Raw genomic sequence first — 57,671 nt, forward strand, 5'->3', positions numbered from 1 at the left:
CTGGCCCGACGGCGCGTCAACACTCATGCCGCTGCCACCGTCCCAAGCACGCAGGAAACACTACCGTGCCGCCACTGGACAGTGGCAGCTGCGTATGGTTGACGCATGTCGCAAGCTGGGCAAATGACCTGGTGGGCCAAACATGCCCGCCGAAAGGTCAAGGTGTGCAGATGAATTCGATGCTTCGCGCCGCGGTGGGCGGCGTGTGCGTGGGCAGCGGCATCGCGATCGGCGCTTACTCCGGCGGGTGGTTTCTGCTGCTCGCGGTGGCGCTCGCAGTAATGGGCATCGGGGTGATCGCCGGCGCGTTCGTCCGTTCAGCCGCCGCCCTCGACGGAGGCGATGCAGTCCCGGTAAAGGTAGACCTGATCGACCGGTCTGCACCGAATCTGGCGACCGCCTCGACCGTCATTGCCGGAGTGGCCATGCCGCGCGGCGACGCCGCGTTCCGGTTCCACACCAGCACCAACCTCGCGCGCACTCACGTGGCCGAAGTCGTGGAGGACGGTCGCGGCGAGCTGCCGTCCGGGGCGCTCGGCGAGCCCGGCGACGCCCCGGTGACCGAGCATCGGGTCACTCGGGCCCGCGTACCCGCCGCACTGACGGCCGTCGCCGCGATGTGGGCGACGATGCTGGTGCCGCCGAGCGACGTCTGGGATCTCAAGCCACTGACCAGCAGCGTCTCATCGGCACTGCCGGAGGTGGCGACCAGCACCGATCCGGACGAACGCCCGTTGTGGCAGTGGTACGACGAGATGCTGGCCCATCTGCGTGCCGAGTCCCCTGAGCTGCTCGACGCGCTGCTGGAGATCGATGTCCGTGACACCTACGTCACCGCCTCGGTGTACCTCGGCGGAGATCAGAGTCGGACCTACGAAGGCCGCACCCGTGGCTGGGAGACCAGCGAGTCCACCACCAGCATGCGCAGTCGCGACACCTTCAGCGTCGGGGATCTGGAACGATTCTCGGCCAAGGACTATCTATCCGGTGCGACCGCGATGCTGCCGCCGGACAACAACAAGCCCGAACGTCTCGCAATCGCCCGCACGGACAGCATCTTCGGCGCCGAGCGGCCCGTGCTGATCGACGGCTGGTTCGGTGACCCGACGGTCACGGTCATGGGCAAGCCCGACGGCACCATCGCCCCATGGTGGCCCGCCGACGATGTCGCCGCCGGGCTGGGGCAGGTCGAAGCGGCGCTGGTCGCCCGCGGGGTGCCCACGACCGAGCCGGATATCAAGTCGATCGCGTTGTCCGGCAACCAGGCCGGGTTTACGCTGGATTTCTACCGGGGCGACAACTACTACAGCACCGGTGCGCACGCAGGTAAATTCACCGATCCGGACGATTCACGCGGCGACAGCGAATACCCCCGATTCAGGTTCTCCGACGTCTCCCCCGACATCGTGGCCGCGGTCCGTGACGACGCGATGCGCCGCTACAGCATCGATCCGGTGGATCGCCGCAAAGCGGACATCGTCATCGCCGCGTGGGGTAGTGGAGGTGGCGACCGCGTAGACGAGATCGTCATCGAGGTGAACTACCACGATGCCCACGGCGGCAACGCGGTCTACTCGCTGGCCGGCGAGTATCTCGGTGAAGGTGAGTAACCAGGACTGGGTGCGCCGATGCCGCGGTTTCGGGTACGGCACCGGCGCTCGCCGTGGGCGCTCGCCCAGTCAATCCGTACCGGACGAACGGGTACGAAACATGACGCGGGAACGCGGCGGCAGCCACCCATCGGGGCGCAGCTGACCGGCGTTCCATCGCATGTCACCTATCGAACAACCGTTCGAGTGGTTTGTCAAACCGACGTGCTGTTTCGGGTCGGGGTCACCACTGACCGAGCTGGCACCGCGGGCTGTAGGGATGGTCGTTCTGGACAGCCACCTGACCGTCGACGGCGATCTCGCAGTGCGCATTGGGGGCCCCGCGCCCGCCGTGCGTGGTGCTGCTCGCGGTGAAGATCGCCCACTGCGGATCCGCGAGGGTGGTTTCAAACACCCAGGGCGTATCCGGGCCGACGTTCACCTCCGCTTTTTGCATGAACGCGTACGGGTCGGCGTTGTACGCCTCCTTGCTGGGAGGCTGGGTTGCCAGATAGTAGAGGTCGAAATCGTAAGGACCGGCCGACGTCAGCGTGTACCGAACCTGCTGTCCGGCCGGTTCCGCGTACGACGTTGCGTTCGAGACCGCCACACTCGCGGCCGCCAGAACGAGCGCCGCACCGACCCTGGTTGTCACATTTCGCATGTTCGTCATATCGACGCACGCTACCGCCTTGTTACAGCTGCGACACAAGGGTCTGCGCGTATCCGGTGAACGGCAAACCAATGCGGCGCGAGCGACACGTTAATTTGTTCGTCACATACAGATATTTTCCAGTAACACCGGCGCTCTAACGTCCGGATTCGACACCAGCACAGTGTGTTTGACCCCCCGCGCCGCCGCCCGATGGTGATCGGCCGATAAGCGCTGCAAACAAATGGGAAAGGTTGTTCATGCGAGTATCCGGACGATCCACATTCAACAGGTCGACATTGGCCGCAGGAAGCGTGATCGCAGTCGCCGGCCTTTTGCTGGCAGGGTGCGGAAGCCGGGCCACCGATTCCGAGGCAGCAAACGCCCAATCATGCGTGGACACGTCTGGACCGAAGGTCAAAGTCGGGTCGCTGAACTCGCTGTCGGGCACCATGGCCATCTCCGAGGTCACCGTCCGCGACTCCATCAAGCTTGCGGTCGACGAGATCAACGCCAAGGGCGGGGTCCTGGGGAAGCAGATCGAAGTGGTCGGCGAGGACGGCGCTTCGGAGCCGACGGTCTTCGCGGAGAAGGCCGAGAAGCTGATCAGCAGTGATTGTGTGGCAGCAGTGTTCGGCGGATGGACCTCGTCGAGCCGCAAGGCCATGCTGCCGGTGTTCGAGAGTGCCAACGCCCTGCTGTATTACCCCGTGCAGTACGAGGGCCTGGAGTCGAGCAAGAACATCTTCTACACGGGCGCCACCACCAATCAGCAGATCGTGCCTGCGCTGGATTATCTGAAGGAGAAGGGCGTCAAGTCGCTGTACCTCGTCGGCAGTGACTACGTCTTCCCGCAGACTGCCAACCGCATCATCAAGGCTTATGCCGACGCCAACGGCATCGAGATCAAGGGCGAGGACTACACCCCGCTGGGGTCGACGGACTTCTCGACCATTGTCAACAAGGTCCGCAGCGCGAATGCCGACGCCGTCTTCAACACGCTCAACGGAGACTCCAATGTGGCGTTCTTCCGCGAATACCGCAATGTCGGGCTGACGCCCCAGGAGATGCCGGTGGTCTCGGTGTCGATCGCCGAGGAAGAAGTCGGCGGCATAGGCGTACAGAACGTGACCGGCCAACTGACCGCGTGGAACTACTACCAGACCATCGACACACCCGTGAACAAAGCCTTCGTCAAGGCGTACCAGGATTTCGTCAAGGATCCGAAGAAGCCCACATCGGACCCGATGGAAGCGGCGTATGTGTCGGTGTACCTGTGGAAGAACACCGTGGAGAAGGCGAACTCGTTCGACGTCACGGCGATTCAGAACAATGCCGACGGCGTGAGCTTTGACGCACCCGAGGGCAAGGTGACCATCGACGGGGAGAACCACCACATCACCAAAACCGCCCGCATCGGTGAAATCCGGCCGGACGGTCTGATTTACACCATCTGGGAGTCGAAGGGACCGATCGAGCCGGACCCGTACCTCAAGTCGTACCCCTGGGCCGCGGGCCTGTCCAGCTGATATGGATGTCCTGATCGGGCAACTGGCAACAGGATTGAGCCTGGGTTCAATCCTGTTGCTGGCCGCGCTGGGCCTGTCACTGACGTTCGGCCAGATGGGCGTCATCAACATGGCGCACGGCGAGTTCATCATGGCCGGCTGCTACACCGCCTACGTGGTGCAGCAGATCATCTCGGATGCGGGGGCGTCACTGCTCATCTCGTTGGCGATCGGCTTCTTCGTCGGTGGGGCGATGGGCGCCCTGCTGGAAGTCACGTTGATCCAGCGGATGTACGACCGTCCGCTGGACACGCTGCTGGTCACCTTCGGCGTCGGTTTGATCCTGCAGCAGGTGGCACGCGACATCTTCGGAGCCCCGGCAGTGAATGTGGTTGCACCGCCGTGGCTCTCGGGCGGGGTGGAGATCCTCGGTGCGGTTGTCCCCAAGACCCGAATCTTCATCCTGGTGCTGGCGGTGGTGTGCGTGACGGTGCTGGCAACCGTGCTCAAGACCAGCCCCATGGGCCGGCGGATCCGGGCTGTGGTGGCCAACAGAGATCTCGCCGAGACCAGCGGGATCTCGTCGCGCAGGACCGACATCACCACCTTTTTCATCGGATCGGGGCTGGCCGCCGTCGCCGGGGTCGCGCTCACCCTGATCGGCTCGACCAGCCCCACCATCGGACAGAGCTTCCTGATCGACGCGTTCCTCGTCGTGGTGGTCGGCGGGCTCGGGCAGATCAAAGGCACCGTCATCGCCGCACTGGCGCTGGGCTTTTTGAACTCGTTCATCGAGTACAGCACCACCGCGTCGCTGGCAAAGGTCATCGTGTTCGTCGTCATCGTGATCTTCCTGCAGGTCCGCCCACAGGGGCTGTTCACCGTACGGACAAGGAGTCTGGTGTGAGAACCATGATCGGACGTGGGCAGACCTGGGCCGGATTCGCCGTCGCCGCAGTGTTGCTGTTCGGCGTGGCGCCCGTGGCGCTGTCGGACTTCCGGCTCAGCTTGCTGGGCAAGTTCCTCTGCTTCGCCATCGTGGCGGCCGGCATCGGATTGGCCTGGGGCCGTGGCGGAATGCTGGTGCTCGGGCAGGGCGTGTTCTTCGGGCTCGGCGGTTATCTGATGGGCATGCACCTCAAGATCGCCGACGCGCAGATCCGCGGCGAGGACGTGCCGGATTTCATGCAGATCGCCGGAGTGCGGGTACTGCCCGGATATTGGGCTCCGTTCGCCTCCCCCGCTTTCACCCTGCTCGCAATCCTGGTGATACCGACCGGGATTGCCGCCATCCTGGGCTTCGGTGTGTTCAAACGACGTGTCAAGGGCGCCTACTTCGCGATCTTGTCGCAGGCGCTGGCCGCGGCATTGGCCATCCTGCTGGTCGGGCAGACCAGCATCGGCGGTAGCAACGGCCTGACGAACTTCCGCACCTTTTTCGGGTTCACCCTCAACGACCCTGCCAACAAACGGATGTTGTACTTCATCGCCGCGGGAACACTGCTCATCGTGGTGGCAGTGGTCCGGCAGTTGATGCACAGCCGATACGGAGAACTGTTGGTCGCCGTGCGTGACGGGGAGGAACGCGTGCGGTTCCTCGGCTACGACCCGGCCAACATCAAGGTGGTGGCCTACGCCCTGGCAGCGTTGTTCGCCGGCATCGCAGGCGCCCTGTTCGCCCCGATCGTCGGGTTCATCGCACCATCACAGGTGGGCATCGTGCCATCGATCGCTTTCCTGATCGGCGTGGCGATCGGCGGCCGCACCACGCTGCTCGGGCCGGTTCTCGGCGCGATCGGGGTGGCCTGGGCGCAAACCCTGTTCTCCGAGAGCTTTCCGTCAGAGTGGACCTACGCCCAGGGCTTGCTGTTCATCATCGTGGTCGGGTTCTTCCCTGCCGGGCTGGCCGGGTTGGGGGTGCTGTTCAGGCGGCGGCGAGCTCGAACCGGGCCCGCGCCGTCGCCGCCGACCCAGCCCGACCGAGACCCCGAAGCCGAGGCCCGGACCGTGGGGGTGACGTCATGACCGAACGTGAACCGGTGGCCGGTGGTAACGCCGGGATGGGCGCCGAGTATCTCCAAGTGCGCGGGCTCACCGTGGATTTCGATGGGTTCAAGGCGGTCACCGATGTGGATCTGACCCTGTTTCAGGGGGATCTGCGTTTTCTGATCGGGCCCAACGGCGCAGGCAAGACCACCGTCATCGATGCCATCACCGGGTTGGCGTCGGCGACCGGCTCCGTGCACAAGTCGGGGGTGGAGCTGCTCGGCAAGAAGGTGCATCAGATCGCGCGCCTCGGCGTGGGCCGAACGTTCCAGACGGCCAGTGTTTTCGAGCAGCTGACCGTGCTGCAGAACCTCGACATCGCCGCAGGCGCCGGCCGGTCCGCGTGGACTCTCCTGCGTCGACGCCGCGGTGTGGTGCCCGCCATCGCAGAGGCGCTGGAGGTCACCGGGCTGGCTGACCTCGCCGACAAACCCGCCGGGGTGCTGGCGCACGGTCAGAAGCAGTGGCTGGAGATCGGCATGCTCCTGGTGCAGAACGCCGACGTGTTGCTGCTCGACGAACCGGTCGCCGGGATGAGCCACGAAGAACGCGAGGAGACCGGAAACCTGTTGCGCCGTATCGGTGGGGCCCGCACAGTCGTCGTCGTCGAGCACGACATGGACTTCATGCGCGCGTTCGCCACCTCGGTCACCGTGCTCGCCCGCGGTCAGGTGGTCGCCGAAGGTTCGGTGGCCGAAGTGCAGGCCAATCCAAAGGTGCAAGAGGTCTACCTGGGCACCGCCGCGGCAGGCGTGGAAGGAATCTCCTGATGCTCGAACTCATCGACATCCACAGCGGTTACGGTCGTGCCGAGGTCATTCACGGCGTCAGCATCGACGTGCCGTCCGACGGCGTAGCAGCGGTGATGGGTCACAACGGTGCGGGCAAGACGACGTTGCTGCGGGCCGCGGTCGGATTGCTCAAATGCAGTGCGGGCACAGTGGTTTTCAACGGAGAGGACATCACCGCGCTGCGGCCGAGCGGACGGGTTGCCCGCGGTCTTGCCTATGTGCCGCAGGGCCAGCAGTCCTTCGGTCAGCTCACCACCGCGGAGAACCTGCAAGTGGTCGCCGACGGCCGCCGCAACGGCAGGGCGTTGATCGATGAGCAACTGGATCTGTTCCCCGCACTGCGGGAACTGCTGCCGCGGCGGGCCGGGTTGCTCTCCGGCGGGCAGCGCCAGCAGCTGGCGATCGCGCGGGCGTTGATCACCAGTCCCACGATGCTGATTCTCGACGAGCCCACCGAGGGCATCCAACCGTCGGTGGTCGCCGAGATCGAAACGGCGATCACTGCCCTGACCGCACGCGGTGGTCTCGGCGTGCTGTTGGTCGAGCAACATATCGGTTTCGCGCTGGAATCCGCGCAGCGCTACCACATTCTGGAAGCGGGCCGGATCACCTCCAGCGGCACCGGAGGGTCGTCGTCGGAGGCCGACGTCCGCGCCGCCATGGCAATCTGAGGTCTGCCCCCGCTGCGTCGCGAGTTCAACGCAGGCGGGAAAGCAGCTCCGTGACAAGCGAATCGGCGGGTACGTCGACCTGATCGCCGGTCGACAGGTCCTTCAGTCCGACGGTGCCTGCCTCGATGTCGCGATCGCCTGCCACCAGGGCGAACTTCGCACCCGAACGGTCGGCCGCCTTCATCGCGCCCTTGAGCCCGCGGTCGCCGTAGGCCAGGTCGACCCGCACCCCCCGGGCCCGCAGACCTGCCGCGAGCTTGGCCAGTTCCAGCTTGGCGGCGTCGCCGAGCGGGACCCCGAACACCTCCACCCCACCGACGCCGGTGACCGTCTTACCCTCGGCCTGCAGTGCCAGCAGCGTGCGGTCCACCCCGAGCCCGAACCCGATGCCCGAGACGTCCTGCCCACCGAGCTGTCGCATCAACCCGTCATAGCGGCCACCGCCACCGATCCCCGACTGCGCCCCCAGCCCGTCGTGGACGAACTCGAACGTCGTCTTGGTGTAGTAGTCCAGGCCACGCACCATCCGTGGATTGATCGCATACGGCACCCCGAGCGCCGTCAGATGGGCCTGCACCGTTTCGAAGTGTGCCTTGGCGGTATCGGAGAGGTGATCGAGCATCAGCGGCGCATCGGCGGTCATCTCCCGCACGTGCGGTCGTTTGTCGTCGAGCACGCGCAGCGGGTTGATCTCGGCGCGGCGCCGGGTCTCGTCGTCGAGGTCGAGCTTGAACAGGAACTCCTGCAGCAGCTCGCGATAGGCCGGGCGGCAGGTGTCGTCGCCCAGCGAGGTGATCTCCAGCCGGAAGCCGTCCAACCCGAGCGACCGGAAACCCGAATCGGCGACCGCGATCACCTCGGCGTCCAGCGCCGGGTCGTCGACGCCGATGGCCTCGATCCCGACCTGTTGCAGCTGACGGTAACGACCCGCCTGCGGCCGCTCGTAGCGGAAGAAGGGTCCCGAATAGCAGAGTTTGACCGGCAGCGCGCCGCGGTCCAGCCGATGCTGGATGACCGCACGGATCACCCCGGCGGTGCCCTCGGGGCGCAACGTGACCGAACGGTCGCCGCGGTCGTTGAACGTGTACATCTCCTTGGACACCACGTCGGTCGACTCGCCGACGCCGCGGGCGAACAACGCGGTGTCCTCGAAGATGGGCAGTTCGACATCGCCGTAGCCGGCGCGGCGTGCCGCGCCTAGCAGACCGTCACGGACCGCGACGAACTGCGCCGAGTCCGGCGGCAGGTAATCGGGCACGCCTTTGGGCGCCTGGAACGAGACGGACGAAGAGCCTTCAGTCACAGAGTCAAACCTTCGAGAAATGGGTTGGTGCGGCGTTCGTGCCCGATTGTCGAGCGCGGACCGTGCCCCGGTAGCACCGCGGTGTCGTCGCCGAGCACCAACAGTTTTGTCACGATCGAACTGAGCAGGTCACGTCCACTGCCCCCGGGCAGGTCGGTGCGTCCCACCGAGGACCGGAACAGCGTATCGCCCGTGAAGACCACGTCGGCCTCCGCTCCGGTGCCGCCCACCCGGAACACGACCGACCCCCTGGTGTGTCCCGGTGTGTGGTCGACGGCGACGGTGATGTCACCGAGCTCAACCACGACACCGTCTCGGTCCAGCTCGACGAGCTGTCTGGGTTCGGAGAGCAGCACACCGAACACCGGGCGCGACAGTCGTCCCAGAAGAGCGGGCCCGAATCCCTTTATCGGGTCGGTCAGCATGAACCGGTCCTCCGGATGGATGAAGACCGGGCAGCCGTAGGTGTCGGCCACCTTCTGCGCCGACCAGATGTGATCGATGTGGCCGTGGGTCAGCAGGACCGCCGCCGGGGTCAGCCGGTTCTCATCGAGGATCTGGCGCAGCGGGCCCATGGCCCGCTGACCCGGGTCGACGACGATGGCGTCGGCTCCGGGCCGCTGCGCCAGGACGTAGCAATTGCATGCCAGCATCCCGGCCGGAAATCCGGTGATCAACACGGTGCCAGTTTCCCACGGACGCGCTCTGCGCCGCCGTTCGTGCGGGTCGTTAGGCCACACTCAGCATTGCCTGGCACACTCAGTGCCGACTGAACGACCGATGACATGCATGAAGGAGAGGACTGCCGCAATGCCGACCAACGAGCAACGGCGTGCGACGGCCAAGCGCAAGCTGGAACGCCAGCTGGAGCGCCGCGCAGCGCAGGAACGCAAACGACGCATCTTGACGATCGTCGGCTCCGCAGCCGCCGCCATCGTCGTCATCGGCGCGGTGGTGGCCACGGTCGTGATCAATCGGGACTCCGGAAGCACCACCGCCTCGGCGTCCACCTCCACCACTCCCGCAGGCGCGCCCGACCAGCAGGCCGCCGAGGGCCAGTTGCCCCCGTTCGTGGCACCTGCCGATCTCGGCGCAAACTGCCAGTACCCGGCGAAGGGCGAAGCCAGCAAGCAGGTGAATCCCCCGCGGACCGGCAAGGTGCCCACCGATCCGGCCACCGTCAGCGTCAGCATGGTGACCACCCAGGGCAACATCGGCCTGCAGCTCGACAACGCCAAGGCGCCGTGCACAGTGAACAGCTTTGCGAGCCTGGCCGGGCAGAACTACTTCAACGACACCCCGTGCCACCGCCTGACCACCGGTGGTCTGTCGGTGCTGCAGTGCGGTGATCCGACGGGCCAGGGCACGGGTGGGCCGGGCTACGAATTCGCCAACGAGTACCCGACCAACCAGTACCAGCCGGACAACCCCGCGCTGCAGCAGCCGGTGCTGTATCCCCGCGGCACGCTGGCCATGGCCAACGCGGGACCGGGCACCAACGGCAGCCAGTTCTTCCTGGTGTACCAGGATTCGCAGTTGCCACCCGGCTACACGGTGTTCGGCAAGATCGATGACACCGGGCTGGCCACGCTGGACAAGATCGCCGCGGGCGGTGTCGCAGGCGGCGGACCCGACGGAAAGCCGGCCCTCGACGTCCAGCTGAAGTCCGTCGCGTTGGACTGAACGGTCCTTCGTTGACCGTCCCGCCCCCGTACGGCGGATATCCGCCGGGCTATCCGCAGTATCCGGGTGGCTATCCCACGCCGCCGCGCACGAACGCACTGGCGGTCGCGGCACTGGTGTGCGGGCTGCTGTTCGCGCCGCTGGGCATCGTGTTCGGGCATCTCTCGCTGTCGCAGATCAACCGCACCGGTGAGCAGGGCCGCGGCATGGCGATCGCCGGACTGGTCATCGGTTACCTGATGACCGCGCTGACGATCGTCACGGTGGTCCTGCTGGTGCTGTTCGCGGCGCTCGTCGTCCAGACCGCCGACAACGTGCCAAGCCACAGGTCGACGTCGGCCCAACCGGCGGCACTGCCGCCGTTCGACCCGCCACCCAATCTGGGGACGAACTGCCAGTACCCGGCCACCACCGAGAAAGCCGCCAAACCCGCCACGCCGCCACGTAGCGGCACGGTGCCGACACAACCGGCCACCGTCAGCGCCAGCGTGTCCACCAACCGGGGAAACATCGGACTGGAGTTGGCCAACGGCCGGGCGCCGTGCACTGTCAACAACTTCGCGAGCCTCGCGCAGCAGGGATTTTTCGACGACACACCCTGCCATCGGCTCGTCACCGGCGAGATGTCGGTACTGCAGTGCGGTGACCCATCGGGCACGGGCACCGGTGGCCCGGGCTACCGGTTCGCCAATGAGTACCCCACGAATCAGTACCGGCTGTCGGATCCGGCGCTGCGCACACCGGTGCTCTACCCACGCGGCGCACTGGCTACCGCCAATGGAGCCACCGGCAGTAACGGCAGCCAGTTCATCCTCGTCTACCGGGATTCGCCGCTACCCCCGACCTTCACGGTGTTCGGCACCATCGACAACACGGGGCTGGCCACCCTGGACGCGATCGCCGCGGCAGGCACCGCCGACGGCAGCGAAGACGGCGAACCGGCAGAACCGGTCACGATCACTTCCGCCCTGCTGGATTGAGCCGCCGCACGGTGACAGCTTGGCGACGCGCTTGCCACCGCCGAAGTTTTGACCTGTCCGGTCGATCCGCATACGTTCAGAACGAACTTTGGTCGCTACTGGCGTGAACGTGTGGATACGACAAGGACTGACGATGAATTGGACACGGCGGGATTTTTTCAGGATGAGCACGGCCGCGGGCGCAGTCGCGCTGGGGGCACCGGCACTGCTCACAAGTTGTTCGAAAGTGCCTCAGGGCGGCGAGGGTGGCACCTTGCAGCGCATCAAGGACGCGGGCGTCATCAAGATCGGCATCGCCGGTGAAGTCCCGTACGGATTCACCCAGAACGGGGAGGTCACGGGCGAGGCTCCGGAAGTCGCCAAGGCCGTCTTCAAGGCGATGGGCATCGACCGGGTCGAGGCCACTCAGGTCGAATTCGGCCAGCTCATCCCGGCATTGAACGCCAACCAGTACGACATGGTGGCCGCGGGGATGGCCATCCTGCCCGACCGCTGCGCCAATGCGCAGTTCTCGGCGGTCGACTATGTCACCCCGACCGCGTTGTTGGTGCCGGCGGGAAACCCGCAGGGCATCAACAACTTCGAGGACGTCAAGTCACGCGGCGTCGCACTGGCGGTGCTCTCGGGCACCGTGGAGGAGGCCGTCGCGCAGGATCTCGGCATTCCGGCGGGCAACATCCAACCGTACCGCGGTCAGCCCGAGATGTTCCAGGCTTTGCGCGATCAGCGGGCGTACTGCGGAGCGCTGACCGACATCTCGCTGCGCCGGATGCTGGCAGACAATCCGGGCAGCGCTTTGGAGGTCACCAAGGGATTCGTGCCGGAGGTCGACGGGAAGGAACAGATCCAGGCCGGTGGCTTCGTGTTCCGCAAAGGCGACGACGATCTGGTCGAGCAGTTCAACACCGAACTCAAGAAACTGCAGGACAGTGGCGCGTGGCTCGACATCGCCGCCCCGTTCGGCTTCACCGCCGACAATGAGGTGCCGCAGGACGTGACCACCGAACGGCTCTGCGAGGCGGCGTAAGAGCGGGCAGATGTTCGACAACGTCGGGTTATTCGTCGACACAATCTCCAAGGGCCTGCTGCTGACCATCGAGGCCACGGTCGGTGGCATCCTGATCGCCGCCGTCATCTCGTTCATCGCAGGCCTGGCGATGCTGTCGAAGTCGCGGACGATACGGGCGCTGTCCCGCGTCTACGTCGAACTGTGGCGCGGGACTTCCGAAGTGGTCCAGTTGATGTGGATCTATTTCGTGCTGCCGGTCCTGGTCGGCTACCAGATCGTGCCATTGGCGGCCGGGATCGCGGTGCTCGGACTCAACCACGGGGCGTACGGCGCCGAGATCGTACGCGGCGCGGTCCAATCGGTGCCGCGTGCGCAGTATGAGGGATGTGTGGCACTCAATTTCACACCCGCCCAACGGATGCGGCGGGTCATCCTGCCGCAGGCGCTGGTCGAGATGGTGCCGCCGTTCAACAATCTGTTCATCCAGTTGCTCAAGAGCAGCTCGCTGTTGACCATGATCACCGTGCACGAGATGACCTACCAGGCCCGCGAAGTGCTGATCAACAACTTCATCTCCGAGGCCGCCACCATCTGGACGATCGTGTTGCTGTTCTACCTTGTGCTGGCGTTCGCGATCACCTTCGTGATGCGCCAATTGGAGCGCAAGGCAGCGAATCTGGTGGGTCGTGAACCGCCGAGACGCAGCATGCTGGCCCGCTTCAGCCGCAGCGGTATGCGCGCCGACGCCCTGGCCGGCGGGCGGGTCGGCTGATGATCTGGGACTGGGACTATGCCATGGAGGTGCTGCCCACCATCGTGGTGGACGGCCTGCGCATCACGCTGATCGCCACGGTGCTGGGTTCGATCCTGGCCTATGCCCTCGGGCTGGTGCTGGCGCTGCTGCGCCGGGTGCGCAACACCGTGGTCAGCACGGCGGTGTGGGCGTTCATCGAGTTCGTCCGCAGCACACCGCTGCTCGTGCAGATCTTTTTCCTGTTCTTCGTGCTGCCGAGTTTCGGGCTCAAGTTCGACCCGCTGACCACCGGGGTCATTGCGATCGGCGTGCACTACGCCACCTACACCGCCGAGGTGTACCGGGCCGGGATCGAGGCGGTGCCACCCGGGCAGTGGGAGGCGGCCGTCGCGCTGAGCCTGCCGACCCGGCGCACGTGGACCGCGGTGATCCTGCCGCAGGCCATCCCGCGGGTGCTGCCGGCATTGGGCAATTACACGATCTCGATGCTCAAGGAAACGCCGCTGCTGCTCATGATCGGTGTGCTCGATGTGGTCGGAGTGGCCAATCAGATCGGTTCGCGGGCCTTCCGGTACGTCGAGCCGATAACGATCGCCGGTGTCCTGTTCCTGCTGCTGAGCCTGGCGGCATCCCTACTCGTCCGATGGTTGGAGAGACGTGTCCGAATCAGCAACTGAGATGATCCGATTCGACGGCGTCGGCAAGCGGTTCGGCGACCATGTGGTGCTCGACGGCCTCGATTTCACGGTGCAGGCAGGCGAATTCGTCACCCTCATCGGTCCGAGCGGATCCGGGAAGACGACGATCCTGCGACTGCTGATGACGTTGGAGCAGGTCACCGAGGGCCGGATCTATGTCGGCGGCAAATGCCTCAGCCACATGTCACGCAATGAACGGGAGGTCCCCGCGGACGACAGCTACCAGCGGCAGCTGCGCAAGCGGATCGGCATGGTGTTCCAGCAGTTCAACCTGTTCCCGAACATGGGGGTTCTGCAGAACATCACCGAGGCGCCCATCCACTCGCTGGGCCTGTCACGCGAGGAGGCGCAGGACCGGGCGCACCGACTGCTGGACCTGGTCGGCATGCCGGAGAAGGCCGGCGCACACCCCTCGGAGCTCTCCGGCGGTCAACAGCAACGGGTCGCCATCGCCCGGGCGTTGGCGATGGAACCCGACGTGTTGCTGCTCGACGAGGTGACCTCGGCGCTCGACCCCGAACTGGTCGCCGGGGTGTTGGCGCTGCTCAAGGACATCGCGGAGACCACCGACATCACGTTTCTGTGCGTGACGCACGAGATGGACTTCGCCCGTGAGGTTTCCGACCGGGTGATGATGTTCGACGGAGGCAGGATCGTGGAGGACGCGCCGCCGGACAAGCTGTTCGCCGACCCGGACGAAGAACGCACCAGAAGCTTCCTGCGCGCGGTCCTCGACCGCCGTTAATCTCGCGCCGGTGTCAGGCCGCGGAGGTCACCCGGTATACGTCGTAGACCCCTTCGACGTTACGCACCACACTGAGCAGGTGACCCAGATGCTTGGGGTCACCCATCTCAAAAGTGAATCGGCTGATGGCCACCCGGTCGTTGGACGTGGTGACCGAGGCCGACAGAATGTTGACCTTCTCATCGGCGAGCACCCGCGTCACATCGGAGAGCAACCGGTGCCGGTCGAGTGCCTCCACCTGGATGGCCACCAGAAACACCGAGGACGGTGACGGCGCCCACTGGACGTCGATGATGCGTTCGGACTGCTGCTGCAGCGATTCGGCGTTCGTGCAGTCGGTGCGGTGCACGCTGACTCCCCCACCCCGGGTGACGAAACCCATGATGGTGTCGCCGGGTACCGGGGTGCAGCACTTGGCCAGCTTGGTCAGCACGCCGGGCGCTCCCGGCACCGCCACACCGGTGTCATCGGTGCTGCGCTGGCGCACCGGCATGGTCGCCGGAGTGGAACGCTCCGCGATCTCGTCCTCGGCACTGTCGGCACCACCGAGCTGAGCGATCAGCCGTTGCACCACATGCCGGGCCGAGACATGGCCCTCGCCGACAGCGGTGTACAACGCCGACAGGTCGATGTACCGCAACTCATGAGCGAGCGCACCCATCGACTCGGCATTCATCAAGCGTTGCAACGGAAGTCCACCGCGTCGCACTTCACGTGCGATCGCGTCCTTGCCGGACTCCAGGGCCTCTTCGCGGCGTTCTTTGGCGAACCACTGCCGAATCTTGGCCTTGGCCCGTGGCGAGACCACGAAACCCTGCCAGTCCCTCGACGGTCCGGCGTTGAGCGCCTTCGAGGTGAAAACCTCGACCACTTCCCCATTTTCGAGCTTGCGTTCCAGCGCCACCAGTCGCCCGTTGACCCGGGCGCCGATGCAGCGATGACCGACCTCGGTGTGCACCGCGTAGGCGAAGTCCACCGGCGTCGACCCGGTCGGAAGCGTGATCACGTCACCCTTCGGGGTGAAGACGAAGATCTCCCTGACCGCGAGGTCGTACCGCAGCGACTCCAGGAACTCGCCGGGGTCGGCGGCCTCCCGCTGCCAGTCCAGTAGCTGACGCATCCACGCCATATCGTCGATCTCGGCTGCCGCCTGCGGATGCAGAACCCCGTTGCGGCCCTTGACCTCCTTGTACCGCCAGTGCGCCGCGATGCCGTACTCGGCGGTGCGGTGCATGTCGCGGGTGCGGATCTGCACCTCCAGCGGCTTGCCCTCCGGGCCGACAACGGTGGTGTGCAGCGACTGGTACACGCCGAAGCGCGGCTGGGCGATGTAGTCCTTGAACCGCCCCGCCATCGGCTGCCACAGCGAATGGACCACACCGACGGCGGCATAACAGTCGCGGATCTCGTCACAGAGGATGCGGACACCGACCAGATCGTGGATGTCGTCGAAATCGCGGCCCTTGACGATCATCTTCTGGTAGATCGACCAGTAGTGCTTCGGCCGGCCCTCGACGACGGCGTTGATCTTCATGGCGCTCAGCGCCACCCCGATCTCGGCTCGCACCTTGGCCAGGTAGGTATCGCGCGACGGCGCCCGGTCGGCGACCAGCCGGACGATCTCTTCGTACTTCTTGGGGTGCAGGATCGCGAACGACAGATCCTCCAGCTCCCACTTGACGGTCGCCATCCCGAGCCGGTGTGCCAGCGGGGCAATGACTTCCAGGGTTTCCCTGGCCTTGCGAGCCTGCTTCTCCGGCGGCAGGAACCGCATGGTGCGCATGTTGTGCAACCGGTCGGCGACCTTGATCACCAGGACCCGCGGGTCGCGGGCCATCGCGATGATCATCTTGCGGATGGTCTCGCCCTCGGCCGCGGTGCCAAGCACCACCTTGTCCAACTTGGTCACGCCGTCGACCAGATGACCGACCTCGCTACCGAACTCGGCGGTCAGCGCTTCCAGCGTGTAGCCGGTGTCCTCGACGGTGTCGTGCAGCAGCGCAGCCACCAACGTGGTGGTGTCCATGCCGAGTTCGGCCAGAATGTTGGCGACCGCCAGCGGATGGGTGATATAGGGATCGCCGGACTTGCGCAGCTGGTCGGCATGGCGGGTCTCGGCGACGTCGTAGGCGCGCTGCAGCAGCTGCAGGTCGGCCTTGGGGTAGATCTCCCGGTGTACCGCGACCAGCGGTTCGAGGACCGGGTTGACCGCACTGCGCTGCGCGGTCATGCGACGGGCCAACCGCGCCCGCACCCGGCGCGACGCGCTGGTCTTGGCGGTGTCCGGTGGTGCGGACTCGGGCAGCCCAGGAGGCGACTGCACGGCCTGGCCAGTACCGGGATCGTCGGCCACGGTCGTCACCTCCTACTGCTCATCCAAGCTTCGAGGATATCCCTCACACCCTGTGCAGGCTGCTGACGGGCAACGGCGCCACGGCCTCGCGCCCGCCGAGCGCGGTCAATTCCAGCACCACGGCCGCCCCGGTGATCCGCGCGCCGCCCTCGGTCAGCAGTTTGGCGGCCGCCGCCAGCGTCCCGCCCGTCGCCAGCACATCGTCGATGATGACAACGTTGCGGCCGGCGATATCAATCCCCTCGGCCGGTATCTCGAGGGTCGCCGTGCCGTACTCCAGCTGGTATGTCGCGCTGTGCACAGGCGGTGGCAACTTGCCGCCCTTGCGCACCGCCAGCACCCCGGTGCCCAGCCGGGTCGCCACCGCCGCCCCCAGCAGGAAGCCGCGGGCGTCCAGGCCTGCGATCAGGTCGGCGCCGGCGGCCGTGGCCGCGAGCGCGTCGGTCACCGCACACAGCCCGTCGGCATCGGCCAGCAGCGGCGTCAGATCCTTGAACTGGATGCCCGGTTCGGGAAAATCGGGCACCTCACGCATCATGGACGCGACCAGTGTGGAGATGTCGTCGACCCGATTCCGGTGTGCGCTCACTGCGACAACTTCCAACGGTCCATGTTCCAGCCGGCGCCCCATCGGGTCGGGTTACTGCTCACGGCATACATCTTGGTCGATGTGAGCACCGTGCGTTGTTGGCGGTACAGCGGAAGGGTCGGCATATCCGCCCAGAGAATCGGCGCACCTTCACCCATCAGCCGCACCAATTCCTTCGGGTCGGACGTCACCGCCAGTGCGTCGATGATCCCGTCGATCCGCTCGTTGCGGTAGTCGGGCAGGTTATTGCCGTTGCCCCCGTGCAGGGTGTAGGCATCGATCGCCGAGGAACCCGAGGACCCGCTACCTGCGGCGCCGCCGGTACTGGCCAGGAGGACATCGAATTCGTTGTTGCGCAAGGCGATCGGTCCGGCACCGTCTGATCCGACATCGTGCACGGTGATCCCCGCCGCAGCGCATGATTTGGCGATCGCACCCACCGTCGCGGCCAGCCGTGCGTTCGGCGTCTGGTAGCCGATACGCACCGTCATCGGCCGATTGTCGATCGCGTCGCGCGCGGCGCCGGCGTTGGCCACGCCGAACTGACCGGCCTCCGCGCCGCCCTCCACCGCACCGATCGCATCCTCGGTCGCAGCATTGAGCCGCGAGTTGGAGATCGGCATCTCCGCATTGCGGGCGATCACGTCACGCGGGGTGCACAGGGCAAGCGCCCGCCGCGCCGGTGTCGCAGCCAGTGGACCGCCTGGCGCGAAGATGAGCTGTTCGATGCCGGCCGACGGACTGTCCGTACTGACATAGTCGTCCGGCAGATTGAGCAGGCCCGATGACCCGGTGGCGATGTCCACCACGTCGAACGATCCCTCGTTGACCCGCTCCTGGATGTCGGCCCCGCGCGGCCAGACGGTGACCGTGCTGGTGATGGGCTTGGCTCCCCACCACTTGTCGTTGGCCACCAGCACCACCGCACCGTCTGAGGTCACCGAGTCGAGCCGGTAGGGCCCCGATGACGGGAACCGTTTCAGATCCAGGTCGGGTTTGAGGTCCCAGGTTGTGTTCCAGGCCTTGGCGATCCGGTCCACGGTCGGGCCGTCAGCGGTTTGCAGCGCGGTGGTGACGCCGCCGTCGCCGAGACCGAGTTCGTCGGCGATGACGTGTGACGGCATCAGCGATGTCGCGGAGAACAGTTGGCCGTAGTCGAGGAACGCGCGGTCCTGGACGAACCAGACCCTGGCCTTCTTCTGGCCGGGCGCGCAGTCCACCGAGGCGATATCGCGGTAGCCGGCCTGACTGGCGGCGTCGAATCCGGGAAACCGGCCGGACTGCGACGCCCACGTCAACACCATGTCGTCGCAGGTGATCGGCTTGCCGTCGGAGTACACGGCCTTGTCGCTGATCACATAGTCGAGGATCAGCGGGGCCCGCCCCACCACCGCGACCGAACCGAAGTCGTGATCGGCGACGATCTGACCGTCCGGGCCGTGATAGGTGAAACCCGTCAGCGCCCGCGCGAAGGCCTGCGGCCCACCCGAGGCCGCCCCGGCGACCGTGTTGGTGTTGTAGGTGCTCAGCGTGCCGTCCACCGCATAGTCGACGGAGTCGGCCGCGCCGCTGCCACAACCGGAGAGGCCGATGCCTGCGAGCAGCGACAGCGTCACCACCATCACCGCTGCCCGCAACCGGGCGGTGGCCCCGCAATGAGCCATCCGACTTACCGCCGGGTGTTCCGCTTGCCGGACGGTCTGCCGGTCTTCGAGGTCGACGGACGCGACGGCCGTGCCCCCGGCGCCGGTTTGCCGGGTGCTGCTTCGTTGCTCACCGCCACCGAGACGGTCTCTGCATCGGTCTCGGGCTCGGTGAGCTCCGTGGCCTCCTTCGCGGCGGACTTCCCCGGTTTCGCGGCCGCCGGCTTGCGGCGATTGCCCACCCGCGCCGTGTGCTTGCGCACCAGGTCCGTCCGTTCCCGCAGCGAGACCAGCAGCGGCGTGGCGAAATAGATCGACGAGTACGTACCGACGATGACACCGACCAGCTGCACCAGGGCCAGGTCCATCAGCGTGCCGACGCCCAACAGCCACACGGCCACCACGATCAACGCGATGATGGGCAGCACCGAGATCAGGCTCGTGTTGATCGACCGCATGAAGGTCTGGTTGACCGCCAGGTTGGCCTGTTCGGCGAACGTACGCCTGGTGGTGTGCTCGAAGCCGTGGGTGTTCTCCTCGACCTTGTCGAAGACGATCACGGTGTCGTACAGGGAGAAGCCGAGAATCGTCAGCAGGCCGATCACGGTAGCCGGGGTGACCTCGAATCCGACCAGCGAGTACACCCCCGCGGTGACGACGAGGTCGAACACCAGCGTGGCCAGGGCCGCGATCGCCATATAGCGCTCATAGCGCCAGGTGATGTAGATCGCTGCCAGTACCAGGAAGACCACCAGCGCTATCAGCGCTTTCTTGGTGATCTGGCCGCCCCAGGTCTCCGATACCGCGGAGTCACTGATCGCCTGCTTGCTGGGTTGCCCGTCACTGCCGTTCGGGTGGAACGAGTCGAACAGTGCGGTGCGCAGGTTCTCGGTCTCTTCGTTGGTCAGCGTCTCCGAGCGGATCTGCACGGTCGCGGACCCCCCGCTGCCCACTACCACGACGGACTCGGGGTTGCTGCCCAGCGTCTTGTTGAACACGTCTTCGACCTGCTGCACCGTGGCGGTGCCGTCGGCTCCGACTGCGGGCATCGACACCTTGGTGCCGCCCTCGAAGTCGATGCCGAAGGTGAAGCCGCGTAACACCATGCTGGCGAGCACGATCGCGACGATGATCCCGCTGACCAGATACCAGAGCTTGCGGCGGCCGACGACCTCGAAGGCGCCGGTGCCGGTGTAGAGCCGGACGAAGAAGCCGTGCTGCGGAAGGCTCGGCGCGGCCGATTCGATGCTCTCGGCCTCGACGGCGGTGGTCGATGTCTCGTCTGTTTTCTTGGCGGCCATGTACCTAACCCCGTCCCGCGGTCGCGTGTGCGGATTCCCGGCGTTCCCGTGCGATCTGCTGTACCGCACCGAGCCCGTTCAGCCCGGGTTTGGCCCACGTCGGGGACTTGGACGCCAGGTACACCAGCGGCCAGGTCACGAGGAACACCACGACGATGTCAAGGATGGTGGTCAGTCCGAGAGTGAACGCAAAGCCCTTGACCTGTCCGATCGCGAGGAAGTACAGCACCGCCGCGGCCAGGAAGGTCACTGCGTTACCCGAGATGATCGTCTTTCGGGCGCGTGCCCAACCTCGCGGAACCGCTGAACGGAAGGACCGCCCTTCACGTATCTCGTCCTTGATGCGTTCGAAGAACACCACGAACGAGTCTGCCGTTGTGCCGATACCGATGATCAGACCCGCGATACCCGCCAGGTCGAGCGTGTAGCCGATGTATCTGCCCAGCAAGACCAGCAGTGCGTAGACCGCGGCGCCGGCAGCCACCAGCGACAGGGCCACCAACACACCCAACGCGCGGTAGTACAGCAGCGAATAGAGCAGCACCGCGGCGAGACCGATCGCGCCCGCGATCAGACCGGCCTTCAGTGAGGACAGGCCGAGGGTCGCCGATACGGTTTCAGCCTCCGAGGACTCGAACGACAGTGGCAGCGATCCGTACTTCAGGACGTTGGCCAGTTCCTTCGCGGTCTCTGCGTTGAAGTCGCCCGTGATCTGGGTGCGGCCGCCGGGGATGGCTTCGCGGATCTCCGGGGCGCTGACCACCTTGGAGTCCAGCGTGAACGCCGTCTGGGTGCCGACGTTGGCAGCGGTGAAGTCCGCCCAGGTCTTCGCGCCGCCGCTCTTGAATTCCACGTCGACGACGTACTGGCCCTGCTGGGAGTCCAGGCCGGAACTGGCGTTCTGGATCTCCTCGCCACTCATGATCGACTTGTTCAGTAGGTAAACCGTCTGGCCGTCGGTGGAGCAGGTGATCAGCGGCAGGTTCGGGTCGTCATTGCCCGACAGGACGTCCTCCTCACCGCAGCGGGTGGCCTGGAACTGCAACGCCAGGATCTGAATGGACTGATCGGTGCTCTGCCGCAGTTGCTTCTCATCGGCGATGCGCTGCGCCAGGCCGGCCTTGGCATCGTCGGACTGCGGTGCGGGAGCCGGCGCCGGGGCCGGGGTTCCCGGAGCGGGCGGGGCAGGCACCGGTTCGCCCGGTGTGGGCGGCGGCTCCTGCGGGAAGGGCCGCGGCTGTGGAGCCGGTTCCTGGCCGGCAGGAGGTGCGACCGGCGCCTCGCCGGGCAAGCCGCCCTGTTCGGGTGCCGACGGCACGCCGCCCGGCGGCATCTGGATCGGTGGCATACCCGGCGGCAGCTCGCCCGGCGGTACGCCTGGCGCAGCGGGTGCTCCCGGCGCCGCGGGCGCACCGGGCTGACCCGCGGGTTTGGCGGGCATCGCGTGGATGACCGGCCGGATGTACAGCCGTGCCGTCTGGCCCAGGTTGCGTGCCTCATTGCCGTCGTTGCCCGGCACGGTGATGACCAGGTTGTCGCCGTCGATGACGACCTCCGAGCCGGACACACCGAGTCCGTCGACACGGGAACTGATGATCTGCTGCGCCTGGGACAGGGCTTCCCTCGTGGGTGCCGAGCCGTCAGGGGTGCGTGCGGTCAGTGTCACCCTGGTGCCGCCCTGCAGATCGATTCCCAGCTTGGGTTCGGCCTGCTTGTCACCGGTCAGGAACACCAGCAGGTAGAGGCCGACAAGCAGCACCAGGAAAAGCGTCAGATAGCGGGCAGGACGCACCGGCGCCGAAGACGATGCCACGTTGTTTCGGTCTCCTTGAGATCAGTTCGTCAGCACCGCAAAGGGTACGTGCTTGTCCTTGACAGTCTGCTGTCAGTCTTTCTTGAGGCTGTCAACGTCCGTCACAGCCGCGCTTTCGGTCAGCTCGGTGGCCACCGGCGCGTCCTCAGGGGTGTCGTCGACATCGGCCTCGATGCGGTCCCGGACCGCCAGCTTCATCCAGGTGGTGACCACGCCGGGCGCGATCTCCAGGTCGACGGTGTCGTCGGTGATCCCGGCGATGGTGGCCTGCAGACCGGACGTGGTGTGAATCCGGTCACCGACCTGAAGCGAGTTGTGCAAGTCGATGGTGGCCTGCATGGCCTTCTTCTGGCGGCGGGACGCGAAGAACATGAACGCGCCCATGATGATCAGTAGGGGCAGGAAAATAACCAGATCCATGGCAGCACAATCTTTCGTATCGGGTAGTCACGGCGGCCGGTCCGAACAGATCGCGGCGCCTCGTAATTCCCCAGTCTGCCATTGCAAGGCCTCGTGGCCGATGGCCCGGTCACCCCAAAAACGATTAGTGCCGCTAATTGGACGGTCGGGACGGCACCCGTCCGACGCAGCAGAAATCGCCTCCAAAACCGAATTGCGGTGACACCAGGGCGACTACGCTCGAATTGCGCCCATTCCGCGCGTCGCCCTCCGTTCGCAGGAGTCAGTCTGTTGAGCCATCCCGAGCAGAGCCGCCATCTGACCACCGTCATTCCCGGGCCGGAATCGCAGGCCCTGACCAATCGGAGAGCCGCCGCCGTGGCGCGCGGCGTCGGCACCACGATGCCGGTGTATGCGGCCCGGGCGGGCGGCGGCATCGTCGAGGACGTCGACGGCAACCGGCTGATCGACCTGGGCTCGGGGATCGCGGTCACCACCATCGGCAACTCGTCTGCCCGGGTGGTCGAGGCGGTGCGCAGTCAGGTGGCGGAATTCACCCACACCTGCTTCATGGTGACCCCCTACGAGGGGTACGTGGCCGTCGCCGAGGCGCTCAACCGGCTTACCCCCGTGCGCGGCGAGAAGCGCTCGGCGTTGTTCAACTCGGGGTCCGAAGCCGTGGAGAACGCCGTCAAGATCGCCCGTTCGTACACCCACAAGCCCGCGGTCGTGGCGTTCGACCATGCGTATCACGGTCGCACCAACCTCACCATGGCGCTGACCGCGAAGGTGATGCCTTACAAGCACGGGTTCGGCCCGTTCGCGCCAGAGGTCTACCGGGCCCCGCTGTCCTACCCGTTCCGTGATGCCGAGTTCGGTAAGGAACTGGCGACCGATGGCGAGCTTGCCGCGGAGCGCGCGATCACCGTGATGGACAAACAGATCGGTGCAGACAATCTGGCCGCGGTCATCATCGAACCCATCCAGGGTGAGGGCGGCTTCATCGTCCCCGCCGAAGGATTCCTGCCCGCACTGCTGGACTGGTGCCGTGCCAACAACGTGGTGTTCATCGCCGACGAGGTACAGACCGGCTTCGCCCGCACCGGTGCGATGTTCGCCTGTGAGCACGAAGGCATCGATCCCGACCTGATCGTCACCGCCAAGGGCATCGCGGGCGGGCTGCCGTTGTCCGCTGTGACCGGTCGCGCCGAGATCATGGATTCACCACACGTCTCCGGGCTTGGCGGCACCTACGGCGGCAACCCGGTGGCGTGCGCGGCAGCGCTGGCGACTATCGAGACGATCGAGTCCGATGGACTGGTGGCGCGGGCGCAGCACATCGGGCAGCTGATGAAGGACCGGCTCGGGCGGTTGCAAGCCGAGGACGACCGCATCGGCGACGTACGCGGCCGCGGGGCCATGATCGCCGTCGAGCTCGTGAAGCCGGGGTCCACCGAACCCGACGCCGAACTGACCAAGGCGCTGTGCGCGGCAGCCCATTCGGCGGGGGTGATCGTGTTGTCCTGCGGCACCTACGGCAACGTGCTGCGCTTCCTGCCGCCCCTGTCGATCAGCGACGAATTGCTGCTCGAAGGGCTCGACGTGATCGAGCTGGTGCTGCGCGACCTCTGATGCGCTAGTGCGCGTGCGTGTGGCGTCGACCGAACCCACCCCAGGCGCGCCGCTTGGGTGCGGCCGGAACCGCGGTGGTCGGCTCTGCTGCCGGCTCGGCCGTGACCGCCGTATCCGTCGCAACGGGGCGTCGCGTGTACTCACTCTGTGCGTACTCGAGGTCGCGCACGCTGCGCATCGACAGCCGGCCCAGCGCCATCGCTGCCAGGAACAGGATCACCGCGCCCAGCGCGGAGAAGAACGCCAACTCCAGTGCCACGCGCTTGTCGTCGGTGACGGCCATGGGCATCCCGGGGTCACCGATACCCAACGGGCCTGCGAGCGCCCGGCCCACCACGAACCAGGCTCCGGCCAGCGCCGCGAGCCAGCCGCCGAACATCGCGGTGGCCCTGTTGCCGGAGCCCAGCAGTAACAGGCCACCGAGCACGGTGGCAGCCCCCGGCAGCACTTCGAGCCAGCCCCGAGCGGACGTCCATACCCAGGCCTGATCGGGGCTGTAGGCGAAGTCGAAATACGGTCCGACGAAGGGTATGAGAGCACCCCATATCCCCAGCAGGACCAGCAGGAATCCACTCATGGCGCCGCGGCTGCGCCGCATGCGCAAGCGCCCACCCCGGGTATCGATGTCGTTCATGATGCCTCCTCTGACGATGGAGTGGGTACCCAGCAGCAGCACGACGTAACCGGACCGGCCGCTCGTAGGCTGGACCGATGCGTATCGAACCTGCCGGGCTGCGCGAGGTGCTCGCCGAGGCCTGGGAACGGTGGGCCGTGCGGTGCGGTGAGCTGACCGGGTCGCAGTGGCGGGCAGCCACCCGCTGCGGGACGTGGGAGGTACAGGGCCTGGTCGCCCATGTGTGCCCGGAGGTCGGCACGTTCGACGCCCTGGCCGAGGCGATTGTGGCCGAACCCCCGGCGGTCACCGACGCCGCAGACATGTTGCGCATGTTCAACGAACCAGACGGGGTGGCGAACACGACCGCCGACCAGATCGCCGAGCGGGCAGTCGCCGAGGCCCCCACACTGACACCGGGTCTGGCCGCCGGACGGTTCACCGAGAGCGCCGCCCGGTTGCGTTCGATGCCTGCGATGTCGACCCCGCAGGAGACCGTGATCCGGTATCCGATCGTCGGCAGCACCACCTTGGCGGTGGTTGCCGAGGTGGCATTGATGGAGGCGACGGTGCATCTGTTGGACCTGGCCGATGCGGTCGGCGGCGTAGCGCCGTCGACCCGGGCGGTAGCGGCGACCCGGGATCTGCTGGTCGCGATCCCCGATCCGGTCGCGACGATCGAGGTGCTGGCGGGCCGCCGCGACCCGGATGCGGCGTTTCCAGCAATCCGCTGATCACCTGCGGGTACACCGAGTCTGGTTGCGTTACAGGGAGTTCGTGAATTGCGACGGAGTACGCGCAGATTCACAGCACATTGACAGCTCCAGAACTGGCTTATCGGAAATAAGTTTAGATTTACTAACGTAGTAATTGTTCGGCGCAACGTCGCGTCACCTTACTTAGCTATCGCCAAGAGGACCTTTCTGATGTCGCCTGTTACCCACGAAGAGCGGCTTGCGCGCCGCATCGCCGAAATGTCGGCCACCGACGCACAGTTCGCCGCGGCCATCCCGAGTGAGGCGGTCACCGCCGCGGTCGATGTGCCCGGACTCCCGCTGCCACAGATCGTCCAGACCGTGCTTGAGGGTTACGCCGACCGGCCCGCGCTCGCCGAACGCGCGGTCGAGTTCGTCACCGAGCCCGGCACAGGCAGAACGAGCGCGCGCCTCCTCCCCCGGTTCGACACGATCAGCTACGGCGAGTTGTGGCACCGGGTGCGTGCCCTCGCCGGCGCCTTGCACGAAGCCGGCGTCCGGCCGGCCGACCGGGTCTGCATCCTGGGCTTCACCAGCGCCGACTACACCACGATCGACACCGCACTCGGCCAGCTGGGCGCGGTGTCGGTGCCCCTGCAGACCAGCTCGTCGGCCGCGGCCTTGGCGCCTATCGCCTCCGAAACCGAGCCCAGCGTGATCGCCGCGAGTGCGGACTACCTCGCCGACGCCGTCGAACTGGCGCTGACCGCATCGTCGCCCGCCCGGCTGATCGCATTCGACTACCACGCGCAGGTCGACGACCACCGCGACGCGCTGGCAGCAGCCAAGGCCAGAATGGCCGACGCGGGCAGCGCCGTCGTCGTCGAAACCCTGGCCGAACTGCTGAACCGCGGCGAATCACTGCCCGCCGCGCCTGCCCCGCAATTGGACGACCCGGACCCACTGGCGTTGCTGGTCTACACCTCCGGCAGTACAGGCGCGCCCAAAGGTGCGATGTACCTGCAGAGCGCGGTCGCCAAGTTCTGGCGCCGGAACAGCAAGGCCTGGTTCGGCCCGACCACCGCATCGATCAACCTCAACTTCATGCCGATGAGTCACGTGATGGGCAGGGGAATCCTGTACGCGTCGCTCGCAGCGGGAGGCACCTGCTACTTCGCCGCCCGCAGCGATCTGTCGACCTTCCTGGAGGATCTGGCACTGGTGCGGCCCACCGAGCTGAACTTCGTGCCCCGGGTCTGGGAGATGATCTACAGCGAGTTCCAGAGCCGCGTGGATCACCAGCTTGCCGACGGCGCGGGCGACCGCTCCGCCATCGAGGCGCAGGTGATGGCCGATCTGCGGCAGAACCTGCTGGGCGGCCGGTTCATCTCGGCCATGACGGGCTCCGCCCCGACGTCGGCGGAGCTCAAGGCATGGCTGGAACAGCTGCTCGACCTCCATCTGCTGGAGGGCTACGGCTCGACAGAAGCCGGCATGGTGTTCTTCGACGATCAGGTACAGCGCCCGCCGGTGATCGACTACAAGTTGGTCGACGTCCCTGACCTCGGCTACTTCAGCACCGACCAGCCGCATCCGCGTGGTGAACTTCTGGTCAAGACCGACAACATGTTCCCCGGCTACTACAAGCGCCCGGAGGTCACCGCCTCGGTGTTCGACCCCGATGGCTTCTACAAGACCGGTGACATCGTCGCCGAAATCAGCCCCGATCACCTCAAGTACGTCGACCGTCGCAACAACGTGCTCAAACTCGCCCAGGGCGAGTTCGTCACGCTGGCCAAGCTGGAGGCGGTGTTCGGTAACAGCGCACTGGTCCGGCAGATCTATGTGTACGGCAACAGCGCCAGGCCATACCTGCTGGCTGTGATCGTGCCCACCGAGGATGCCCTGGCGCGCTTCGATTCCGCCGAACTCAAGGCCGCGATCGCCGAGTCGCTGCAGGAGGTCGCGAAGACGGCCGACCTGCAGTCCTATGAGATCCCGCGCGATTTCCTCGTGGAGACAACACCTTTCACTCTGGAGAACGGCCTGCTGACCGGTATCCGCAAGCTGGCGTGGCCGAAACTCAAGGCACATTACGGCGAGCGGCTGGAACAGCTCTACACCGAACTGGCCGACGGACAGGCCAACGAACTGCGCGCACTGCGCGCCAGCGGCGCCGACGCCCCGGTCCTGGAGACTGTCGGTCGCGCGGCCGGAGCGCTTTTGGGCGCCTCGGCGGGCGATGTGCAACCCGACGCCCACTTCACCGATCTGGGTGGGGATTCGTTGTCGGCGTTGACCTTCGGCAACCTGCTGCGCGAAATCTTCGAGGTCGACGTGCCGGTGGGTGTCATCGTCAGCCCGGCCAACGACCTGGCCGGCATCGCCGCCTACATCGAGTCGGAACGACAGGGCACCAAACGCCCGACCTACGCATCCGTGCACGGCAGGCATGCCGCTGAAGTCAGCGCCTCCGATCTGACGCTGGACAAGTTCATCGACGCGCAGACGCTCGCGGCTGCACCGTCATTGCCGAAGGCCGCCACCGAGGTGCGGACGGTGTTGTTGACCGGCGCCACCGGATTCCTGGGCCGATACCTGGCCCTGGAATGGCTCGAACGGATGGATCTGGTCGACGGCAAGGTCATCTGCCTGGTGCGCGCCCGCAGCAACGAGGAGGCCCGGGCCCGGCTCGACGCCACCTTCGACACTGCTGGACCCAACAGCGGCGGCGATCCGAAACTCCTTGCCCACTACCGGGATCTGGCCGCCGAGCATCTGGAGGTCATCGCCGGCGACAAGGGCGAGGCCGACCTCGGCCTGGACCACCAGACCTGGCAACGCCTGGCCGACACGGTCGATCTGATCGTCGACCCGGCCGCGCTGGTCAACCATGTGCTGCCGTACAGCGAGTTGTTCGGCCCGAATGCCCTGGGCACCGCGGAGCTGATCCGCATCGCGCTGACCACCAAGATCAAGCCGTTCACCTATGTCTCGACGATCGGTGTCGGCTGGGGCATCGAACCCGGCCGGTTCGTCGAGGACGCCGACATCAGGACCATCAGCCCCCTTCGCCGCATCGACGACTCGTACGCCAGCGGTTACGGCACCAGCAAGTGGGCCGGCGAGGTGCTGCTCCGTGAGGCCAATGACCTGTGCGGGCTACCGGTGGCGGTGTTCCGCTGCGACATGATCCTGGCCGACACCACATATTCGGGTCAGCTGAATGTGCCCGACATGTTCACCCGGATGATGCTGAGCCTGGTCGCGAGCGGCATCGCGCCGAAGTCCTTCTACGAACTCGATACCGACGGCGACCGGCAGCGGGCCCACTACGACGGGCTGCCTGTCGAGTTCATCGCCGAGGCGATCTCGACGCTGGGCGCGCAAGCCGTGGAGCAGTTCGAGACGTATCACGTGATGAACCCGTACGACGACGGTATCGGCATGGACGAGTTCGTCGACTGGCTGATCGAGGCCGGCTACCCGATCGAGCGGATCGCCGACTACGGCGACTGGTTGCAGCGGTTCGAAAGCACCTTGCGTGCGCTGCCGGACAAGCAGCGTCAGGCTTCGCTGCTGCCATTGCTGCACAACTATCAGAAGCCTGAACACCCGATTCAGGGGGCGCTGGCACCGACCGACCGGTTCCGCGCGGCGGTGCAGGAGGCAAAGATCGGTCCGGACAAGGACATTCCACATGTCACCGCGCCGGTCATTGTGCAATACATCACCAATTTGCAGCAGCTCGGCCTGCTCTGATCCCGACAGGAGTGTGTCCCCACCCGAGCGGTGGGGACACACTCCTGTCGTCGGTGTTGTTGTCAGACCGCGCACCGGTCGCGTGACGCATCTCGCACCGCCGGCGGCCCCAGACCCGGAATATGATTAGTTTTACTAACGTAGTATTCGGTAGGCGCGTGAAACGCCCGCAACAGATAATTTGATTTGCTCAGGGGACCAATTATGTCGATCGAAACCCGCGAAGACCGGTTTGAGAACCGCGTCGCCACCTTGTACTCAACTGACCAGCAGTTCGCCGCTGCGCAACCCAGCGAGGCCGTCAATGCCACCGTCGACCGCGCGGATCTGCGGCTGCCCGCGATCGTGAAAGAGGTCATGGCCGGCTATGCCGACCGGCCCGCACTCGGACAACGCGCCGTCAAGCACGTCACCGACTCTGCCGGGCGTACCTCGGTCGAGCTGCTCCCCCAGTTCGAGACCATCACCTATCGCCAGCTCGGCGACCGCGTACAGGCCGTGACCAACGCCTGGCACAACCACCCCGTCAAGCCCGGCGACCGGGTCGCCATCCTCGGTTTCACCAGCGTCGACTACGCCACCATCGATATCGCTTTGATCGAACTCGGCGCAGTGTCGGTGCCACTGCAGACCAGCGCGCCGGTTGCCCAGCTACGCCCGATCGTCGCCGAGACCGAACCTAAGCTGATCGCGTCGAGTGTCGACTTCCTCGATGACGCAGTCGAATTGATCGCCTCCGGCCCCGCACCGACACGACTGGTGGTGTTCGACTACCGCCATGAGGTCCACGACCACCGTGAGGCAGTCGAGGCCGCCAAGGCCAAGCTCGCCGGCACCGAGGTGATCGTCGAATCGATGGCCGATGTGCTGGATCGTGGGCGCACGCTCGCGGACGCCCCGCTCTATGTCTCCGGTCACGCCGATCCGCTGACCCTGCTGATCTACACCTCGGGCAGCACCGGCGCACCCAAGGGCGCCATGTACCCGGAAAGCAAAGTCGCCAACATGTGGCGTGCCGCGGCGAAAGCGTCGTGGGATTCCAAACAGAGTGTGCTGCCGTCGATCACGCTGAACTTCATGCCGATGAGCCACGTCATGGGCCGCGGCATCCTCTACGCCTCGATTAGCTCCGGCGGCACCGCCTATTTCGCGGCCCGCAGCGATCTGTCGACCTTCCTGGAGGATCTGGCTCTGGTCCGGCCCACGCAGCTCAACTTCGTTCCCCGCATCTGGGACATGATTTTCCAGGAGTACCAGAGTGTGGTGGATCGCCGGCTGACCGACGGTGCCGACCAGCAGACCGTTGAGGCCGAGGTCCTGGCCGACGTGCGGCAGAACGTCCTCGGTGGTCGGTTCGTCAGCGCGCTGACCGGCTCCGCGCCGATCTCGCCCGAGATGAAGGCCTGGGTCGAGAAACTGCTCGACATGCATCTGCTGGAGGGCTACGGCTCGACGGAAGCCGGTTCGGTGTTCGTCGACGGCCACATCCAGCGCCCGCCGGTGATCGACTACAAGTTGGTCGATGTGCCCGATCTCGGCTACTTCCGCACCGATCAGCCCCATCCGCGCGGCGAGCTGCTGCTCAAGTCCGAGCAGATGTTCCCCGGTTACTACAAGCGGCCCGAGATCACCGCCGAGATGTTCGACGAGGACGGCTACTACCGCACCGGCGACATCGTGGCCGAGGTTGCCCCGGACCAGGTGGAGTACGTCGACCGGCGCAACAACGTGCTCAAGCTGTCACAGGGCGAGTTCGTCGCAGTGTCCAAGCTGGAAGCGGTGTTCGCCGGCAGCCCCCTGGTGCAGCAGATCTACCTCTACGGCAACAGCGCGCGATCCTACCTGCTGGCCGTGGTCGTACCCACCGACCCCGCCACGCCGAAGTCGGCGATCAACGACTCTCTGCAGGAGGTCGCGAAGGCAGCCGACCTGCAGTCCTACGAGATCCCGCGTGATTTCCTCGTGGAGACAACGCCTTTCACCCTGGAGAACGGCCTGCTGACAGGCATTCGGAAGCTCGCCAGGCCGAAACTCAAGACGCAGTACGGCGATCAACTGGAGCAGTTGTACGCCGATCTGGCCGACGGGCAAGCCAACGAGCTGCGCGCACTGCGTCAGAGCGGTGCCGACGCCCCCGCGCTGGAGACGGTCAGCCGCGCGGCCGGAGCGCTGCTGGGCGCGGCCGCCTCAGACCTGAACCCTGACGCGCACTACACCGATCTGGGTGGGGATTCGTTGTCGGCGTTGACATTCGCCAATCTCCTGCACGAAATCTTCGAAGTCGATGTGCCGGTGGGTGTGATCGTCAGCCCCGCCACTGATCTGGCCGGTATCGCCGCCTACATCGAGTCTGAGCGCCAATCCGATTCGAAACGCCCGACATTCGCCTCGGTGCATGGACGGGACGCCACCGAGGTGCACGCCGGTGATCTGACTTTGGACAAGTTCGTCGACGCGAAGACCCTGGCCGCGGCACCGTCGCTGCCACACGCCGCCAGCGAGGTGCGGACAGTTCTGTTGACCGGGGCCACCGGCTTCCTGGGCCGTTACCTGGCCCTGGAATGGCTCGAACGGATGGACCTGGTCGACGGCAAGGTCATCTGCCTGGTGCGTGCGAAGTCCGACGAAGAGGCACGGGCCCGGCTCGACGCCACCTTCGACAGCGCAGATCCGAAACTGCTCAGCCACTACCAAACGTTGGCCGCCGACCACCTGGAAGTCATCGCAGGTGACAAGGGCGAGGCCGACCTCGGCCTGGACCCCCAGACCTGGCAACGCCTGGCCGATACGGTCGATCTGATCGTCGACCCGGCCGCGCTGGTCAACCACGTGCTGCCCTACAGCCAGCTCTTCGGTCCCAATGCGCTGGGCACCGCCGAGCTGATCCGCATCGCGCTCACAACCAAGATCAAGCCGTTCGTCTACGTGTCCACCATCGGTGTCGGCTGGGGCATCGAGCCCGGTCGGTTCGTCGAGGACGCCGATATCCGGGCGATCAGCGCAACCCGCCAGATCGACGACAGCTACGCCAACGGCTACGGCACCAGCAAGTGGGCCGGCGAGGTTCTGCTGCGCGAGGCACACGACCTGTGCGGGCTGCCCGTGGCGGTGTTCCGTTGCGACATGATCCTGGCCGACGTCACCTACGACGGCCAGCTCAACCTGCCGGACATGTTCACCCGGATGATGCTGAGCCTGGCCGCCACCGGTATCGCGCCGAAGTCCTTCTACGAACTCGATACCGACGGCAACCGGCAGCGCGCCCACTACGACGGGCTGCCCGTCGAGTTCATCGCCGACGCCATCTCCACCCTCGGCGTACACGTCACCGACGGGTTTGAGACCTATCACGTGATGAACCCGTACGACGACGGCATCGGCATGGACGAGTTCGTCGACTGGCTGATCGACGCCGGCTACCCGATCCACCGGGTCGACGACTACGCCACCTGGCTGCAGCGGTTCGAAAGCACCTTGCGTGCACTGCCGGACAAGCAACGACAGGCTTCGCTGCTGCCGCTGATCCACAATTACCAGCAGCCGAGCCATCCCATGCTCGGCGCGGGTGCGCCGACCGACCGCTTCCGGGCGGCCGTGCAGGAAGCGAAGATCGGTCCCGACAAAGACATTCCGCACATCACGGCGCCGGTGATCGTCAAGTACATCACCAACCTGCAGCTGCTCGGCCTGCTGTAAAGTTCTTCCGCACAACGGAAACCCCTGAGCGGCCGCGGTCCCACAAGGACCGCGGCCAATCAGTTTCTCTGCCGCACCTTTTCACGGCGAGCAGACACTTAGGTCCCCTTTTTCTCGGTCTGCGGGGTACATAAGTGTCTGCTCGGCGTCAAAGCGCAAGCCCGATCGCCACCAGGACGACCGCGATCACAGGAAAAGCGCCTTGCGTCACCGCGGCTCGCGCCTTGTCCGGCGACGACACCAGCAGCACCAGTGCTGCGGCGAGCATCGACCCGACACCCGCGAGCACCAGTGCCGCACCAACGGCGTTGTGCCCCAAAACCACAGCCACGATGCCGACGATTGTCACGACGGCCAGGAACAGATTGTAGAACCCCTGGTTGAAGGCGAGTTCCTTGGTGGCCTCCGCCTCCTCCGCGGTGGTCCCGAACGTGGCACGGGTACGCGAGGAAGTCCAGGTGAGTGATTCCATGGTGAAGATGTACACGTGCAGGACCGCGGCGAGCGCGGCAAAGACCAAACCGGCGATGAGCATGCCGTCTATTCAAACAGTCCCGTCTGGCCAAACCCGGTAACCGGAGGCTGCATGCCCAGATGAGTCCAGGCCAGCGGTGTGGCCACGCGGCCGCGTGGGGTGCGGGCGATCATGCCCGCACGGACCAGGAAAGGCTCGCAGACCTCCTCGACCGTGGTGGCCTCTTCCCCCACCGCCACCGCAAGCGTCGACACCCCCACCGGACCGCCACCGAAGCTGCGGGTGAGCGCGGACAGCACCGCCCGGTCAAGCCGGTCCAGCCCGAGTTCGTCGACGTCATAGACCTCCAGCGCGGCCTTGGCGATGTCGCGGGTGATGATGCCGTCGGCGCGGACTTCGGCGTAGTCACGCACCCGGCGCAACAACCGGTTGGCGATGCGCGGCGTACCGCGCGACCGCCGGGCGATCTCGGCGCCCGCTTCCCCACCGAGTTCGATGCCGAGAATCCCCGCCGAGCGGGTCAATACGCGTTCCAGCTCCCCCGGCTCATAGAAGTCCATGTGCGCGGTGAACCCGAACCGATCGCGCAACGGGCCGGTCAACGCACCCGAGCGCGTCGTCGCCCCGACGAGGGTGAACGGGGCCACCTCCAGCGGAATCGACGTGGCGCCAGGGCCTTTCCCCACCACGACGTCGACGCGGAAGTCCTCCATCGCCAGGTACAGCATTTCCTCGGCCGGCCGGGCGATGCGGTGGATCTCGTCGATGAACAGCACATCGTGCTCGACCAGGTTGGACAGCATCGCGGCCAGATCGCCCGCGCGTTCCAGAGCGGGCCCCGAGGTGAGCCGCAGGGAGGTGCCCAGTTCGGCGGCGATGATCATCGCCAGCGAGGTCTTCCCCAACCCCGGCGGACCGGACAGCAGGATGTGATCTGGTGTGCCGCCACGGTTCTTGGCGCCCTCAAGCACCAGTTGCAGCTGTTCGCGCACCCGCGGCTGACCGATGAACTCCCCCAGCGTACGTGGTCGCAGGCTGGCATCGATATCGCCCTCGCCCACCGTCAACGCCGGTGACATTTCCCGTTCTTCGGGCTCCTCGGCCCCGTCTTCGAATCGGCCCATTACTTCTTACCCAGCATGGACAGCGCGGCGCGCAGCGCGCCGGATGTGGTGGCCTCCGGGTCGTTGGCCAACACCTTGTCGGTCGCTTCCTCGGCCTGCTTGGCCGCAAAGCCCAGGCCGACAAGGGCTTCCACCACGGGAGCGCGCACGGCGTGGCCGATTGCAACCGAGCCGCCACTCTGGCCGACCGGGCCGATCTTGTCCCGCAGTTCCAGCACCATCCGCTCGGCGCCTCGCTTGCCGATGCCGGGAACCCGGGTCAGGGCGGTGATGTCGCCGTCGGCGAGCGCCTGTCGGAGCCCCTGAGGGTCGTAGACGGCCAGCGTTGCCAACCCGATCTTGGGGCCGACGCCGGACACCCCGAGCAGGGTGAGGAAAAGATCGCGGGAATCGCCATCGGCGAACCCGTACAACGTCATCGAGTCCTCACGCACGATCATCGCGGTGATCAGCCGGGCTTCGGTGCCCCGGCGCAGATTGGCCAGGGTCGACGGCGTGGCCATGACCTTGTAGCCGACCCCGGCGGCCTCGATGACGGCGTGGTCCAGCGCGATGTCGATGACTTCACCACGCACCGAGGCGATCATGCGCGGGCCGCCTTCAGTTTCGCGGTGTACTTGCGGCGTTGCTCGGCAGCCATCGCCTCGGCAGCGGCCATCCGCGCGATCATCGGGGCGCGCCAGCAGTGACAGATGGCAAGCGCCAACGCGTCGGCAGCGTCGGCCGGTGTGGGCTTGGATTGCAACGCAAGGATTCTCGTGACCATCTCGGTCACCTGCTCCTTGCCCGCCCTACCGTTTCCGGTGACGGCGGCCTTTACCTCAGACGGGGTGTGGAAATGCACGTCGATATCGCGTTTGGCCGCGGCCAGGGCGATCACGCCGCCCGCCTGAGCGGTGCCCATCACCGTGGACACGTTCTGCTGGGCGAACACGCGCTCGACGGCGATCACGTCCGGCCGGTGGGTATCCATCCAGTACTCGGCGGCATCGCTGATGATCAGGAGCCGCTTCTGCAACGGCGTATCGGAAGGGGTGCGAACAACATCCACGTCCAGCGCGATGACCTGCCGGCCCTTCCCGCTTTCGATCATCGACAGACCGCAGCGCGTCAACCCGGGATCGACTCCCATCACCCGCAACGCGAACCCCTTCGTCAGAACATCTGTTCGAGAGCTTAGCGTGCCGCGGCGACAGGATTCTGTAGGGACACACCCTGGTACCGCGGGCCGAGAGCCCGGCCCGCCGCCCGCAGCGGTTCGGTGTCACGGAGGGTGCGGGCGAGGATGAACGCGCCTTCGAGGGCAGAGATGAGCGCGATGATGACCTCGCGCGCCGCCTCGGCATCCAGGCCACGCTTGATGAAGTAGGCGCTGCCCGCGTCGAACCAGCCGTTGAACACCACCGCGGCGGTCTGCCGCAGCTCTTCGACGGTATCGGCGGTCTCGGCCGCGACGGTCCCGACCGGGCACATATTGGCAAATCCCGTTGCCGCCATGTCGTCGGCAGCCTGGGTGAACACGGCCTCGATCGCCGCACCGAGATCCTCGTGGTCGTCGATGACCGTCGGAATGAGCTGTGCGTAGGCCACGCCCGCGTTGTGCAGTGCCTCGGCAGCGATCTGCACTTTGCCACCGCGGAAGTGGTGGTACAGCGAGCCGATCGGCGCGCCCGCGGCCACCACGATGTCCTTCATGCCGACCGCGGCGTAGCCCTTGTGCCGCATCAACTCGGCCGTCGCCGTGAGGATCGCCTCTCGCGTGGACCTTGCCATCGGTACCTCCCACCGTCAGACTAGAGCATAGATTCTAGAATGGTTGTTCTAGCCAAGGAAGGCCGCCATGAGATCCGTCGAACTCCCCGCCGGAACCATCGAGTACCGCGACCATGGCGATCCGGCCGGGCCGCCCGTGGTGCTGCTGCATGGCCTGCTGATGAACGACGCCCAGTGGAAACTCGCGCTTCCGTTGCTACCGAGCGGATTTCGGTACCTGCTGCCGGTGCTGCCGTTGGGTGGCCACCGGATCCCGATGCGCGAGGACGCCGACCTCACTCTCGACGGCATGGTCGGGATCGTCGCCGACTTCCTCGATGCGCTGGACCTGAACGAGGTGACGTTGGTCATCACCGACTGGGGCGGGCCGTTGTTCCTCACCGCCGCCGGGCGCGACAAGCGCGTCGCCCGCCTGGTCATCTGTCCGTCGGAGGCCTATGACAACTTCCCACCAGGCTTCCCCGGCAAGGTGACCTGGCTGGCGACCCGGACCACCGGCACCGTCGCACTGGCCATGAGACAGATGCGTATCGGTTGGCTGCGCAACCGGTTCTTCATGTTCGGAATGATGGCCGGCAAGCCGATCCCTCAGGACGTCATCGAGGCGTGGACCGGGGCAGGCATCGCCGACAAGCGGATTCGCCGCGATCTGCTCAAATACGCCCGCACAAAGTTCGACTACCCCGGTCTGGTGCGGGCCACCAACGCCCTGGCCGATTTCACCGGCCCGACGTTGGTCTTGTGGAGCCGCAACCGCGTGATGCCCGTCGAGCACGCGCAGCAACTCGCCGCGTTGACCGGTGGTCGCCTGCGCTATGTGGACGACGCCAAGGCGCTGATCATGCTCGACCAGCCGGAGCAGACGGCACGCGAGATCGGCGCATTCCTGGCGAGCTGAGGCCCGCGCGGTCTCGCGACTACGTTGGAGCGGGACTCAACGGCCAACTCATGTGGAGGTAGTTATATGCGCGTCGTGATCGCCGGTGGACACGGCAAGATTGCGCTGATTCTGGAACGGCTGCTGGCCGATCGGGGTGATTCGGCGGTGGGATTGATCCGCAATCCCGACCAGGTCGCCGACCTCGAAGCCGCAGGCGCTCAGGCTGCCGTGCTCGACCTGGAGCAGTCATCCGTCGAGCAGGTCGCCGAGCAGCTGCGCGGCGCCGACGCTGTCGTGTTCGCCGCGGGCGCCGGGCCAGGCAGCGGTGTGGACCGTAAGGAGACCGTCGACCGTGATGCGGCAGTGCTGTTGGCCGACGCCGCCGAGGCTGCCGGTGTGGATCGCTACGTGATGGTTTCGGCAATCTCGGCCGACGACCGCTCCCTCGACGACAGCTACGACGAGGTATTCCGCGCTTATATCCGCGCCAAGTCCGACGCCGACGCCAATGTGCGGGCGCGCACCGGACTGCGCACCACGATCGTGCGGCCGGGAGGACTCACCAACGAGCCGGGCAGCGGGAAGGTGACAATCGCCGAGTCCACCGGGCGCGGCACCATCGCCCGTGAAGACGTCGCCAGGGTCCTGCTGGCGGTGCTGCACGATCCGGACACCGTCGGCCGGACCTTCGAGCTGATCAGCGGCGATACCCCGATCGCCGAGGCGCTCAGGTAGCGCCTACTCCTCGTCGAGCGCAGCGGCAACGTCGTCAGGGATGTCGATGTTCGTGTAGACATCCTGGACGTCGTCGCTGTCCTCCAGCGCGTCGACGAGCTTGAGTACCTTGCGGGCACCCTCGAGATCGACAGGCACCGTGACCGACGGCTGAAAGCTGGCATCCGCCGAGTCGTAGTCGATGCCGGCGTCCTGCAACGCCGTTCGCACCGCAACCAGATCGGTGGGCTCGGAGATGATCTCGAATGCGTCACCCAGGTCGTTGACTTCCTCGGCGCCGGCTTCGAGCACCGCCACCAGCACGTCGTCCTCGGTGAGGTCGTTCTTCTCCAGCGTCACCACGCCCTTGCGGGTGAACAGATAGGACACCGAGCCCGGGTCAGCCATGTTGCCGCCATTGCGAGTCATCGCCACCCGAACCTCACCGGCTGCGCGGTTGCGATTGTCCGTCAGACATTCGATGAGCACGGCCACGCCGTTGGGGCCGTAGCCCTCGTACATGATCGTCTGCCAGTCGGCGCCGCCGGCCTCTTCACCGGCGCCGCGTTTGCGGGCACGCTCGATGTTGTCGTTCGGGACCGACGTCTTCTTCGCCTTCTGGATGGCGTCATACAGCGTCGGGTTACCGGCCGGATCACCGCCACCGGTGCGGGCTGCCACCTCGATGTTCTTGATCAGCCGGGCGAACTCCTTGCCACGACGTGCATCTTTGACGGCCTTCTGGTGCTTGGTGGTGGCCCACTTGGAATGGCCGCTCATGCAGGTACGCCCTCTTTCTGCCGAAACTTCGGTGGCCTAGTCTACGCGGCGGGGTCTACGTGGCAGGCGGGGTCGTCACCTCAATACCGCGCGGCCATAGCCGCGGTACCTACCGGTTCCGCTCAGATGCGGACGGTCAGCCAAAGGGCAGCTCCCACGTAATCTGGATGCGTTCTGGGCCGGGGGCACCTCGTCGAGGTTCGGACAGTCGCACGACGCCGTGCCGGCCGTGGGTACTAGTCCTGTGCACTGCCGGTGCGCGGCTCGGACTTTCGGTCCACTTATGTACGGTGCGCCGCACGATGATCGACACCGGCAACCCATTCTGCTGACCGAGTTCACCCGACACCGGGGCGGGCATGTTTTCGCCAGGATGGGTTCCCAGGTGGCACGGGGTCGGGGCAAGCCCGGGGCTTGCGTAGATCTCAGGGTCCGCGTATTCCTTTGCCGCCGTGAGCATAATCGTTGCCGATGCTCTGCCGTGGGTCAGGATAGGCATCGGTGTCGGGGTTGGAGTCGATCGCCGTAGGGGCGTCGTCGAGCCAGTCGAGGGGAATCCACGGGTTGAGCGGCTCGGGGTCCTCGAGATCATCAGCACTCAGTGGGGTCGGGGTGGATTGGTCATATATGTTGGCCCATTCGCGGTCCCATTCCAGGATCGCTTCGAGGTCGCACACGGGGATTGACTGGGGGTGCCAGTCGAGGTCTGCGATTGTGTTCCCGTGTGGTTCGCGTTGCGCGTTCCACTGTGGCTCGCCCTGCGGTTCGTGCTCTGCGTCCCTCCCCGGTTCGGGTTCTGCTTGCCGTTCCGGTTCGCGTTCTGGCTCGGACTTCGGCTCGGGTTCTGCGTCCCACCCCAGCTCGGCTTCCGGCTCGGGTTCTGCTTCGCACTCTGCTTCCGGCGCCGGTTCGGGTTCCGCCTCCGACCCTGGCTCGGATGTCGGCTCTGGCTCGGGCTCGGGCTTCGGGTCAGGCTCGGGGTCCTGGGGTGGGGTGAGGAGGAGTTCGGGGCGGTGGTGGTAGTTGATGCGGGCTTGGCCGTGATCCAGGGCTGGTGGGGGGTGCCATTCGACTTCGCCGGTGTCGGTGATGGTGGTGGTGTAGCCGCCGTCGGAGTGGACGAGACGATTGTCGGGCCCACACGCGAGGGCCATGTCATCGACATTGGTGTAGCCACCGTCGGCCCAATCCGCCACGGCGTGGTGGACCTGGCTGCCGTAGGCACCGACGGTGCAACACGGTTTGGTGCAGCCACCGTCGCGGGCGATGAGCATGATCCGTTGGGCCGGGGAGGCGGTGCGTCGGGCCCGGAAATAGTTCAACGCGGATCCGGTGGCCCGGTCGAACACCGCCAGGTGGTGGTTGGCGTGGGCTGCCATCCGAATGACATCGTTGATGGGCAGTGTGGTGCCACCGCCGCTGTGGCCGATCCCGGCGCGGGATTCCAAATCGTGCAGGGTGGTGCGGATGATGATCGACACGGGTAGCCCGTTGAGTTGACCCAGGTCCCCGCTCATCAGTGCGATGCGTCCGATGACGATCAGTGCGTCGTGTTGGCGTTGGGCCAGGCTGCGGTGATCGTTGTCGATCTGGGCTTGGGTGGGGGTCCCGGTGGTACAGGGTTCCTCGTCGTCGGGGTTGCACATGCCGGGGGCGGCGAGCTTGGCGAACAGCACTTCCATGACTGCAGCCAGTTCGGGGCTCAGTCGGGCGGTCAGATCGGTCAGCGCGTCGCGGCCCTGTTTGGCCATTGTGACCCCGCGTTTGCGTTCGCGTTCGGTCTCCTCGGGTTCGGGGCCGTCCTGGTCGAGCAGAAACAATCGCAGTTCGGCGGTGTCTTTGAGTTCTTTGGGTCCGACCCCGACGGCGACGCGGACCAGGTCGGCTTCAAACTGCTCACAGGTGGTGGGGTCGATAAACCCGGGCAGCCGACCGATCACCTCGCGCAGGACTTTGACGTGATCAGCGTTGATCAGCCCGGCCTGCTCGGCGGCGGCGACCGCCGCCCGCAGTGGGGGTAAGGGTTCACCGGTCAGGGTGCGCCGCGGCCCCAACTCGGCCGCCTCGGCCAGGCGGCGGCCGGCCTCAGCGGTCGACAGTCGCCACCGGATCCGCAGCACCTCGTTCCAGGATTTGGCCCCCAATTCCCGCGGTGAACAATCGGTTTGCAGTTGGGCCAGCAGTCGATGCGACGGGGAGGGTAGCTGAGAGCGCAGCGTCTCGTATTCGTCGAGCACGGCGAGCAGCTCAGTACGGGTCAGTGATTCGACCTCGCAGGCCGCGAACGCGTCAAACGCCGCCCGCAACCCGGCTATCGCCGCGACCGCACCACCCTCCATGCATCGAACATACATTCGACCACCGACAAGTCCGCGCCGAACTATCGCGTCTCAGGACATCGGTGAGGCTTCGGGGCGGGTTTCCGGGGATCGTCCATTGCCGAAGCGTCGGATATCGGAAGTGAGCCGGGTGTGCTCGGCGAGGACTTCGCCCGGTAGGTCGGTGATGCTGCCGTGGTCGCGGTCTTGTCGCCTTTGCGGTCAGGTCTGCGGCCAAGCCTGGGGTGTGGAACGTGCCAGAAGTTGTCGGAGGGGCGGCGGATGCTGACCGCAACGACCGAAGGATTGGCGAATGTGCTGGAAATGCGACAACCCGAACGGCACGACGGAGCAGTACCTAGACGGACTGCGGGCAACGATCGACGACCATGGCTGGGCGGTGCAGGGCGTCGAGGACGACAAGCGACCGTTTACCTACACGGTCGGATTACACGGGCAAGGGCTTTCGGAACTGATCATCACCGGGATGGCGACGCACACGGCTGCGCGCCTGTTGAATTCCATCGCCCACATGATCACGGAGGACGGCACTGCATTGGCGCCTGCCATGCATATCGACCATCAAGATGAGTTTCTATTCGAGGTCGTCGCGGTCGACCATCCCGACGTGCATTTGCGTTACTCGACAATGCTTTTCGGTGACGGAGTTCGTGCTCTGCAATTGGTCTGGGCCGACGCACGTGGACGTTGGCCATGGGATGCCGGTTGGGGGCACGGTCGGCGGCGACAGCCCGTTCTGGGCGTGCGAGCACAGGTACCGCCGCTGCAGGGATGAGATACCCATGCCTCGTTTCGGCGTTATCGGCCAGCCCAGAGCGGAATCGGATCGTCGGGGTGGCGGAAAACGTGGACCTCCTGCGCCGGTACGACAACCGCCGTCCGGGGAAGGAGCGTCACTGCATCCCACCGGCAACCGTCGATCTCGATCTCCACCGTGACGACCGAAGCATCGGCGATCGCCTGCGCCGACGGCGACGAGTGAGCGTCGACGGAGACCCCGCAGTCCCGGACGGCGACGACAGCGGCGGTACGGGTCCGATTGCCTGCGAGGCCCAGCGCGTAAGCCTGCTCGTGCCTGCGCACCGCTGTCATTGCGAGCCGCTCTCTGTCGACGCGCTCGGCGACGGCGTCGGCGCGAAGGAGTGTCTTCATGAGCCACCGGCTCATCCGCTCCGTCGTGGTGAGCGTGGACGCGACGTCGATCTCGTTGGGCGTGTAGGCCCACTCGCTCGGTAGCCATGCGCCCTCCCCCGGCGTCTTCCAGTAGTACTTGCCGGCGCTGACGTAGCGTCTCATGCTCACTCCTCGGTTCGCTCAGGCCGATTCTGAAGCCCGAGGCCGTCTACCGATCACGAAGACCGCGAATGGCTACAGCGAGTCGACGAACAACTTGTGAATGCGCCGGTCCCCGGTCATCTCCGGGTGAAATGACGTGGCCAGCATCGGGCCGTGGCGCACTGCCACGATGTGACCGGCCGCGCGGGCCAGGACCTGCACATCGGGGCCGACCCGCTCCACCCACGGCGCCCGGATGAACACCGCATGCACCGGATCGTCGAGCCCTTCGAAGTCGATATCACCTTCGAAGGAATCGACCTGGCGGCCGAAAGCGTTGCGCCGCACCGTCATATCGATGCCCTTCAACGGCACCGCAGCTCTACCCTCAACGCCGGCGTCGGCGATCTCGTTGGCCAGCAGGATCATCCCGGCGCAGGATCCGTAGCACGGCAGACCTTCGGCGATCCGCGCGCGCAGCGGTTCGAGCAGGTCGAATTCGCGCAGCAGGTGGCTCATCGCCGTGGACTCCCCGCCGGGTATCACCAACGCGTCGACCGCGTCGAGTTCGGGGAGCCGACGCACGATCCCGGCCTCGGCGCCGGCCTCGCGCAACGCGGCCAGATGCTCACGCGTGTCGCCCTGCAGGGCGAGCACGCCCACGTGGACGCTCATGCCGGCTTTTCGGGCGCGGCCTTGCGCTGGTAGCGGGTCAGGCCTTCCTGCATTACCGCGGCGACCATTTCGCCGTACCGGTTGAAGATCTTGCCCTGGGTCAGCGACCGTCCCCCACATGCCGACGGCGAGGACTGGTCATAGAGCAGCCACTCGTCGGCCCGGAACGGCCGCATGAACCACATGGCGTGATCTAGCGACGCGACCATCAGGTGCTTGCGCGTGTCGGGATGATTGACCTGTGCCGAACCGAGCAGGGTGAGGTCGCTCATGTAGGCCAGCGCACAGATGTGCAACACGTGATCATCGGGCAGCGGATCGCGGTGCCGGAACCAGACCTGCTGCTGGGATGCTTTACCGGGCAGTCGCTGCACCTGGTCCCGTGGCACGATCCGCACGTCCCACTCGGCGAATTGCGCGAACCCGGCGTCGTCGAACGCTCCCCCGGACCGGAACCCCGGCAGATCGTCCGGTGCCGGCGCCTCCGGCATGGCGTCCTGATGTTCGATGCCGGTCTGATCGGTCTGAAATGAGGCCGACATCGTGAAGATCGTCTCGCCGTGCTGGATCGCGCTCACCCGGCGGGTACAGAACGAACCGCCGTCGCGGATGCGTTCGATGGTGTAGACCGTCGGTGTCCTGGCATCCCCCGGCCGCAGGAAATAGCCGTGCAGGGAGTGCACCTGGAACTCGGGCGCGACCGTACGCACCGCCGAGACCAGCGACTGCCCGGCTACATGCCCCCCGAAGGTGCGCTGCAGAAAGCCGGATTCGGGGCTGAAAACCCCACCGCGATAGATGTTGACCTCGAGCTGTTCGAGATCAAGGATCTCCTCGATCGCCATCAGCGATGTTCTTCGCGAAAGCGGTTCGTCACGCGTTAAGACTTACCAGCCGCGTTCGGCGAGCCGGTGTGGCTGCGCGATGTCTTCGACGTTGATGCCGACCATCGCCTCACCCAAACCACGCGACACCTTCGCCAACACATCAGGATCGTCATAAAACGTGGTGGCCTTCACGATCGCCGCACCCCGCTGCGCGGGATTGCCCGACTTGAAAATCCCAGACCCCACAAACACACCCTCGGCACCGAGCTGCATCATCATCGCCGCATCCGCCGGCGTCGCGATCCCCCCGGCGGTGAACATCGTCACCGGCAACTTCCCGGCCCGCGCCACCTCGGCCACCAACTCATACGGCGCCTGCAACTCCTTGGCCGCCACGAACAACTCATCGTCCGACAAGGAGCTGAGCCTGCGGATCTCACCCAGAATGGCCCGCATATGAGTGGTCGCATTCGACACATCCCCGGTACCGGCCTCACCCTTGGACCGGATCATCGCCGCCCCCTCGGTGATCCGGCGCAACGCCTCACCCAGATTGGTCGCCCCGCACACGAACGGCACGGTGAACTTCCACTTGTCGATGTGGTTGGCGTAATCAGCCGGGGTCAACACCTCCGACTCATCGATGTAATCCACCCCCAGGGACTGCAGGATCTGGGCCTCCACGAAATGCCCGATCCGCGCCTTGGCCATCACCGGGATCGTCACCGCCGAGATGATGCCCTCGATCATGTCCGGATCCGACATCCGCGACACCCCACCCTGGGCCCGGATATCGGCAGGCACCCGCTCCAGGGCCATCACCGCCACCGCACCGGCACCCTCGGCGATCTTGGCCTGCTCGGGGGTGACCACATCCATGATCACCCCACCCTTGAGCATCTCTGCCATTCCACGCTTCACGCGCGCGGTACCGGTCTGATTGCTTGAGCCGTTCTGGGCCGCGGTTTCCACTGCTATCTCCTTTAAGTTCCTACGTATTCAGTGTAATGGGGCAGCCAAATCGAATGAATCCGCACTTCAGCGGATGGCTTGCAGCTCGCTGTGCGCGGGTATGCGCCCATTCGCGTCGGCCGGCCTTTCGACCAGTTCATTCGCCTGAGCCAGCAGTGCGCCCAACTGCAGTGGATACACGGCCTGCCCGCCGGCGACCAGCTCGCCGATCATTATCTCATCGCACCAGCGGTGCCCGTGGATGTAGTGCCGCTCAAGCGCGGTACGGCCCGATGCCGACGGCTCGAACCGGCTGGTGCGATGGAGGAAGAAGTACTCCTCGCTGCGGATCACCGAGGCATTGAAGTCGATGACGGCGTCGCGCCGCCACACCGGACCGACCAACTCCGTCGGCTCCACGCGTAGCCCGGTCTCCTCGGCGAGTTCCCTGACCGCGGCTGCCCGCAGGCTCTCGCCCTGTTGGACGGCGCCACCGATGGTGAACCACCACCGTGGCGCCGGGGTCTGCAGGTCACCGATCGCCGGATCGCTCCCGCACAGCAGCAACACGGCGCCGGTTTCGTCGAGCAACACGACGCGCGCGGACGTACGACGACTGACCGGGTTGGCCTCGGCTTGCGACTCTTCGCGCTCGGCGATCTCAAAATAGGTGGGCAAGGCGGCGGTGCCACCCAGTCGCAGTGCACGGACCGCGGGGCGTTCGCGCAGGGCCAGGGTGTCGCGGACGGCGTCGTTGTGGAAGCGACGGGCCAGCAGCACCCTGGCCTCCGCATCGGCCAGTTCGGCCACCAGCGCCACCGGCAGCGACACGGGGTCCACGGCGGACAATGCCGCGGACAATTCGTTTTCCGCGGATTCCCGCGCGGTCCGCGGTGCGCGCTCCGCGGCGTCGGCCAGCGCGGCCAGCCGTTTACCCTGCGGACCGCCTGCATAGGCGTCGACCGCGACCGCGCGTGCCACCACCGCCCGCCGGGCCAGTGCACCGTCGAGCGCCTGCCACGACAGGTCGTAGCGCACGTGCAGGCGATCGAGGCGGTTGGCGGTCTGGTAGGCCCATACCCCGATCAGCAGCAGCACCACGGCCAGGACTGCCAGCGTGGTGATCACAATCCACGCGGGTATCAATCCAGCTCCCCGATCGCTTCGCTCCGCGCGGCCGCCCCGCTGACCTGCACCTTGATCCCGGACCCGGCCACAGTTTCATATACCCGCATGATCTGGCCGGCCACCACCGACCAGTCGTAGCGGTATACGCACGCGCCGGCACGCGCGATGTAGCCGTCGCGCACCGTGTCGTCGGTGAGCATCTCGATCAGTGCGTTCGCGAGGGCGTCGGCATCGTCGATGGGTACCAGCCGGCCGGCTTCGCCGTCATCGAGAACGCGCCGGAAAGCGTCCAATTCGCTGGCGACGACGGCGGTTCCGGCCGCCATGGCCTCCACGAGCACGATCCCGAAGCTCTCACCGCCGAGGTGGGGGGCGCAGTAGACATCGGCGCTGCGCATCGCCGAGGCCTTGGTCGCGTCGTCGACCTGGCCGAGGAACCGCAGGTGCCCCGCGAGGGCACCGGCCTGCTCACGCAACGCGTCCTCGTCGCCGCGACCCACGATGAGGATCTCGATGTCGCTGAACCGCTCGACCAATTTCGGCAGCGCGCCCAACAGGACGGTCATGCCCTTGCGGGGTTCGTCGAAGCGGCCGAGGAACAGTACCGACCGGCCGGGACGTGGATAGCCCTCCATCAGGGGCGCGTTGGCGAACGAACCGACGTCGACGCCGTTGGGTATTTCCACCGCGTCCGAGCCGAGGGCCTCCATCTGCCAGCGCCGTGCCAGATCCGAAACGGCGATCCGTCCGACGATCTTCTCGTGATACGGACGCAGGATGCCCTGAAACACGCTGAGCGTGAACGATTTCGTCGTCGAGGTGTGAAACGTTGCGACGATCGGCCCCTCCGCGGCCTGCAGCGCGAGCATGGACAGGCTCGGGGCGTTCGGTTCGTGCAGATGTAGTACGTCGAAATCGCCTTCGGCGATCCACTTCTTGACCTTCCGATGCGTGGCTGGCCCGAACCGCAACCGCGCCACCGACCCGTTGTACGGAATCGGGACGGCCTTGCCGCCCGACACCACATAGTCGGGCAGCGTGACGTACGGCGAGGACGGCGCCAGCACACTGACATGGTGGCCACCACCGCGCATCACCTCGGCCAGCTGCAACACATGGGACTGCACGCCGCCCGGCACATCGAACGAATAGGGGCAGACCATCCCGATACGCATGGCCTCAGGTACCTAACCGGGCGCGTCGTTCGTCGGACAGATCGGCCAGCCACTGCGGCTGCAGCATGTGCCAATCCGCGGGATGGTCGGCGATGTTCTTGGCGAACCGATCGGCGAGTGCCTGCGTGATGGCGGTGATGTCACCCGACGACGTGTCGAGCGCGTCGAACACCTCGACGACGCAGTCGTCCCCGTCGTAGTGGACGTGAGCCGGGTGCAGCGGCGCGCCGGTGTCGACCGCAAGTTTCGCCGGCCCGGCGGGCATCCGGGTGGGCTCGCCGAAGAAGTCGACCTCGACGCCCTGGCGGGTCAGATCACGTTCTGCCATCAAGCACACGAACTTGTTCTCGCGCAGCCGTTCGGCGAGCAGTTCGAACGGTGGACGCTCGCCACCCGAGAGCGGAAACACTTCGAATCCAAGGCTCTCGCGGTAGTCGATGAAGCGTTTGTACAGCGATTCGGGCTTGAGGCGTTCGGCAACGGTCGCGAAGGTGCCGTAGTTCTGCACCAGCCACACCCCCGCCATGTCCCAGTTGCCGCTGTGCGGGAGGGCCATCACGGCGCCACGGCCGGCGTCCATGGCGGCCTGCATCTTGTCCGCACCGATGAAGACCTCGTCGAGGCGTTTGGCCACGACGGGCAGATCCATCGACGGCAACCGGAACGCTTCCCGCCAGTACCGGGCGTACGAGGCCAGCGATGCACGCATCAGTTCATCGGGCACCTCGGCCGGCTCGACGCCGGTGATGCGGGCCAGATTCTTGCGCAGCTGGTCAGGCCCGCCGCCGCGGGACGCGTAGCTGGCTCCCGCGTCGAACGCGTTGCGGGCCAACGACTCGGGCATGGCTCGGACGAGTCGCCAACCGGCCGCGTAGCCCAGGTCTGTCACCCGACCACTGAGCGGAATGCTTGTCACGACTCCCCCGACTCGTCCGGTGCTGACGGATGCGATGGCTGCGACGGATGCAACAGATCCATTGCGCCGACGGAAATGCGCACGGTGTGCAACCGCTGGGCCACGGTGATCACGCTGGCCACCGCAAGGAGCCACATGCCCACATACACGAGCCAGGGCATGTGGAGGAACGGGACGCCGGACAGTCCGGCGCCGACGAGCACGATCACCAGGCGCTCGGGACGTTCGATGATCCCGCCGTCACCGGACAGGCCGCTGGCCTCGGCGCGCGCCTTGATGTAGGAGATGACCTGCGAGGTGACCAGGCAGATCAACGTGGCGACCGCCAGCGTCGCGCTGTCCAGCCCGAACACCGCCCACCACAGCAGACCGGCGAACACCGCGCCGTCGGCGATCCGGTCACACGCGGCGTCGAGCACCGCACCGAAGCGGGTGCCGCCGCCGCGCTCGCGCGCCATGGCGCCGTCGAGCATGTCAGCCAACACGAACACAGCAACGGCGAAAGCACCCCACCACAGCTGCCCCATCGGGAACAGGGTCAGCGCCGAGACCACGGTCCCTGCGGTGCCGAGGATGGTGACGCTGTCCGGGGTGAGCCCGGCACGCAACGCGGCCTTGGCGATCGGCCGGGACAACTTCGCGTAGGCCGCACGGCTCATCAGAAAGAAGTTGCTCACGGCGATCTGTCCTGCTCGTCCTGCTTGACCCATTCCGTGGCCAGCAGCGAACGTGTCTCCCGCAGCAGCTGCGGGATCACCTTGGAACCACCGATGATCGTGATGAAGTTCGCATCGCCACCCCAGCGGGGAACCACGTGCATGTGCAGATGCTCGGCCAGCGAGCCCCCTGCCGAGGTGCCCAGGTTCAGGCCGACATTGAACCCGTGAGGACGCGAGACCGCCTTGATGACGCGAATCGCCTTCTGGGTGAACGTCATCAGCTCGGCACTCTCGGCCTCGCTGAGGTCCTCCAACTCCGAAACCCGCCGGTACGGCACCACCATGAGGTGGCCGGGGTTGTACGGGTACAGGTTGAGCACCGCGTACACCTGCGCACCCCGCGCGACCATGAGGCCGTCCTCGTCGGACATTTCCGGGATGTCGGTGAACGGCTCAGAGGATGCCGCGGAACCGCCCTCACCCTTCAGGGCGGGCGCCTCGGCGATGTAGCTCATCCGGTGCGGCGTCCACAGTCGCTGCAGGTAGTCGGGATCGCCGACACCGTGGTCGACGATGGTCCGCTCGTCGTCGGTCACTCGGGAGCGCCTACCTTCACCGTTTCGGCTGTGGGCACGGTGTTCTCGCGGGCGGCGATCCAGTTCACGATCGCGTCGGCCGCCTCGTCGCGTGGCACACCGTTGATCTGGGTGCGGTCGCCGAAGCGAAAACTGACGGCGCCGTTTTCCACGTCCCGGTCCCCCGCGAGCAACATGAACGGCACCTTCTGATTCGTGTGGTTGACGATCTTCTTGGCCATCCGATCGTCGCTCACGTCGACCTCCACGCGAACTCCACGCGAACGCAGCTGTGCGGCAACCTCTTGCAGGTAGGGCACGTGAGCCTCGGCAACGGGGATGCCTGCCACCTGCACCGGCGCGAGCCACGCCGGGAACGCGCCCGCATAATGCTCGGTGAGGACTCCGAAGAACCGTTCGATCGAGCCGAACAGGGCACGGTGGATCAGCACCGGCCGTTGACGGCTACCGTCAGCGGCGGTGTATTCCAGCTCGAACCGGTCGGGCATGTTGAAGTCGAGCTGGATGGTCGACATCTGCCAGCTGCGGCCGAGCGCATCCTTGACCTGCACGGAGATCTTCGGGCCGTAGAACGCCGCGCCGCCCGGGTCGGGCACCAGATCCAGTCCGGAGGCCTGCGCGACCTCGCGGAGCGTCTCGGTGGCCTCGTCCCACATATCATCGGAGCCGACGTACTTCTCCGGGTCCTTGGTGGACAGTTCCAGGTAATACTCGTCGAGGCCGTAATCGGAGAGCAGGTCGAGCACGAAATGCAGCAGTGAGGTCAACTCGCCACGCATCTGGTCGTGCGTGGTGTAGATGTGTGCGTCGTCCTGGGTCATGCCGCGCACCCGGGTCAGCCCGTGGACCACGCCGGACTTCTCGTAGCGATACACCGAACCGAATTCGAAAAGCCGCAAAGGCAATTCGCGATATGACCGGCCACGTGAGCGGAAGATCAGGTGGTGCATCGGGCAGTTCATCGGTTTGAGGTAGTAGTCCTGTCCTGGCTTGCGCACCGCACCGTCGGCGTCGTACTCGGCATCGATGTGCATGGGCGGGAACATGCCGTCGGCGTACCACTCAAGGTGGCCCGAGGTGATGTACAGGTTCTCTTTGGTGATGTGCGGGGTGTTGACGAACTCGTAGCCCGCCTCCAGGTGCTTGCGGCGCGAATAGTCCTCCAACTCACGGCGCACCACACCACCTTTCGGGTGGAAAACCGGTAGGCCCGAACCCAATTCGTCAGGAAAGCTGAAGAGGTCCAGCTCCACGCCGAGCTTGCGGTGGTCGCGGCGCTGCGCTTCCTCGATGAGTTCGAGATGCCGGTCCAAGGCATCCTGCGACTCCCAGGCGGTGCCGTAGATGCGTTGCAGGCTGGCGTTGTCCTGGTTGCCCCGCCAGTATGCGGCGCTGCTGCGGGTCAGTTTGAACGCCGGGATGAATTTGGTGGTGGGGATGTGCGGGCCACGACACAGATCGCCCCAGACGCGTTCTCGCGTCCGCGGATTGAGGTTGTCGTAGGCGGTGAGCTCGTCGCCGCCGACCTCCATCACGTCAGGGTCGCCGGACTTGTCGTCGACGAGCTCCAGCTTGTACGGCTCGTCGGCAAGTTCCTCGCGCGCCTGGTCTTTGGACGCGTACACCCGGCGGTCGAAAAGCTGCCCGTCCTTGACGATCTGGCGCATGCGCTTCTCAAGCTTCTCGAGGTCGTCGGGGGTGAACGGCTCGGCGACGTCGAAGTCGTAGTAGAAACCGTCGGTGATGGGCGGGCCGATACCGAGCTTGGCGGCGGGGAACAAGTCCTGTACCGCCTGGGCCAGCACGTGCGCGCACGAGTGCCGGATGACGCTGCGACCGTCCTCGGTGTCCGCGGCCACCGCCGTCACCTCGACGTCGGCATCGGGCGTCCAGGACAGGTCACGGAGCCGCCCTTCGGCGTCGCGGACCACCACGACGGCGTCGGATGCGCCCCGGCTGGGCAACCCGGCCTCCCGAACCGCCGCGGCCGCAGTGGTCCCGGCAGCAACCCGGATCGGGGCTGCGAGGGCTGGGCTGGCGGCGTCACTCATCGAGGACTCTCCTACGGTGCGGGGGCGAATACGATCGTGACCATGCTATCTGTGGGCCTGATCAGGCCCCCAGCCCGATAGGGCTCTGCAACCAGGACTGCTCCAGACCGACCAGTCCCGCGGACCAGCCGACCGCCCCGAGCAGCCACAGCGTCGCCACCACGACGACCCCGGTGAACACCGCGCTCAGCCCTTTCACCGCGATGTGCTGGCGGGCAAACCAGACCATCACCGCGTCATAACGGGTCCGGATGTAGCGCAACGCATGCTGGGCGAAGCGGAACTCGGTGGCCAGGATGGCCAGCCCGAGGAAGACGATGGCCCAGCCCGGGCCCGGGTACGGAATCGCCACGATGCCGACCGCCAGGACCAGTACGCCGACGACGGCCACAACCGTGCGGTACACGAAATTGGCGACCGGACGTTGCCTCAACCTGTCGCGCCAGTGTGCCCAGCCGCGCTTCATCGACGCGGTGTTCACGGTTGACCCGGCTTCAGCCGCACGAACAGCGCCTGCGCCTCGGTGAGCACGTCATCGCCGTCGCAGAGTTTCCCGACGACGAATATCTTGCGGCCCTCAATACGGTCTATACCCGCGTCCACCTGCAGTTCCTTCTCGATCGGAGCGATCTTGCGGTAGTTGACGTGCAGATAGCCCGTCCGTTGATAAGGGCTTCTGGTCAGCTTGGCGGCGGTGAATCCCAGCAGCGAATCGAACAGCAATGCCAGCGCACCACCGTGTACTGCGCCGTTGCGGCCGAGGTGGAAGCGCCGGAAGAACGCGGTCCCTTCCACTCGATCGTCGGCGGTCACCGCCAAATTCACCGGCACGGAGCTGACGTTGCCACGATTGGGCAGGTCCATGCGCCTACCGGAAGGTGAATTCCATTCGTCGGCGTCGTACGGGGCCAGCAGGGCAGACACCTTCTCGATCAGACCGGCGGCCTCGGTGATCACCGCATCGGGCGCATCCGCGCCCCGTGCGTGGTCCTGCAGCGCGCGCACCGCCTCGATGAACCGGCCGTAATCGGGCCCACCGTGGGCGGTGGGTTCGGGTGGATTGAACCCGCCACCGGCGTGGTTGCTGTCAGTGCGCACAGAGCCACCGTATTGCCTACCGCGCACAGCGCCGGAAATGCCATGGTGGTGGGGTGAAATTGAGCGACCTCGCGGCGTTGTCGTTGACCTATCCCGAAGTCGGTGCGACGGCGGGTGCGCTGCCCGCCGGCTATCACCATGTGCGCGTGTCGGCAGTCATCGGCGGCGGCCGGGACCGGTTCGAGAGGGCAGCCGACTCCGTGCTGCGGTGGGGTATGCAACGCGGCGTCGGGATGCGCGTGGAGGCGACGACGGAGACCGCTGCGGTCGGGACCGATCTGCTGGCCAAGCTGGGGCCGGTGCCGGTGCCGTGCCGGGTGGTGTACGTCCTCGACGAGCCGGACCGGCGTGGCTTCGCCTACGGCACGCTGGCCGGGCATCCGGAATCCGGTGAGGAGTTGTTCGCGGTGCGCTACGACCCGGCCGACGAGGCGGTCTACGCCGAGGTGTCGGCGTTCTCCCGGCCGGCGACATGGTGGAGCACCCTGGGCGGGCCGGTCACCCGGTTGGCGCAGCGCGCCGTGACCCGCCGCTATCTCACGGTGGTGTGACCACGCGCGCCCCGTGGCACCAGGGCCCGGTCCAACTGGTAGGACAAAATCGCCAATGTGAACAGGCCGATCGACATATTCAGCAGTGCCCCAAAGCCTTCCGTGGCGAAATCGACAAGGGCATTGAGGAAGGTGAAGGTCAGCGCCGCGTTGCGCAGCCACCGCAGCGGCCAGACGCTGTCAGTACGCCGCCAGGCGATCATCGCGGGCAAGGCCATCGCCGCGGTGAGCACCGCACTGGCCAACAGGATGATCGACGCCGGGTTGGCACCGGCCAGCCGCAACGTGATGTCGCGGTCGTCGTAGAAGTAGTCGCCGAGCAGCATCCCCAGCGCGCCGAAGAGCACCCCGGCGACAGCGCCGGCAACGATCAGCCAGCCCACCACCGGAACCCACCGCGGGCTGCGGAAGAAGCCCGGAATGAGCCGGGGCAGCGTGTGCTGCAACCGGTACAGCCGGTCCGGCGCATGGTCGGCTGACAGCAGCAACGCGCGGACATGGTCGGCCTCGGCGCGGTCAGCGCCCTGAGCCTCGGCTTGGTCGAGCAACGCCAGGCCGATCTCGCGACGGTGGTCGGCCAGCCCGCGGGCGACACCGTCGGCGGCGATCAAAGCCGCCGAGGCCAGGCATTCCCGGACACCGAGCGGCCGGAAACCACGGATCACCCTGGCCCCGACCAGGATGAGAACCACCAGGATGTACATGATTTCGGCGGCCGGGCCGTAAAAGTAGTCGTTGTCCTTGGTGACGAATTTGCCGACCTCGTCGAGGAAAAGACCGAACCCGACACCGCCCAACACCACGCACAGGATGCGGGCGCCGAAGCCCAGCACCATCCAGCCGATCACCAGCGCCAGCATCATCAGCGCACCACCCCACAGCGCGTGGGCAATGTGCAGGTTGCCGCCACCGATCTGCGGATAGCCGGTCAGCTGCAGGTACAGCCGGGTGATCAGGATGGTGGCGATCGCGATCAGGACGAACGCCTCGGCGGCGTTGGGTCCGACCGCGCTGCGGGTGATCAAGCCGTGTCTGGTGCGAGGCTGACTGGTCATCGTAGAAAAGCGATATCACAGGCGGTAGCGCTTCCGCCGGTGATACAACTGGTGAATCCGCCGCGACCGACGGCGGAACACTCACCGCACGACGGCCGGGTGCGGCACCCGGGGTGCGCCCAGCGTGTCCCGGTGTGACGGCGGAACCCGTCCCCCCTCATCGGTGATGCCGTAACGGGCGGCCAGCTCGGCGCCGATCACGGTGTGTCCGCTCAACGCGGGCAATTCCGGATCGTGGTACAGCGCGTTGATGAGATGCCCGGTGAATTCGGGCGTTTCGGCCTGCTGGGCGGTTTTGGCGAAGGCATCGGGGTGCCCGTCGAACGCGGCGCGCAGTTTCTCGGTCAGCAGGATGCCCATCCGCCTTCTGGGCGCCGTAGGCCGGACCGTGCATATAACAGACCGAGCCCGGCGACGACGTGAACGCGATCAAGGACTTCTCACCGGCGAGCAGCAGCGGCGCGGCGTAATACGACGCCACGTACGCCGAGCGTAGGCCGACATCGAGCACCTCGGCCAGCTCGATCGGCTTCTCCCAGAACGGCCTCGGATTCACCAGGTCATCGTGGATGGCGGCGGCGTTGTTGACGAGAAGGTCCAGGCGGCCGGTTTCGGTGGCCACCCGGCTGAACATCGCACCGACCGCGGCATCGTCGGAGTGGTCGACCCGCGCGGCGACACCACGCTTGCCGAGGTCGGTCACCGTGCGGCCGGTGAGATACACCCGCCATCCCGACGCGATCAGCGCCGCGGCGATCCCACGGCCCGCACCGCGACTGGCCCCAGTGACAACGGCAACAGGTTCATCCACGGGTACCAAACTACGGTTTCGGCCACCTGGATCGTGATCGGGTGGCCGGATCATGCCAGCCGAGCGCGCACCAGTGTCGGCACCCCGCTCGGGTGGGCCGCACCGGTGAACCGTTCCCGCAGCGTCGTCTCCGTGTACTGCGTGCGGAACAGGCCACGGGCCTGCAGCAAGGGCACCACCTCGTCGACGAATATCTCCAGACCGTCCGGGAACACGTCGGGCATGAGGTTGAACCCGTCGGCGGCACCGGCGAGGAACCAGTGCTCGATCGTGTCCGCCACGTCTTCCGGCGACCCCACGATCACCCGGTGCCCGGCGCCGCTGAACTCGCGCACCGCCGCTCGCAGTGTGAGCTGCCTGCTTTCGATCAGCCGCACCACCGATTCCCGGAATCCCAGTGACGCACCGAATTTCGCAGGGTCTTGCACTTCACCGAGCAGGTGCGCCGGGACCGGTGCGTCCAACGGGTGCGCGGACAGGTCCTCGCCCAGTACCTGCGACAGTCGCTCCAGATCATGGCCGGCGGGCAGCAGCGCGTTCTGTTCCTCGTGGCGCCGCTCGGCTTCGGCACGGTCACTACCGATCGTGGTGATGAGCCCCGGCAGAATCTTGACATCGCCACGGCGGCGACCATGCGCCACGGCGACGTCCTTCACATACCGGCTGTGGTCGATCCCCGCCCCGAGATCAAGCTCGGCGCTGAACACCGCGTCTGCTACCCGACCGGCCAGCTCCCGGCCCTGGGGTGAGCCGCCTGCCTGCACCAGCAGCGGATAGCCCTGCGGCGACGGGCCTTGAGGCAGCGACCCTACGACAGTGAAAAATTCGCCGTGGTGGTCGATCCCGCGCCCGCTGGGATCTGCTGCATCGCGCCACAGTGCCCGCACCACGTCCACGAACTCCGCGGCCCGCCGGTAGCGGGTCGGCCGATCCGGATAATCGGCCAACCCGAAATTGCCACCGGCGGGCAGCGAATAGGTCGTGACGACGTTCCACGCCAGCCTGCCGCCGGAGAGCTCGTCGAGGCTCAGCAGGCGGTGGGCCAGTTCGACGGGATCGTTGAATGTCGAGGACAGCGTGCCGATCAGCCCGAGGTGTTCGGTTTCGGCCGCCACCGACGCCAGGATGACGCTGGGTTCCAACGCTTGTGACGGACGCAGCGCCGGATGTTCGCGCAGCGCAGGGCCATCGGCAAGAAACAGTGCGTCCAGCCGTCCCCGCTCGGCGATCCGACCCATTCGCGCGTAGTAACCCGGGTCGGCGAACGACGTTGGTGGTTCGCTGCTGCGCTGCCACGAGCCGGTGTGGATACCGACGTTGAGCACGTTGACGTTCAGGATCAACTGGCGCACGTCACCAGTCACAATCGCCCTCCTGGGGTGGAAACAGCGTCGAAGACAACGGGATGGTCGGACAGATCAGGCGAAGCCGGCACCGGCAGACCCAACCGGTCACGCAGTGTGGCGCCCGTGAACTCACCGAGAACACCGCGGCCACGGGCCGCGGGCAGGATCCGGTCGAGAACGGGACCGAGCGCTTCTGTGCTGAGTCGCAGAATCGCGCCCACCGCCTTACCGGAGCGGGCGATCCGATCGAGGTCCGCATCGATCGTGTCGACCGTACGCAGCCGCACTACGCCGAGGACATCACGAGGAATGGGGTCTCGGTCCTCGACCACGGCCAGATCCGCGCCGGCAACCACACCACCTGGCGGTACCTGACGCCAGATCGGAAGGTCACCTTGCCGCGACCCGGGCACGTTCAACGGCCCGCTGATCGTGTATCCGCGGCGCACGTCTGCCCGCCGGATCTGCGTCACATCGGCGAAGACGCCCTTGTCTCGGTCGCCCACCACTGCACTCAGCGGCCAGGTACGCCACAAGGTACGGACGGCGTGGACGGCGTCAGCCGTGTGCGTCGCGTCGAGTTCGGCGCCCGTCCAGGAATCCGTGGCGGCGTTGAGCGCGATGCCCTGATCGGAATCGAGCGCCAGCCAACCGACCCGCCCGTGGGCGGCATGATCGACCGAGACCAGCCGCCTGGCCAGGTTGTACGGATGATCGCGGTGCCCCGCAGCAGCGACAACGAGGCCCAATGTGGTGCTGTGCCGCGCCGCTGTCGCGGCGATCAGTGACGGGTCGATACTGACGGTGGTGATGTCGGGGTCTTCCCCACGCTCAGCACCGATCACCCAGTACGACACTCCCGCTGATTCCAACCGTCGGGCGAGATCTGCGACAACGCGGGCCGGCGGGGCGGCAGCGCCAACGGAACCCCCAGGGAGATCGGCAATTCCGTCGCCGATCACCTCTACCCCGACCGACAGTGAGACAACCATGGCGCTCACGCTACGGCTGTGCCCGTGCCGAACAACATTTGCGATCAGGCGAACTCGAAATGACTCGAGGCCCGACAGTTAAGCACAACTGCACGGTCGCGTTAAAGTTCCTGAAGGACCGAATCATTGCCGGTTGTTCTGCCCGGCAATACCGTTCGTTCGGTGTTGAGCTTTGTGCTGCGGCGTGTTGCCCAGTCGATCGTCGTGATCGTGCTGGCTTATACGGCAGTGTTCTTCGTCCTCAATGTGTTGCCGGGCGATCCGATCGAACAGCAGATATCCAACCCAGAGAACCCGATCTCCGATCAGGACGCCCAGGTGTTGCGGGACTATTACCGACTGAGTGATCCCGCGATCGTACAGTTCGGTGTCTCCGTGCAACGGCTGATCACCGGCGATCTCGGATACTCGCTCAACAGCGGGCAATCGGTATCGCGGTTGATGACTCATGCGCTGCCGTCCACGCTGGCGTTGGCCGGCGTGGCATTCGTCCTCGCAGCTGTCATCGGGCTCATCATCGCCCTGGCGGCGGTATTCGCGCCGCGGCGGTCGATC

Annotated in this window: 54 protein-coding genes and 1 pseudogene (2 of these 55 running past the window's edge); 21 read left to right on the plus strand and 34 right to left on the minus strand. The window is 66.1% G+C overall.

The window, feature by feature from the left end; genetic code table 11:
• A protein-coding gene (locus tag M1247_RS08380) for a hypothetical protein (protein ID WP_317155826.1) crosses the window boundary here: on the minus strand, window positions 1–27 show its 5' portion. The gene continues 1,143 nt to the left of window position 1, outside the view; 27 of the gene's 1,170 nt are visible here — the first part of the coding sequence; it begins with the start codon at window positions 25–27; its stop codon lies beyond the left edge, outside the window.
• Window positions 28–170: 143 nt separating this feature from the next.
• On the opposite strand from M1247_RS08380, the gene M1247_RS08385 reads away from it, so the two are divergent.
• A complete protein-coding gene (locus tag M1247_RS08385) occupies window positions 171–1,610 on the plus strand; it encodes a hypothetical protein (RefSeq protein WP_317155827.1) in 1,440 nt (479 codons plus the stop codon).
• A gap of 223 nt (window positions 1,611–1,833) precedes the next feature.
• Here the strand turns inward: M1247_RS08385 and M1247_RS08390 are convergent, their stop codons facing one another.
• Window positions 1,834–2,262, minus strand: a complete 429-nt coding sequence (locus tag M1247_RS08390; RefSeq protein ID WP_317155828.1) for an Rv2576c family protein — start codon at window positions 2,260–2,262, stop codon at window positions 1,834–1,836.
• Between the two features lie 239 nt (window positions 2,263–2,501).
• Here M1247_RS08390 and urtA point away from each other — a divergent pair, with 239 nt between their 5' ends.
• Genes urtA through urtE form a run of 5 tightly spaced genes read left to right on the plus strand, consistent with a single transcriptional unit; the run spans window position 2,502 to window position 7,257 of the window.
• Window positions 2,502–3,770 (plus strand): urea ABC transporter substrate-binding protein, encoded by a 1,269-nt coding sequence (gene urtA, locus M1247_RS08395; protein ID WP_317155829.1) that lies wholly within the window; start codon window positions 2,502–2,504, stop codon window positions 3,768–3,770.
• Between the two features lies 1 nt (window position 3,771).
• A complete protein-coding gene (gene urtB, locus M1247_RS08400; protein WP_317155830.1) occupies window positions 3,772–4,656 on the plus strand; it encodes an urea ABC transporter permease subunit UrtB in 885 nt (294 codons plus the stop codon).
• Entirely contained in the window at window positions 4,653–5,774 is a 1,122-nt protein-coding gene (gene urtC, locus M1247_RS08405) for an urea ABC transporter permease subunit UrtC (protein ID WP_317155831.1), read from the plus strand. Before urtB ends, urtC begins: the two co-directional genes overlap by 4 nt.
• Window positions 5,771–6,565 (plus strand): urea ABC transporter ATP-binding protein UrtD, encoded by a 795-nt coding sequence (gene urtD, locus M1247_RS08410; protein WP_317155832.1) that lies wholly within the window; start codon window positions 5,771–5,773, stop codon window positions 6,563–6,565. Before urtC ends, urtD begins: the two co-directional genes overlap by 4 nt.
• On the plus strand, window positions 6,565–7,257 hold the full coding sequence (gene urtE / locus M1247_RS08415) for an urea ABC transporter ATP-binding subunit UrtE (RefSeq protein ID WP_317155833.1): 693 nt from the start codon (window positions 6,565–6,567) through the stop codon (window positions 7,255–7,257). Before urtD ends, urtE begins: the two co-directional genes overlap by 1 nt.
• Window positions 7,258–7,282: 25 nt before the next feature.
• Here urtE and hisS read toward each other — a convergent pair whose 3' ends face one another.
• Window positions 7,283–8,560: a histidine--tRNA ligase gene (hisS, locus tag M1247_RS08420; protein WP_317155834.1), complete on the minus strand. Its 1,278-nt coding sequence runs from the start codon at window positions 8,558–8,560 to the stop codon at window positions 7,283–7,285.
• Window positions 8,557–9,240 carry an MBL fold metallo-hydrolase gene (locus M1247_RS08425; protein ID WP_317155835.1) on the minus strand — a complete coding sequence of 228 codons (684 nt, stop codon included), beginning with the start codon at window positions 9,238–9,240 and terminating at the stop codon, window positions 8,557–8,559. Before M1247_RS08425 ends, hisS begins: the two co-directional genes overlap by 4 nt.
• A 130-nt stretch (window positions 9,241–9,370) precedes the next feature.
• Between M1247_RS08425 and M1247_RS08430 the strand changes: the two genes are divergently transcribed.
• From M1247_RS08430 to ehuA, 6 genes are all read left to right on the plus strand, one after another.
• Window positions 9,371–10,243 (plus strand): peptidylprolyl isomerase, encoded by an 873-nt coding sequence (locus tag M1247_RS08430; protein ID WP_317155836.1) that lies wholly within the window; start codon window positions 9,371–9,373, stop codon window positions 10,241–10,243.
• An 11-nt stretch (window positions 10,244–10,254) separates the two neighbouring features.
• The gene (locus tag M1247_RS08435) at window positions 10,255–11,223 is read left to right on the plus strand and encodes a peptidylprolyl isomerase (protein ID WP_317155837.1); all 969 of its coding nucleotides are present in this window, start codon (window positions 10,255–10,257) and stop codon (window positions 11,221–11,223) included.
• 163 nt (window positions 11,224–11,386) lie between these two features.
• The gene (gene ehuB, locus M1247_RS08440; protein ID WP_317155838.1) at window positions 11,387–12,250 is read left to right on the plus strand and encodes an ectoine/hydroxyectoine ABC transporter substrate-binding protein EhuB; all 864 of its coding nucleotides are present in this window, start codon (window positions 11,387–11,389) and stop codon (window positions 12,248–12,250) included.
• Window positions 12,251–12,260: 10 nt separating this feature from the next.
• Window positions 12,261–13,004, plus strand: a complete 744-nt coding sequence (gene ehuC / locus M1247_RS08445; protein WP_317155839.1) for an ectoine/hydroxyectoine ABC transporter permease subunit EhuC — start codon at window positions 12,261–12,263, stop codon at window positions 13,002–13,004.
• A complete protein-coding gene (gene ehuD, locus M1247_RS08450; protein ID WP_317155840.1) occupies window positions 13,004–13,663 on the plus strand; it encodes an ectoine/hydroxyectoine ABC transporter permease subunit EhuD in 660 nt (219 codons plus the stop codon). The genes ehuC and ehuD overlap by 1 nt, the downstream gene beginning before the upstream one ends.
• A 1-nt stretch (window position 13,664) precedes the next feature.
• Window positions 13,665–14,429, plus strand: coding sequence for an ectoine/hydroxyectoine ABC transporter ATP-binding protein EhuA (gene ehuA, locus M1247_RS08455; protein WP_317156168.1), 765 nt, complete (start codon window positions 13,665–13,667; stop codon window positions 14,427–14,429).
• Window positions 14,430–14,442: 13 nt separating this feature from the next.
• Here ehuA and M1247_RS08460 read toward each other — a convergent pair whose 3' ends face one another.
• The 6 genes from M1247_RS08460 to yajC all read right to left on the minus strand — a co-directional run bounded on the left by M1247_RS08460 (window position 14,443) and on the right by yajC (window position 22,548).
• Complete coding sequence (locus tag M1247_RS08460) at window positions 14,443–16,782, minus strand: RelA/SpoT family protein (RefSeq protein ID WP_410506836.1); 2,340 nt, start codon at window positions 16,780–16,782, stop codon at window positions 14,443–14,445.
• 43 nt (window positions 16,783–16,825) lie between these two features.
• Window positions 16,826–17,413, minus strand: coding sequence for an adenine phosphoribosyltransferase (locus M1247_RS08465; protein ID WP_317155842.1), 588 nt, complete (start codon window positions 17,411–17,413; stop codon window positions 16,826–16,828).
• Window positions 17,368–19,035 (minus strand): ABC transporter substrate-binding protein, encoded by a 1,668-nt coding sequence (locus M1247_RS08470; RefSeq protein WP_317155843.1) that lies wholly within the window; start codon window positions 19,033–19,035, stop codon window positions 17,368–17,370. The genes M1247_RS08465 and M1247_RS08470 overlap by 46 nt, the downstream gene beginning before the upstream one ends.
• Window positions 19,036–19,040: 5 nt before the next feature.
• A complete protein-coding gene (gene secF / locus M1247_RS08475; protein ID WP_317155844.1) occupies window positions 19,041–20,315 on the minus strand; it encodes a protein translocase subunit SecF in 1,275 nt (424 codons plus the stop codon).
• Window positions 20,316–20,319: 4 nt separating this feature from the next.
• Entirely contained in the window at window positions 20,320–22,128 is a 1,809-nt protein-coding gene (gene secD, locus M1247_RS08480; RefSeq protein ID WP_317155845.1) for a protein translocase subunit SecD, read from the minus strand.
• 72 nt (window positions 22,129–22,200) lie between these two features.
• Entirely contained in the window at window positions 22,201–22,548 is a 348-nt protein-coding gene (yajC, locus tag M1247_RS08485) for a preprotein translocase subunit YajC (protein WP_317155846.1), read from the minus strand.
• A 270-nt stretch (window positions 22,549–22,818) separates the two neighbouring features.
• Here yajC and gabT point away from each other — a divergent pair, with 270 nt between their 5' ends.
• A complete protein-coding gene (gene gabT, locus M1247_RS08490) occupies window positions 22,819–24,159 on the plus strand; it encodes a 4-aminobutyrate--2-oxoglutarate transaminase (protein ID WP_317155847.1) in 1,341 nt (446 codons plus the stop codon).
• Window positions 24,160–24,163: 4 nt separating this feature from the next.
• Here gabT and M1247_RS08495 read toward each other — a convergent pair whose 3' ends face one another.
• Window positions 24,164–24,793, minus strand: a complete 630-nt coding sequence (locus M1247_RS08495) for a hypothetical protein (protein WP_317155848.1) — start codon at window positions 24,791–24,793, stop codon at window positions 24,164–24,166.
• A 77-nt stretch (window positions 24,794–24,870) separates the two neighbouring features.
• Between M1247_RS08495 and M1247_RS08500 the strand changes: the two genes are divergently transcribed.
• From M1247_RS08500 to car (M1247_RS08510), 3 genes are all read left to right on the plus strand, one after another.
• Window positions 24,871–25,506: a maleylpyruvate isomerase N-terminal domain-containing protein gene (locus M1247_RS08500; RefSeq protein WP_317155849.1), complete on the plus strand. Its 636-nt coding sequence runs from the start codon at window positions 24,871–24,873 to the stop codon at window positions 25,504–25,506.
• Window positions 25,507–25,698: 192 nt separating this feature from the next.
• On the plus strand, window positions 25,699–29,229 hold the full coding sequence (car, locus tag M1247_RS08505) for a carboxylic acid reductase (RefSeq protein ID WP_317155850.1): 3,531 nt from the start codon (window positions 25,699–25,701) through the stop codon (window positions 29,227–29,229).
• A 204-nt stretch (window positions 29,230–29,433) separates the two neighbouring features.
• Window positions 29,434–32,925 (plus strand): carboxylic acid reductase, encoded by a 3,492-nt coding sequence (gene car, locus M1247_RS08510; protein ID WP_317155851.1) that lies wholly within the window; start codon window positions 29,434–29,436, stop codon window positions 32,923–32,925.
• A 148-nt stretch (window positions 32,926–33,073) separates the two neighbouring features.
• On the opposite strand, the gene M1247_RS08515 is transcribed toward car (M1247_RS08510), so the two are convergent.
• The 5 genes from M1247_RS08515 to M1247_RS08535 are packed head-to-tail and all read right to left on the minus strand — an operon-like array spanning window position 33,074 to window position 36,297.
• Window positions 33,074–33,460 carry a DUF1304 domain-containing protein gene (locus M1247_RS08515; RefSeq protein ID WP_317155852.1) on the minus strand — a complete coding sequence of 129 codons (387 nt, stop codon included), beginning with the start codon at window positions 33,458–33,460 and terminating at the stop codon, window positions 33,074–33,076.
• A 5-nt stretch (window positions 33,461–33,465) separates the two neighbouring features.
• On the minus strand, window positions 33,466–34,524 hold the full coding sequence (gene ruvB / locus M1247_RS08520; protein ID WP_317155853.1) for a Holliday junction branch migration DNA helicase RuvB: 1,059 nt from the start codon (window positions 34,522–34,524) through the stop codon (window positions 33,466–33,468).
• On the minus strand, window positions 34,524–35,111 hold the full coding sequence (gene ruvA / locus M1247_RS08525) for a Holliday junction branch migration protein RuvA (RefSeq protein ID WP_317155854.1): 588 nt from the start codon (window positions 35,109–35,111) through the stop codon (window positions 34,524–34,526). The genes ruvB and ruvA overlap by 1 nt, the downstream gene beginning before the upstream one ends.
• Window positions 35,108–35,665, minus strand: coding sequence for a crossover junction endodeoxyribonuclease RuvC (gene ruvC / locus M1247_RS08530; RefSeq protein WP_317155855.1), 558 nt, complete (start codon window positions 35,663–35,665; stop codon window positions 35,108–35,110). The genes ruvA and ruvC overlap by 4 nt, the downstream gene beginning before the upstream one ends.
• A gap of 35 nt (window positions 35,666–35,700) precedes the next feature.
• Window positions 35,701–36,297: a TetR/AcrR family transcriptional regulator gene (locus tag M1247_RS08535; RefSeq protein WP_317155856.1), complete on the minus strand. Its 597-nt coding sequence runs from the start codon at window positions 36,295–36,297 to the stop codon at window positions 35,701–35,703.
• 67 nt (window positions 36,298–36,364) lie between these two features.
• Here M1247_RS08535 and M1247_RS08540 point away from each other — a divergent pair, with 67 nt between their 5' ends.
• A complete protein-coding gene (locus M1247_RS08540) occupies window positions 36,365–37,195 on the plus strand; it encodes an alpha/beta fold hydrolase (protein ID WP_317155857.1) in 831 nt (276 codons plus the stop codon).
• A 66-nt stretch (window positions 37,196–37,261) separates the two neighbouring features.
• Window positions 37,262–37,912: an SDR family oxidoreductase gene (locus M1247_RS08545; RefSeq protein WP_317155858.1), complete on the plus strand. Its 651-nt coding sequence runs from the start codon at window positions 37,262–37,264 to the stop codon at window positions 37,910–37,912.
• 3 nt (window positions 37,913–37,915) lie between these two features.
• Here the strand turns inward: M1247_RS08545 and M1247_RS08550 are convergent, their stop codons facing one another.
• On the minus strand, window positions 37,916–38,671 hold the full coding sequence (locus tag M1247_RS08550) for a YebC/PmpR family DNA-binding transcriptional regulator (protein ID WP_317155859.1): 756 nt from the start codon (window positions 38,669–38,671) through the stop codon (window positions 37,916–37,918).
• A 425-nt stretch (window positions 38,672–39,096) separates the two neighbouring features.
• Entirely contained in the window at window positions 39,097–41,010 is a 1,914-nt protein-coding gene (locus M1247_RS08555; protein WP_410506837.1) for a DUF222 domain-containing protein, read from the minus strand.
• A 292-nt stretch (window positions 41,011–41,302) separates the two neighbouring features.
• On the opposite strand from M1247_RS08555, the gene M1247_RS08560 reads away from it, so the two are divergent.
• Window positions 41,303–41,785 (plus strand): DUF4262 domain-containing protein, encoded by a 483-nt coding sequence (locus tag M1247_RS08560; protein WP_317155861.1) that lies wholly within the window; start codon window positions 41,303–41,305, stop codon window positions 41,783–41,785.
• Window positions 41,786–41,808: 23 nt separating this feature from the next.
• Here the strand turns inward: M1247_RS08560 and M1247_RS08565 are convergent, their stop codons facing one another.
• The 12 genes from M1247_RS08565 to M1247_RS08620 form a co-directional block, all read right to left on the minus strand.
• On the minus strand, window positions 41,809–42,306 hold the full coding sequence (locus tag M1247_RS08565; RefSeq protein WP_317155862.1) for a hypothetical protein: 498 nt from the start codon (window positions 42,304–42,306) through the stop codon (window positions 41,809–41,811).
• Between the two features lie 72 nt (window positions 42,307–42,378).
• Window positions 42,379–42,960, minus strand: a complete 582-nt coding sequence (gene pdxT / locus M1247_RS08570) for a pyridoxal 5'-phosphate synthase glutaminase subunit PdxT (RefSeq protein ID WP_317155863.1) — start codon at window positions 42,958–42,960, stop codon at window positions 42,379–42,381.
• Entirely contained in the window at window positions 42,957–43,805 is an 849-nt protein-coding gene (gene tesB / locus M1247_RS08575) for an acyl-CoA thioesterase II (protein WP_317155864.1), read from the minus strand. The genes pdxT and tesB overlap by 4 nt, the downstream gene beginning before the upstream one ends.
• 42 nt (window positions 43,806–43,847) lie before the next feature.
• Window positions 43,848–44,759, minus strand: a complete 912-nt coding sequence (pdxS, locus tag M1247_RS08580; protein ID WP_317155865.1) for a pyridoxal 5'-phosphate synthase lyase subunit PdxS — start codon at window positions 44,757–44,759, stop codon at window positions 43,848–43,850.
• A 66-nt stretch (window positions 44,760–44,825) separates the two neighbouring features.
• A complete protein-coding gene (locus tag M1247_RS08585) occupies window positions 44,826–45,881 on the minus strand; it encodes an NUDIX hydrolase (protein WP_317156169.1) in 1,056 nt (351 codons plus the stop codon).
• On the minus strand, window positions 45,881–47,041 hold the full coding sequence (locus tag M1247_RS08590) for a glycosyltransferase family 4 protein (protein WP_317155866.1): 1,161 nt from the start codon (window positions 47,039–47,041) through the stop codon (window positions 45,881–45,883). Before M1247_RS08590 ends, M1247_RS08585 begins: the two co-directional genes overlap by 1 nt.
• Window positions 47,042–47,045: 4 nt before the next feature.
• The gene (locus M1247_RS08595; protein WP_317155867.1) at window positions 47,046–47,957 is read right to left on the minus strand and encodes a phosphatidylinositol mannoside acyltransferase; all 912 of its coding nucleotides are present in this window, start codon (window positions 47,955–47,957) and stop codon (window positions 47,046–47,048) included.
• Entirely contained in the window at window positions 47,954–48,634 is a 681-nt protein-coding gene (gene pgsA, locus M1247_RS08600; protein WP_317155868.1) for a phosphatidylinositol phosphate synthase, read from the minus strand. Before pgsA ends, M1247_RS08595 begins: the two co-directional genes overlap by 4 nt.
• Window positions 48,631–49,212, minus strand: coding sequence for an ATP adenylyltransferase (locus tag M1247_RS08605; protein WP_317155869.1), 582 nt, complete (start codon window positions 49,210–49,212; stop codon window positions 48,631–48,633). The genes pgsA and M1247_RS08605 overlap by 4 nt, the downstream gene beginning before the upstream one ends.
• A complete protein-coding gene (gene thrS, locus M1247_RS08610) occupies window positions 49,209–51,263 on the minus strand; it encodes a threonine--tRNA ligase (protein WP_317155870.1) in 2,055 nt (684 codons plus the stop codon). Before thrS ends, M1247_RS08605 begins: the two co-directional genes overlap by 4 nt.
• A 61-nt stretch (window positions 51,264–51,324) precedes the next feature.
• Window positions 51,325–51,729 carry a TIGR02611 family protein gene (locus M1247_RS08615; RefSeq protein ID WP_317156170.1) on the minus strand — a complete coding sequence of 135 codons (405 nt, stop codon included), beginning with the start codon at window positions 51,727–51,729 and terminating at the stop codon, window positions 51,325–51,327.
• Between the two features lie 11 nt (window positions 51,730–51,740).
• Window positions 51,741–52,361, minus strand: coding sequence for a PaaI family thioesterase (locus M1247_RS08620; protein ID WP_317155871.1), 621 nt, complete (start codon window positions 52,359–52,361; stop codon window positions 51,741–51,743).
• 53 nt (window positions 52,362–52,414) lie between these two features.
• Here M1247_RS08620 and M1247_RS08625 point away from each other — a divergent pair, with 53 nt between their 5' ends.
• Entirely contained in the window at window positions 52,415–52,912 is a 498-nt protein-coding gene (locus M1247_RS08625; protein ID WP_317155872.1) for a DUF1990 domain-containing protein, read from the plus strand.
• On the opposite strand, the gene M1247_RS08630 is transcribed toward M1247_RS08625, so the two are convergent.
• From M1247_RS08630 to M1247_RS08645, 4 genes and pseudogenes are all read right to left on the minus strand, one after another.
• Entirely contained in the window at window positions 52,894–53,967 is a 1,074-nt protein-coding gene (locus M1247_RS08630; RefSeq protein ID WP_317155873.1) for a hypothetical protein, read from the minus strand. The two genes, M1247_RS08625 and M1247_RS08630, sit on opposite strands and share 19 nt — an antisense overlap.
• An 81-nt stretch (window positions 53,968–54,048) precedes the next feature.
• Window positions 54,049–54,832 (minus strand): annotated as a pseudogene (locus M1247_RS08635) (SDR family NAD(P)-dependent oxidoreductase).
• On the minus strand, window positions 54,829–56,103 hold the full coding sequence (locus M1247_RS08640) for an NtaA/DmoA family FMN-dependent monooxygenase (protein ID WP_317156171.1): 1,275 nt from the start codon (window positions 56,101–56,103) through the stop codon (window positions 54,829–54,831). The pseudogene M1247_RS08635 and the gene M1247_RS08640 overlap by 4 nt, the downstream one beginning before the upstream one ends.
• Window positions 56,104–56,138: 35 nt before the next feature.
• On the minus strand, window positions 56,139–57,116 hold the full coding sequence (locus M1247_RS08645; protein WP_317155874.1) for an LLM class oxidoreductase: 978 nt from the start codon (window positions 57,114–57,116) through the stop codon (window positions 56,139–56,141).
• 162 nt (window positions 57,117–57,278) lie between these two features.
• On the opposite strand from M1247_RS08645, the gene M1247_RS08650 reads away from it, so the two are divergent.
• Window positions 57,279–57,671, plus strand: the beginning of a protein-coding gene (locus tag M1247_RS08650) for an ABC transporter permease (protein ID WP_317155875.1). It continues 564 nt past the right edge of the window; 393 of the gene's 957 nt are visible here — the first part of the coding sequence; the start codon lies at window positions 57,279–57,281; the stop codon falls past the right edge of the window.

The sequence above is a fragment of the Mycobacterium appelbergii genome, assembly GCF_032883035.1.
Taxonomy (GTDB): domain Bacteria; phylum Actinomycetota; class Actinomycetes; order Mycobacteriales; family Mycobacteriaceae; genus Mycobacterium; species Mycobacterium appelbergii.

Coding starts and splice junctions, on each gene's coding strand:
- M1247_RS08385 (WP_317155827.1), top strand. CDS start 171: ATGAATTCGATGCTTCGCGCCGCGGTGGGCGGCGTGTGCGTGGGCAGC.
- M1247_RS08390 (WP_317155828.1), bottom strand. CDS start 2,262: ATGACGAACATGCGAAATGTGACAACCAGGGTCGGTGCGGCGCTCGTT.
- urtA (WP_317155829.1), top strand. CDS start 2,502: ATGCGAGTATCCGGACGATCCACATTCAACAGGTCGACATTGGCCGCA.
- urtB (WP_317155830.1), top strand. CDS start 3,772: ATGGATGTCCTGATCGGGCAACTGGCAACAGGATTGAGCCTGGGTTCA.
- urtD (WP_317155832.1), top strand. CDS start 5,771: ATGACCGAACGTGAACCGGTGGCCGGTGGTAACGCCGGGATGGGCGCC.
- urtE (WP_317155833.1), top strand. CDS start 6,565: ATGCTCGAACTCATCGACATCCACAGCGGTTACGGTCGTGCCGAGGTC.
- M1247_RS08430 (WP_317155836.1), top strand. CDS start 9,371: ATGCCGACCAACGAGCAACGGCGTGCGACGGCCAAGCGCAAGCTGGAA.
- ehuB (WP_317155838.1), top strand. CDS start 11,387: ATGAGCACGGCCGCGGGCGCAGTCGCGCTGGGGGCACCGGCACTGCTC.
- ehuC (WP_317155839.1), top strand. CDS start 12,261: ATGTTCGACAACGTCGGGTTATTCGTCGACACAATCTCCAAGGGCCTG.
- ehuD (WP_317155840.1), top strand. CDS start 13,004: ATGATCTGGGACTGGGACTATGCCATGGAGGTGCTGCCCACCATCGTG.
- ehuA (WP_317156168.1), top strand. CDS start 13,665: ATGATCCGATTCGACGGCGTCGGCAAGCGGTTCGGCGACCATGTGGTG.
- M1247_RS08465 (WP_317155842.1), bottom strand. CDS start 17,413: ATGGGGCGCCGGCTGGAACATGGACCGTTGGAAGTTGTCGCAGTGAGC.
- M1247_RS08470 (WP_317155843.1), bottom strand. CDS start 19,035: ATGGCTCATTGCGGGGCCACCGCCCGGTTGCGGGCAGCGGTGATGGTG.
- secF (WP_317155844.1), bottom strand. CDS start 20,315: ATGGCCGCCAAGAAAACAGACGAGACATCGACCACCGCCGTCGAGGCC.
- yajC (WP_317155846.1), bottom strand. CDS start 22,548: ATGGATCTGGTTATTTTCCTGCCCCTACTGATCATCATGGGCGCGTTC.
- M1247_RS08495 (WP_317155848.1), bottom strand. CDS start 24,793: ATGAACGACATCGATACCCGGGGTGGGCGCTTGCGCATGCGGCGCAGC.
- M1247_RS08500 (WP_317155849.1), top strand. CDS start 24,871: ATGCGTATCGAACCTGCCGGGCTGCGCGAGGTGCTCGCCGAGGCCTGG.
- car (WP_317155850.1), top strand. CDS start 25,699: ATGTCGCCTGTTACCCACGAAGAGCGGCTTGCGCGCCGCATCGCCGAA.
- car (WP_317155851.1), top strand. CDS start 29,434: ATGTCGATCGAAACCCGCGAAGACCGGTTTGAGAACCGCGTCGCCACC.
- M1247_RS08515 (WP_317155852.1), bottom strand. CDS start 33,460: ATGCTCATCGCCGGTTTGGTCTTTGCCGCGCTCGCCGCGGTCCTGCAC.
- ruvB (WP_317155853.1), bottom strand. CDS start 34,524: ATGGGCCGATTCGAAGACGGGGCCGAGGAGCCCGAAGAACGGGAAATG.
- ruvA (WP_317155854.1), bottom strand. CDS start 35,111: ATGATCGCCTCGGTGCGTGGTGAAGTCATCGACATCGCGCTGGACCAC.
- M1247_RS08535 (WP_317155856.1), bottom strand. CDS start 36,297: ATGGCAAGGTCCACGCGAGAGGCGATCCTCACGGCGACGGCCGAGTTG.
- M1247_RS08540 (WP_317155857.1), top strand. CDS start 36,365: ATGAGATCCGTCGAACTCCCCGCCGGAACCATCGAGTACCGCGACCAT.
- M1247_RS08545 (WP_317155858.1), top strand. CDS start 37,262: ATGCGCGTCGTGATCGCCGGTGGACACGGCAAGATTGCGCTGATTCTG.
- M1247_RS08550 (WP_317155859.1), bottom strand. CDS start 38,671: ATGAGCGGCCATTCCAAGTGGGCCACCACCAAGCACCAGAAGGCCGTC.
- M1247_RS08555 (WP_410506837.1), bottom strand. CDS start 41,010: ATGGAGGGTGGTGCGGTCGCGGCGATAGCCGGGTTGCGGGCGGCGTTT.
- M1247_RS08560 (WP_317155861.1), top strand. CDS start 41,303: ATGTGCTGGAAATGCGACAACCCGAACGGCACGACGGAGCAGTACCTA.
- M1247_RS08565 (WP_317155862.1), bottom strand. CDS start 42,306: ATGAGACGCTACGTCAGCGCCGGCAAGTACTACTGGAAGACGCCGGGG.
- pdxT (WP_317155863.1), bottom strand. CDS start 42,960: ATGAGCGTCCACGTGGGCGTGCTCGCCCTGCAGGGCGACACGCGTGAG.
- tesB (WP_317155864.1), bottom strand. CDS start 43,805: ATGGCGATCGAGGAGATCCTTGATCTCGAACAGCTCGAGGTCAACATC.
- M1247_RS08590 (WP_317155866.1), bottom strand. CDS start 47,041: ATGCGTATCGGGATGGTCTGCCCCTATTCGTTCGATGTGCCGGGCGGC.
- thrS (WP_317155870.1), bottom strand. CDS start 51,263: ATGAGTGACGCCGCCAGCCCAGCCCTCGCAGCCCCGATCCGGGTTGCT.
- M1247_RS08615 (WP_317156170.1), bottom strand. CDS start 51,729: ATGAAGCGCGGCTGGGCACACTGGCGCGACAGGTTGAGGCAACGTCCG.
- M1247_RS08630 (WP_317155873.1), bottom strand. CDS start 53,967: ATGACCAGTCAGCCTCGCACCAGACACGGCTTGATCACCCGCAGCGCG.
- M1247_RS08645 (WP_317155874.1), bottom strand. CDS start 57,116: ATGGTTGTCTCACTGTCGGTCGGGGTAGAGGTGATCGGCGACGGAATT.